Source organism: Actinomycetota bacterium (assembly GCA_035765775.1).
Taxonomy (GTDB): domain Bacteria; phylum Actinomycetota; class CADDZG01; order JAHWKV01; family JAOPZY01; genus DASTWV01.
The window spans coordinates 114,099-171,769 of the sequence record DASTWV010000055.1 but is presented as its reverse complement, the minus strand read 5'-3'; the positions used below and the strand labels follow the sequence as shown (position 1 = coordinate 171,769).

Sequence of the window (57,671 nt, the reverse complement as noted above, 5' to 3'; positions counted from 1 at the left end):
GGCGGCCCCCACCGGGATGGGTACGGGCTTGCCGCTGGGGCCCTCGGCGTACTTGCGGTGCCAGAGGTCATCCCGGTTGTGCACATGGGGGATGTCGTCGAAGTTGTGCTCCGGCGGCGGCGACGGGATGCTCCACTCCAGGGTGCGGGCGTCCCACGGGTCCCGCCCGGCGATGGTGCCCTTCCGCTTGGACACCACCCAGTTGTAGATGAACACCAGCATGGAGCCTGCGATAAGGAAGGCCCCGATGGTCTCGGTCATGTTGTAGCTCCCCCAGCCCATGTTGGACGGGTAGATGTAGGTCCGCCGGGGCTGGCCCTGGAGGCCGAGCATGTGCATGGGGAAGAACGTCAGGTTGAAGGCGATGAGCATCCACCAGAAGTGGATCTTGCCCAGGCGCTCGTTCATCATCTTGCCCGTCACCTTCGGGAACCAGTAGTAGAACCCGGCGAACAGCCCGAAGATCGCTCCACCGAAGAGCACGTAGTGGAAGTGGGCGACGATGTAGTAGGTGTCGTGCTGCTCGTAGTCCGAAGGCACCAGCGAGTGCGTGACGCCGGAGAGGCCGCCGATCACGAACATCGCCACCATGCCGACGGCGAATAACAAGGGTGTTCGGAACCGGATCGACCCCCGCCATAAGGTGGCGGTCCAGTTGAAGATCTTCACGCCCGTGGGCACGGCGATGAACATGGTGGACACCGCGAAGGCGGAGTTGGCGTAGGGCCCCAGCCCGACGGTGAACATGTGGTGCGCCCACACGCCCCATCCCATGAACCCGATGAAGATGCCGGAGAACACCACCGCCGAATAGCCGAAGAGGGGCTTGCGGGAGAACACCGGCAGGATCTCGGACACCACACCCATGGCGGGCAAGATGAGGATGTACACCTCCGGGTGGCCGAAGATCCAGAACAGGTGCTGCCAGAGCAGCGGGTCACCCCCGGCGGCGATGTTGTAGAAGTTCGAGTGCCACAGCCGGTCGAAGGCCAGCTGGAACAGGGCCACGGCGATGACCGGCATGGCGAACAGCAGCAGGAACGACGTCACCAGGGTCATCCAGACGAACACCGGCATCCGCATGAGCGTCATGCCCGGTGCCCGCAGGTTGAGGATGGTGGTGATGAAGTTGGCCGCCGAGGCGATCGAGGCGATACCCAGCATCTGGAGGCCGAGGGCGTAGAAGGTCAGGCCGTGGCCGGGCGAATACAGCGAGGTGAGCGGGGCGTAGCCGAACCACCCGCCGTTGGGGGCGCCGCCGAAGACGAAGCTGGAGTACAAGAAGATGCCTCCCGACAGGAACACCCAGTAGCTGAAGGCGTTCAGCCGGGGGAAGGCGACGTCCCGGGCGCCGATCATCAGCGGGATCATGTAGTTGAACAGCGACGCCGACAGCGGCATGACCACCAGGAAGATCATGGTCAGGCCGTGCATGGTGAACAGCGTGTTGTACTGGTTCGCCGTCAGGACCGTGCCGTTGGGCCGGGCCAGCTGCAGGCGGATCAGGAGGGCCTCGCACCCCCCGATCAGGAAGAAGAAGAAGGCCGTGTAGCCGTACAGGATCCCGATCCGCTTGTGGTCGGCAGTCGTGATCCAGCTGGAGAACCCGGACTTGGCGAGGGGCCTGCGCAGCAGCCCGCCTTCGGCAGCTACCGTTGCCATATCCCGTCCCCCTTTCTGTCTCTCATCGCCGCTCCCGTGTTGCCGATTCCGTCTGCCGATTCCGTTCCTACCCGCATCCTCGCGCGTCCTGCTACTTCAGGGTCTCGAGGTACGCCACCAGATCGTTGACCTCCTGGGGGGTCAACCCCAGGTTGGGCATGTCCACGCCGGGCTTCATCTTGGGCGGGTCCTCCAGCCACAGCTTCAGGTTCTCGGGGTTCATGTCGAAGGTGTCGCCGGCGAACGCCTGGCGGGTGAAGACGTGGGTGAGGTTCGGCCCCTTCTGCCCGGCGGCAGTGGTGCCGTCGATGGCGTGGCAGTTGGAGCAGGCGGGCTGGCCCTTGGAGGCGAACACGCCGGTGTTGTTGCGGCCGTTGACGAACAGGTCGGCCCCGGCCTGGGCGTCGGTGGCGGTGGGGGTGACCGCCGGCTGGGCCTGCTGGGAGAGCCAGCTCTGGTAGGCGTCGGGAGTCAGGGCCACCGCCCGCAGGCGCATGTTGGCGTGCGACGTGCCGCAGTACTGGCTGCACTGGCCGTAGTAGGTACCCGGGTTGTCGGCCTCGATGGTCATGTGGTTGGTGTGGCCGGGGACCACGTCCTGCTTGCCGTTCAGCTGGGGCACCCAGAAGGCGTGGATGACGTCGATCGAGTTCAGCGTCAGGTAGATGCTCTTGTGGGTCGGGAGGACCAACTCGTTGGCGGTGGTGACGGCGACGTCGTTGCTGGGCAGGCCCTGGGCCGGGCAGGCGTCGCCGGGGTCCTTCACGTACTGGTACTCCCACCACCACTGGTGGCCGGTGATGCACACATCGACCCGGTCCGCCTTCGGGGGCACCCGGGCGAAGTCGAAGATCATCTTGACCGTCGGGATCGCCACGCCGGCGAGAATGACCGCCGGGATGACCGTCCAGATCACCTCGGCCCGGGTGTGGCCGTGGACCTGGACGGGGAGGTCGTTGGGGTCACGCTCCCGGTACTTGATGAGGAAGACGACGATGGCCCCCTCGACCAGCACGAAGACAATGGCGACGATGATGAAGACGCCCTCGAAGAGGCGGTCGGCGCTGCGGGCGTAGGACCCCGAGGCCTGCAGCGAACTCTGGGGGCCGCCCATGCAGGCGGTCAGGAAGAGACACAGAACGGCGGCGCCCAGCAGCACCAGCCGCGCGCGCAGCGAACGGCCTTTCTTTGTGCCGGGGGAATGGGCGGCTCCCTCACTCCCGTTGCGGGCGGAGCGGCGTGGCGGCGGAGTCACGGTGCGGCATGCTAGCAGAAGCCCACACGATGATGAAGGTGGGATCAACGGCAGCTTGAGGCAGGGTCGGAACCGCATGTCTGCGCACGTGAGGGGCCGTTTGCCTGCCGCTCCGCTGCGGGCTGGAAACGTGCGGCTGATACGCTGCCCGGCCGCATGACGACCCCCCGCGACCCGTCCTCAGCCCTCGCCGAGCTCCGGGCCGCCCTCGACGCCGCCACCGCCGGATTCCTCGCCGAGCGGCGTGGTGCCATGGAGCAGATGGCCCCCGGTTCGACCCCCCTCCTGGACCTGGTGGAGGGGGCCGGGGCGGCGGGCGGCAAGCGCCTCCGGCCGGTCCTGTGCTGGTGTGCCTACCGGGCGTGCGGGGGCCGGGGGGCGGAGAGCGCCATCCTGCGGGCTGCCGGCAGCCTGGAGCTGCTGCACACCTTCGCCATCCTCCACGACGACGTCATGGACCAGGCCACCCTGCGCCGCGGCCACCCGGCCCTCCACCGCCGGCTGGCCTCCGAGCGCCGGGCCGCAGGCCACGAGCGGGATGCCGACGCCTACGGCGTCTCGATCGCCGTGCTGGCCGGCGACCTGGCCCTCGTGCTGTCCGATGCCATGTTGGCCCGCTCCGGGTTCTCCCCCGAGGCGCTGGCCCGGGCGTCCGGGCCGCTGGCCCTGATGCGGCTGCAGGCGGTGACCGGCCAGTACCTGGACCTGGCGCAGAGCTCGGGCCGCCCGGTGCCCGCGAGCGACGCGGTGCGCATCGAGCGCCTGAAGACCGCCGGCTACAGCGTGGCCGGGCCGGTGGCGTTCGGGGCCGCCCTGGCCGGCGGTGACCCATCGATCCCCGCCGCCCTCGACCGCTGGGCAGTGGCGGTCGGGGAGGCATTCTTCCTGGCCGACGAGCTGATCGGCCTGTACGGCGACCCGGCGGCCACCGGCAAGGACGTGGAATCCGACCTCCGCCGGGGCAAGCCCACCGTGCTGGTCGCCCGGGCGCTGGAGACGGCGTCGGCCGCTGACCGGGAGGCGATCGCCGGGCGCTGGGGGAACCCGCACGCCTCAGCGGCCGACCTGGCCGCCGTGCGGGCAGCGGTGTCGGCCTCGGGGGCGGAGGCGGCCGTACGGGCCGAGATCTCCCGCCTGCTGGACGGCGCCTGGGATGTGCTGGTGGAAGCCGAGCTGTTGGACCCCACGGCGTGGGACATCCTCCGCCAGTTGGCCGAGAGCCTGCGCCCGGGCGCCTGAGGGAGGGCCGGCCGCCAGAGCTCGGCCCGACCGGCCGGACCGGCCGCCGTCGCCGATGCCGCCGCGCCGCACCGCACCCCGGGCGCGGCCCGGGGGCCGGCAAGCCGGCCCCCGGGGAGTTCTGAACCGCGAAACGGGACTAGAAGTCCATGCCCCCGCCGTGGTCGGGCATCGCCGGGGCCGCTTCCTTCGACGGCTTCTCGACGATGATCGCCTCGGTGGTGAGGAAGAGGGCCGCGATCGACGCTGCGTTCTGCAGCGAGGAACGGGTCACCTTGGCCGGGTCCACGATGCCCGCCTTCATCAGGTCCTCATAGTCGCCGGTGGCGGCGTTGAGGCCCTGGCCCTTGGGCAGCGAGCGCACCTTCTCGGCCACGACGCCGCCCTCGAGGCCGGCGTTGGTGGCGATCTGCTTCAGCGGCGCCTCGAGCGCCCGGCGCACGATGCCGATGCCCGACCGCTCGTCGCCCTCGAGCGAGGTCTCGAGCTTGTCCAGGGCGCTGGCCGAGGTCAGCAGCGTGGTCCCGCCGCCGGGCACGATGCCCTCCTCGACCGCGGCCTTGGTGGCCTGCACGGCGTCCTCGACGCGGTGCTTCTTCTCCTTCATCTCCACCTCGGTGGCAGCGCCCACCTGGATGACCGCAACGCCGCCGGCCAGCTTCGCCAGGCGCTCCTGCAGCTTCTCCCGGTCGTAGTCCGAGTCGCTCTTGTCGAGCTCGGCCCGGATCTGGTTGACCCGGCCCTTGACCTGCTCCGGGTCGCCCTGGCCCTCGATGACGGTGGTGTCGTCCTTGGTGATGACGATCTTGCGGGCCGAGCCCAGCAGGCCGAGGTTGGTGTTCTCCAGCTTCAGGCCCACCTCGTCCGAGATGACGGTGGCGCCGGTCAGCACGGCGACGTCCTGCAGCATGGCCTTGCGGCGGTCACCGAAGCCAGGGGCCTTGACCGCTGCGGAGCGGAACGTGCCGCGGATCTTGTTGACCACCAGGGTGGCAAGGGCCTCGCCCTCGACGTCTTCGGCGATGATCAGCAGGGACTTGCCGGCCTGCATGACCTTCTCCAGTACCGGCAGCAGGTCCTTGACCGCCGAGATCTTGGAGTTGGCGATGAGGATGTAGGGGTCCTCGAGCACGGTCTCCATGCGCTCGGGGTCGGTCACGAAGTAGGCCGAGATGTAGCCCTTGTCGAAACGCATGCCCTCGACAAGCTCCAGCTCGAGGCCGAAGGTCTGCGACTCCTCGACGGTGATGACGCCGTCCTTGCCCACCTTGTCGAACGCCTCGGCGATGATCTCGCCGATCTCGGAGTCGTTGTTCGCCGAGATGGAGCCGACGTGGCTGATCTGCTCCTTGGAGTCGACTTCCTTGGACTGGCTGCCGATGTACTCGACGACCGCCTCGACCGCCTTCTCGATGCCCCGCTTCAGGGCGATCGGGTTGGCGCCGGCGGCGACGACCCGCAGGCCCTCCTTGGTGATGGCCTGGGCGAGCACGGTGGCGGTGGTGGTGCCGTCACCGGCTACGTCGTCGGTCTTCTTGGCGACTTCCTTCACCAACTCGGCGCCCAGGCGCTCGAAGGGATCCTCGAGCTCGATCTCCTTGGCGATCGAAACGCCGTCGTTGGTGATGGTGGGGGCGCCCCACTTCTTCTCGAGCACCACGTTGCGGCCCTTGGGGCCGAGGGTGATCTTCACTGCGTTGGCGAGCATGTCCATGCCCCGCTCCATGGACCGCCGCGCTTCCTCATGAAACGCCAGATCTTTGACCGCCATGTGTCCCTCCTGTGGTAGGCGTTGCCGTTGCCGATGTGCCGGTGCACCCTCCAGACTCGCAACTGGAGGCTGAGAGTGTTAGCACTCACTAACATAGAGTGCTAACCGGGTCTTTGCAACTGGCATCTCCCCAGACCGGACAGAATTTCCGGCGAAGCGACCTACGGGGACGTGCGGGGGACGTGCGGGGGACCTGCGGGGCTCAGCCCCCGGCCACCGCCGGCAGGATCGACACCACTTCGCTGTCGGTCAGCGGGGTGTCCAGGCCGTCCAGGAAGCGCACGTCCTCGTCGCCGACGTACACGTTCACGAAGCGCCGGATCTCGCCGTCCTCGCCCAGGACCCGCTCCACCAGTTCCGGGTGGCTGGAGTTGAGCGAGGCCAGCAGCTCCCGGATCGAGCCTGCGGTGACCTCCAGCTCGGTCTCGCCGCCGGTGAGCTGGCGCAGCTGGGTGGGGATCTTCACTCGGGTGGCCATGGCCGCCAATCTACCGCGCCGGGTCTTCCAGGAATCCGAGAGCCTCCTCGAAGGCCTCCAGCTCGGGCTGGATCTCCACGGTCGGCCCCACCCGGTCCTGCAGCGCCTCGGCGGTCTTGAGTCCCATCCCGGTGATGAGGGCCACCACCCGGCCCCCATCGGCAAACGCGCCGGCCGCGGCCATCTTGGCCAGGGCGCCGATGGTCACCCCGCCGGCGGTCTCGGTGAACAGCCCCTCGGTGGAAGCCAGCAGGCGGATGGCGGCGATGATCTCCTCGTCGGTCACCGACTCGGCCCGGCCCTCGGTGCGGCGCACGATCTTGGAAGCGTAGTAGCCGTCGGCCGGGTTCCCGATGGCGAGCGACTTGGCAATGGTGTTCGGCTTCACCGGCCGGATGTGGTCCGTCCCGGACTGCACCGCCCCCACGATGGGGCTGCAGCCCAGCGCCTGCGCCAGGTGGATGCTGGTGGCGGGTGCCTGCTCCAGGAGCCCCACCTTGTGCAACTCAGACAGTCCCCGGTGCACCTTGGTCAGCAGCGACCCGGACGCCGCCGGCACGACGACGTGCTCGGGCGCCTCCCAGCCCAGCTGCTCGGTCACCTCGAAGGCCAGCGTCTTGGACCCCTCCGAGTAGAACGGGCGCAGGTTGACATTGACGAAGGCCCAGTGCTGGGTCTGGGCGACCTCGGAGCACAACCGGTTGACCTGGTCGTAGTTGCCCTTGACCGCCACGACGGTCGCCCCGTACACCGCGGTGGTCACGATCTTGGCGGCTTCGAGGTCGGCGGGGATGAACACGAAGGCCTTGAGCCCCATCCGGGCGGCGTGGGCGGCCACCGAGTTGGCGAGGTTGCCGGTGGAGGCGCACGCCACCGTCGTGAAGCCCATCGCCCGGGCGGCGGTCAGCGCCACGGTCACCACCCGGTCCTTGAAGGAGTGGGTGGGGTTGGCCATGTCGTTCTTCAGGTAGAGCTCGGCGATGCCCAGCTGCCTGGCCAGGTGGTCGGCCCGGACGAGGGGGGTGCAGCCGGTGCCGAGGTCCACCCGTTCGACCCCGTCCTCTATGGGAAGGAGACCGGCGTAGCGCCAGATGGTCTGCGGCCCGGCGGCGATGCTCTCCCGGCTCACCGTGGCGGCTATGGCGGCGTAGTCGTAGGCCGGCTCCAGGGGGCCGAAGCAGAAGTCGCACACATGCACGGGGCCGACGGGGTAGGTCCGCCCGCACTCCCGGCAGGTCAGGTTGAGCACATGGGCCATGCGGAGCCTCCCGGCTCACGGGGAAGGAACGGCCCCCCCATGCTACCCGGCGCCCACGCGCCGGGCGCCCCGGTGCCGCTAGCAGTCGGCCAAAGCCTCGAGGGCGGAGCAGATCTCGGTGCGCCGGATGCCGAGTTCCCCCATCCGCACGGTCAAAAAGCCCCGTCGGATGGGCTGAAGGTTGTCGAAGGAAGCCGCAGAATCGGCGGGCAGCCCTTCGGCTGACCCGACCGCGATCTCCGTAGGGATGCCCCGGATGGTGGTGGTGATAGGCGCCACAACGATCGCGGCCAAGACCGGGATCGCCTCCGATCGCGTGATGATCAGCACGGGCCGGCGCTTGTCCTCCGCCTCGGCCCACCAGATGTCGCCCTGCCGGGGTGTGGGCGTACCCGCTACCACGACTCTTCATTGATCATGGCGACCGTCGCCTGGTCGGTCCAGGCCAACTCCTCTTCGGTCTGCGGCATTCTGCGGTAGCCCTCGACAAGGGCTGCACCAATGCGTGCGCGTCGAAAGTGGTCGACCAGATGCTCGAGGCCCAGGCGGACAGCCTCCGAGCGACTTCGCACCTCGCCCGCGGCCACGAGGGCGTCCACCTCGCCCGCCAGCTTGTCGCTTATGCGGGTAACAAGTTGCGCCATGCGCTGAGTGTAGCAAAGTGCAATGCAGCCTCAGGCCATCCGCGCCATGGGGAGCATCCCGCGCCGGCGGGCGACGCTACGACTGGCCCGACAGCTGGATCCCCAGGCGGCGGGCCACCCGCTCCCGCTGGCGGAACGCCCGCAGGCGCTGGAGGCGCTTGACGAGGATCGGGTCGTAGGCCACGGCGTCGGGCATGTCGATGATCAGGTTCAGCAACTGGTAATACCGGGTGGCGGACATCCCGAGGTTGTCCTTTATGGCCCGCTCTTTGGCGCCGGCGTACTTCCACCAGAAGCGCTCGAACTCGAGGATCTCTTTCTCACGGTCCCCGAAGCCGGGGGTGTCCTGCTCTTCGCTCACGGCGGCCCCCTCACCAGCAGTCACCCAGCCGAACTCGAACTACACGGGTGTGGTTTCCAGCCAGCTTAGGCATCCGGGCCGCCCATTGCAACCACCGGAGCTCCTACGGGTACAGGCCCCGCACCCGCCAGGCTTCAGCCACCCGGGACACGCCCACCACCATGGCGGCCTCCCGGGTGGTCCACTTCTTCGCCTGGGCTGTGGCGAAGACGTCGAGGAACGCCCGCTCCATGATCTGGCGCAGGCGGGCGTTGACCTCCTCCTCGGACCAGAAGTAGGCCTGCAGGTCCTGCACCCACTCGAAGTAGGACACCACCACCCCGCCGGCGTTGGCCAGGACGTCGGGGACGATCAGCACGCCCCGCTCGTTGAGGATGCGGTCCGCCGCGGGCGTGGTGGGGCCGTTCGCCGCCTCCACCACCAGGCGGGCGCGGACCCGGTCGGCGTTCCGCTCGGTGAGCACGCCCTCCACCGCGGCTGGCACCAGCACGTCCACGTCCAGCTCCAGCAGGTCGGCGTTGCTGACCGGATCGGTCCCGGGGCAGCCGGCAAGCTCCCCGGTCTCCCGCCGGTGGCGCTCGATGGCGTCGGGATCCAGCCCGTGCCGGTTGACGACCCCGCCGGAGACGTCGGAGATCGCCACCACCTGGCAGCCCTGCCGGTGCAGCAGCCGGGCGACGCTGCCCCCCACCTTCCCGAAACCCTGCACGGCCACCCGGACGCCCTCGACCCCCGTCCCCAGCGTCTTGAGCGCCGAGAGGACCTGGTACATGACGCCCCGGCCGGTGGCCTCGGCCCGGCCCTCGGAGCCGCCGATCGACACCGGCTTGCCGGTGACCACCTCGGGGACGGAGTGGCCGACGTTCACCGAGTAGGTGTCCATCATCCAGGCCAGGATCTGCTCGTCGGTGTTGAGGTCGGGCGCCGGGATGTCCTTGTTCGGGCCGATCAGCGGCAGGATCTCGGAGGCGTAGCGCCGGGTCATCCGTTCGATCTCGCCCATCGACATCGTGGTGGTGTCCACCGTGATGCCACCCTTGGCGCCGCCGTACGGGAGGTTGACCACGGCGCACTTCCACGTCATCGCCATGGCCAGCGCCTTGACGTCGTCCAGGGACACCGTGGGGTGGTAGCGGATCCCACCCTTGGCCGGCCCCCGGGTGACATCGTGGTGGACCCGGTAGCCGGTGAAGACCTGCACGTCGCCGCCGTCCATCCGGACCGGGACCGACACTATCAAGGAGCGTTTGGGGGCCCGGAGTATGGCGTGGATGCCCTCCTCCAGGTCCATGAGGTCGGCGGCGGCGTCGAAATACTCGAGCGCGCTCTCCCAGGCACTGCTGCTTTCGCCCACGCTGCCCCCGCTGGCCCCGCTGCCGCCGCTCCCAAAACCGATGCTGCCGAGGAACCCTACACGCTCGACATCTCCCGGCGCAGGGCCGCCAGGGGCAGGGTGCCGAGTTCCAGCAGGCGGTCGTGAAAGGCCCGCACGCTGAACCCCGGCCGGCGGGCGGCCTCGGCCCGTAGGGACTGGATCTCGATCTGGCCGATCTTGTACGACAGCGCCTGGCCGGGCCAGGAGATGTAGCGGTCCACTTCCACCTCGGCCACCGGGCGGGCGAGGCCGACGGAGGTGCACAGGTCCACCGCCCGCTGCCGGTCCCAGCCCAGGGCGTGGATCCCGGAGTCGACGATCAGCCGCACCGCCCGCCACGCCTGGGCCCCCAGCATGCCGAGGCGCTCGTAGTCCGACTCGTACAGGCCCATCTCGCCGGCCAGCCGCTCGCAGTACAACCCCCAGCCCTCGGCGAAGGCGGTCCCGGCCTGGATGCCGCCGAAGCGCCGGAGGGGCCCCCGTTCGGTGAACTCCTGCTCGATGGAGATCTGGAAGTGGTGGCCCGGATTGGCCTCGTGGTACGAGATCGTCGCCAACATGTGCAGCGGGACGGCGTCCAGGTGGCCCAGGTTGATGTAGTAGATCCCCGGCCGGGACCCGTCGCCGGTGGCCGGGATGTAGAAGGCGGGGGGCATGTCCTCCTCCCGGAAGGCCTCCACCGGGCTCACCTGGCACGGCGAGGCCGGCAGGCGGCCGAACCAACCGGAGGCGGCATCCCAGGCCTGGGCCACCTGGCGCTCCGCCCGGGCGAGCAGCTCCGCCCGGGTGCCAGCGACGTTGCCCCCGGCGGCGGTGTGCGCCGCCAGCGCCGAAGCTGCGTCCGGGTGCCCCAGTCGACCGGCGATCTCGCGCTCCTCCTCCTGGATGGCGGCCAGCTCGGCCAGGCCGGTGGCGTGGACCTCCTCGGCGGTGAGCGGCAGGGTGGTGTGGGCGAGGATCTGGCTGGCGTACAGGGCTGGGCCGTCGGGCAGGTCCCCGGCCCCGATGGTCTCCCGCGCCGCCGGCCGGTAGGCCCGCAGAGCGGCGAGGTAGCCCGCGTAGGCGGGCCAGATGGCCTCCTCCATCAGCGCGGCTGCCGCCTGGCGGCCGGCCTCCGTCTCGGCCATTCCGGCGGGGAAGGGCGACATCCCGGGCGACGTCGCCGGGTCGCCCGCCAGCAGGCGCTCCACCTGGCCGATCGCCCGGTCCACCACCAAGGCCGGGGCGGTCGAGCCACTGGCGGCGCCCTCCCGGGCCACCTCGCTGACCGCAGCCAGGTACGTCGGGACCGCGGCGAGCCGGGCGAGGTAGCGCTCGGCCCGCTCCGCCGTGTCCGCCCGCTGCAGCGATCCCAGCTCGGCGAGGAGTTGGGCGGGGCCGAAGAGGTGGGAGACGGCACGGAAACGGTCCAGCCGGTAGGTGATGGCGTCCAGGCCCGACCGGGCGATGGCCTCGGCGACATCGAGGGCGGTGCGGTCCTCGACCCCGAGCGCCGCCCGGTCGATGCCGCCCATCTCGTCCAGGACGCCCCGGTACACCGACGCCCGCCGGGCGACGCCGGCGGCGCTGGGATCGGGGAGCCGGTCGTCGAAGCGCTCGTCGCCCACCTGGGTGCCCAGGATGGGGTCCAGCTCCAGGAGCTGCTCCCAGAAGCGGTCGGCCAGCTGCCGGGCCGTCGAGACCCGTTCTGCGACATGGCCCGTCATGCTAGACGCGAACCCGATGAACACCCTCCCGGATCTCCTCGGTGACGTCGTGGCCCGCTCGGCGGCCCCTGCGGCGGTGGCCCTCGCCCTGGAGCGCATCGCCGAGCACCAGCCGGAGGCGCGCGCCCGCCTCGCCGGGGACCCTGACCTCGCCCGGGCAACCGTGGCGGTGGTGGTGGCCAGCCGGTCCCTGGCGGAGCTGCTGGCCACGGAGCCCGACGCCCTGGACGTCTTGGCCCGGCTCGACCGCCGCCCGGCACGCGGCCCGGGCACGGAGGGGCTGGTCGCCTGGCAGCGCCGGGAGTTCCTGCGCATCGCCGCCCGGGACCTCCTCGGCCTCGACCCCCTCCCCACGGTGGGCGCCGGGCTGGCCGATCTGGCCCAGGACGTCTTCGCCGAGGCGTGCGTGCTGGCCGGGGAGGCAGGTGGTGATCATCCCGGGCTGGCGGTGATCGGCATGGGCAAGCTGGGGGGCCGGGAACTCAACTACGCCAGCGATGTGGACGTGATGTTCGTGGGCGAGGGCGACCCGCTGGCGGTGCTTGCCATCGCCCGGCAGTGCTTCCGGGTGGACACCAACCTGCGCCCCGAGGGCCGTTCCGGGCGGCTTATCCTGCCGCTCGATTCCTTCGCGGCCTACTGGGACCGCTGGGCCAAGCCCTGGGAGTTCCAGGCCCTGCTCAAGGCCAGGCCAGTCGCAGGCGACGCGTCGCTGGGCGCGGCCTTCGCCGAGGCCGCCGGCAGGCGCCTGTGGGGCCGGCCCTTCGGGGCGGAGCAGCTGCGCTCGGTGCGGGCGATGAAAGCCCGGTCGGAGAAGGCGGTGGCCGCCCGGGGTCTGGCGGACCGGGAGGTCAAGCGGGGCCGGGGCGGCATCCGGGACGCCGAGTTCGCCGTCCAGCTCCTGCAGCTGGTACATGGGGGCAGAGACGCCGCCCTGCGGTCGCCCAACACCCTCGAGGCCCTCGGCGAGCTGGCCTCGGCGGGCTATGTCGACCCGGGGGATGCCGAGACCCTCGCCCGGGGCTACACCTTCCTCCGGGTGGTCGAGCACCGCCTGCAGCTGGAGGACAACCAGCAGGTCCACGCGGTCCCCAAGGACGCCGGTCAGCGGGGCCGGCTGGCCCGCGTCCTGGGCTACCGCGACGACGCCGCCCGGACCGCGCTCGCCCGGTTCGACGGCGACCTCCGCCTCCACCAGGCGGCGGTGCGCACGGTGCACGAGCACCTCTACTTCCGCCCCCTGCTCGAGGCGTTCGCCGGCACCGGCGGAGCCATGCCCGAGGAGGCGGTGGACGCCCGCCTCGCCGCCTTCGGCTTCACCGACCCGGCGCGCACGGGCCGGGCGGTGGCCGCCCTCACCCGGGGGCTCACCCGGGAGTCGCGGCTGATGGAGCAGATGCTGCCCCTCGTCCTGGACTGGCTGTCGAAGTCCCCCGATCCCGACCTCGGCCTGCGAGGGCTGGAGTCCCTGGTCGGGCGGGCCCGGCCCCTGCCCGGCCTGGTGGCCGCCTTCCGGGAGTCGCCGGAGACCGCCCGCCGCCTGTGCCTGGTCCTGGGCACCGGCCGGCGCTTCCACCGGGGCTTCGAACGCCAGCCCGAGCTGTTGGCCGATCTCGGCTCCGACGCCGCCCTGGTGCCCCGGGGGCGGGAGGCGCTGGTGGAGGCGGCGTTCTCAGCCCTGCGCTGGCGGTCGGCGCCCGACTCCCGGCGGGCTGGGCTGCTGCGCCTGAAGCGGGCCGAGGAACTGCGCATCGCCGCCGGCGACGTGGTGGAGCAGACCGGGGTGGAGGACGTCGGCCGGGGCCTGACCCACCTGGCCGAGGCGGTACTGGAGGCGGCGATCAGCACGGTGGACCCTCCCGTGCCGCTGGCGGTCATCGCCATGGGTCGCTTCGGCGGCGGCGAGCTCTCCTACGCCAGCGACCTCGACGTCCTCCTGGTCTCGGGCGGCGAGGACCCGGCGGCCGCCCACCACGCCGCCGAGTACCTCAGCCGCCTGGTCAAGGGGGCGACGCCCGACGCCGGGATCTACGACGTCGACCTCGACCTGCGCCCCGAAGGCCGCCAGGGCCGGCTGGTGCGCAGCATCGAGGAGTACCGCCCGTACTACGAGCGCCGGGCGGTGACCTGGGAGCGCCAGGCGCTCGTCCGGGCCCGGCCGGTGGCCGGCGACCCGGCCCTGGGGGCGGCGTTCATGGAGCTGGTACGGGGCTGGGTCTGGCGCCCGCCCACCGATGACGAGGTGCGGGAGATCCGGCGGATGAAAGCCCGGATCGAGCGGGAGCGCATCCCGCCCCGGGAGGACCCCCAGTTCCACCTGAAGCTGGGCAAGGGGTCGCTGTCCGACGTCGAATGGACGGTCCAGCTCCTCCAGATGACCCACGGGGTCCGGGCCACCGGGACGATGGCGGCGCTCTCCGCCCTCGAGGGGGCCGGCGCCCTCTCGGAGCCCGATGCCCGGGCGCTGTCGGAGTCCTACCGCTTCTGCGAGCGGACCCGGAACCGGTGGTTCCTCATGCTGTCGCCCACCACGGGATCCGCTCCGCCCGGGAGGGACTCGCTGCCCACCCAACCGGAGCAGCTGGCCCGCCTGGCCGCGAGCCTGGGCACCACCGGGCCCGAGCTGCGGGACCGGTACCGCCGGGTCACCCGCCGCGCCCGGGGCGTGGTGGAGCGGCTGTTCTACGGGCGCACCCCCTGACCGCATCCCGAGGCGCTCTGTAGGAGACTGCGGCGCATGGAACGGCCGGAGGAGTATGCCCTGCGGGTGGTGGACGAGCGCGGGATCCGCATCGTGCAGCTGTGGTTCACCGACGTCCTCGGCATCCCGCGCAGCTTCGACGTCACGCCCGCCGAGCTGGAGGGCGCCCTCGGCGAGGGGATCACCTTCGACGGCTCGGCCATCGACGGCTTCAGCCGGGTGCAGGAGAGCGACGTCCTGGCCCGGCCCGACGCCCGGACCCTGCAGCTCCTGGCCTGGCACGCCGAGCGGGGCGCGCCGCTGGCCCGGATCGCCTGCGACATCTACAACCTGGACGGCAGCCCCTTCGAGGGCAGCCCGCGGGCGGTGCTGCGCCGCACGCTGGAGCGGGCCCGCGCCCGGGGCTTCACCTGCTACGCCGCCCCCGAGATCGAGTACTTCTACTTCGACTCGCCCGACCCGGGCGCCCAGCCGCTGGACCGGGGCTCGTACTTCGAGCTCACCGTGACCGACCGGGCGGCGAACCTGCGCAAGGACAGCGTGCTGACCCTGGAGGACATGGGCATCCCGGTGGAGTACGCCCGCCACGAGGACGCCCCCGGCCAGCACGAGATCGACCTGCGCTACGCCGACGCCCTGGCGATGGCCGACACCGTGATGACCGTGCGCCACGTGGTGAAGGAGCTGGCGCAGGACGCCGGGGCGCACGCCACCTTCATGCCCAAGCCCCTGGGGTCGGTGCAGGGCTCCGGCATGCACACCCACTTCTCGCTCTTCGAGGGCGACGCCAACGCCTTCCACGACGCCGGCTCGCCCGACGGGCTCTCGGCGGTGGCGAAGGGATTCATCGCCGGGCTGCTCACCCACGCCCGGGAGATCACCGCGGTGACCAACCAGTGGGTGAACTCCTACAAGCGCCTGGTGGCGGGATACGAGGCGCCGGTCTACGTCGCCTGGGCGCGCAACAACCGGTCGGTGGTGGTCAACGTGCCCCACGTCCGGCGGGGCCGGCCGGACTCCACCCGGATCGAGTACCGGGCGCCCGACCCGGTGTGCAATCCCTACCTGGCCTTCGCCGTGGTGCTGGCCGCCGGGCTGCGGGGGGTGGAGGAGGGCTACAAGCTGGCCGACGAACTCCCGGTCAACCTGTACCAGATGACCCCCGAGGAGCTGGCGGCCGAGGGCGTCGTGTCACTGCCCGGCTCCCTGGGCGAGGCGCTGGCCGAGGCGGAGCGCTCCGAGCTGGTGGCCACCACGCTGGGCGAGCACGTCTTCGAGTGGTTCATCCGCAACAAGAAACAGGAGTGGGGCGACTACGTGAGCCAGGTCAGCGAGTGGGAGCTGGCCCGCTACTTCCCCATCCTCTGACCGGGGTCAGTTGCCGCCAAGAACCGCTCGACATCCTCGATTTCGGCTGCCAGCTCCTCCGCAGTCGGCGGCTCCCCGAAGGGGGCGATGGCAATGCTGCGCCGCTTCGGGCTGCTCCAACCCCACGTGGCCACCGCCAGGCCGTCGGCGTACACCACCGGACGCACCATCCCGCCCCCGGCGTTGATCCGGGGGGCGCCGCCGGGGGCCAGCAGCGCCGACCGGTCGGCGTAGCCCAGCAACAGCGGATCGAAGGCGCCCGCCAGCCGCACAGGCACCGGCTCGCGTGCGGGGGCCGCCGGCCCGGTGTCGCCCCCGGCCGCCGCCCATCCGGCCCGTGCCAGGGCCGCCGGCAGGCCCGACCAGGCCCGGAAGTCGGCTGCGGTGGCGGGCCAGTAGCCCGTCCGGAAGCGGGCGGCCAGGCGGGCCGCCGCCGCCTCGGGCGCCACGGCCGGGGCCGGCGGGACCCAGTCGTCCAGCAGCACGTAGAGGTCCTCGGCGGCTGGGCGCCCCGGCGCCGGGAGGATGCACAGCACCCCCGCCCGGGCCGCTCGCTGCACGATGTGGATGGGGGCCTGGCCGGTGACATCGACACCAAGGGGGGCCACGAGGGGAAGGCGGGCCAGAACCTCCCGCACCTCGTCCCGGCTCAGCGGTCCTGCCTCGAGCGCCCGGCCCAGCGCCGCCACCGCCCGCTCCCCGGCCTCGCCGGCGATGCCCAGCTGCCGGTCCCGGGCGCCCGGGCGCCCGAACACCGGACCCAGCAGGCCCACCAGCCACCGGACGTCCTCGGCCGCGTGCAGGTGCCGGGTGCCCCGCAGCGTCCAGGTGACCACGAACGCCCCGCCCGTCACCGCCGCCCGCACGTCCTGCACCGTGCACCCGGCGGTGCGTGCCCGGAAGGCAAGCTCGGCGGCGGCCATGTCCTGCGCCTGGACACCGACGAGGGCCTGGGGCACGGCGTCCACCGCCGGTGCCCGGTTCACCAGGAGATTGGCGGTGGCCCTCGCCCGCCGGACGGCGACTGCGGGCGGGCTCAGAGGTGGGCTCAGAGGTGGAGCCAGCCGAAGACCGTCTGGCCGAAGACCACGAGCGACAGGGTGCCCACCGCAGCGATGCAGATGCCGGCCACCAGCTTGAGGACGCGGCCGTTGGCCGCCGCGCCCAGAAGGCTCCGCCGGTTGGCGAGGATCAGGATGAACACCAGGATGATCGGCGTAATGAGCCCGTTGAGCACCTGGGTGCCGATCAGCAGGCTGAACAGGTTCCCGGGACTGAGCGCCAGCAACGCCCCGATGGCGATCTGGGCGGTGAAGAGCCCTAGGAAGACCTTGGCCTCGGAGAACCGGCGCGACACCGACCGCTCCGCCCCCACCGCCTCGGCCAGGGCGTAGGCGGTGGACAGCGGCACCACCGCGGCCGCCAGGGCCGAGGCGCCCAGCAGGCCGATGGCGAACAGGGCCACCGCGCCCCCGCCGGCCACCGGCCGCAGCGCGCTGGCCGCCGCCTTGGCCGATACCAGCACGCCGCTCCCGCCGATCGCCGCCCCGGTGGCCACGATGATGGCCATGGCGATGAGGTTGGAGAAGATCGAACCGCTCACCGCGTCGACCCGTTCCAGCGGGTACTCCTCGGGGCCGATCCCTTTGTCCGCCACCGCCGCGGCCTGGTACAGCTGCATGTAGGGAGTGATGGTGGTCCCCACCAGGGCGACGGCCAGCAGCAGGAACGCCTTGCTCTCCGAGAAGTGGGGCAGTACCGTCTGCGCCGCCACCATGTGCCAGTGGGGATGGGCCAGGATCGCCGCCACCGGGTAGGCAAAGAACACCAGCGACAGCAGCAGGAACACCCGCTCGACGTACCGGTAGGTGCCGAAGACCACGGCCCCCCAGATCACCACGGCGGCGATGGGCACCGACACGTAGCGGGAGACCCCGAAGAGCACGAAGGCAGCGGCGATGCCGGCGAACTCGGCGACCACCAGGCCGACATTGGCGATCACCAGGCACACCACGGCGAAGGTGGCCACCCGCAGCGAGAACTCCTCCCGGATCAGCGACATCAGCCCCTGGCCGGTGAAGGCCCCCAGCCGGGCCGCCATCTCCTGGACGATCACCAGGGAGACGGTGATCAGCACCATGAGGAACAGGGTGCGGTAGACGAACTGGGCCCCCGCCGAGGCGTAGGTCACGATGCCGCCGGCGTCGTTGCCCGCACTGGCGGCGATCAGCCCGGGCCCGAGCACCAGGAGGTAGCGCCGGGCGCGGCGCAGGGGTGACGGCCGGCGGGGCGCGAGCGTCGCCCGGCGGGCATGCTCGGCCGGCGTCTCCTCCACCGCGTCGGGGGCAGCCTCCACCGGCGGGCGCTACTCCGGGTGGGCCGGGAAGAGCCGGCGGCCCCGGCCGGGCACCAGCGCGTCGACGACATCGTCGGCCAGGATCCGTCCCAGCGGGCGGCCTTCGTCGTCCACCACCACCAGGGACGAGCCCCGGTTGTCGATCAGGCGCTCGGCCACCTCCTCGGCCGGTGCGTCCGCCAGGATGGTGACCGCGGGCGGCGGGCCCGCCAGCTCCGCCATCCGGGTGCCGGGCTCGGCAACGAACAGCTCGAAGAGCGTGACGTCGTCCACGACGCCGCCGTCGGCGTCCACCACGATCACGGCGTCGATGTCCACCTGGTGGCCCTCCATGGTGCGCAGGCGGTCCCGGACCTCCTCGACCCGCTCGTCGGGGCCCACCAGCACGAGGTTGGTGGTCATGAGCCCGGCGGCGGTGTCGTCGTCGTAGTCCAAGAGCCGGGTGAGGTGGTCTGCCGCCTCCGCCGGCATCAGCTCCAGCAGCTCGTCCCGGTCCTCCTGCTCCAGGTCGCGCAGCGCCTCCACCGCCTCGTCCGGCTCCATCCGGGCCACCAGCTCGGCGGCCTCCTCGGGGGGCGACTCCTGCAGCAGGGCGTTCAGCTCCCGGGGCTCCATCTCCTCGAGGGCGTCGGCGGCGGCTTCCGGCTCCAGCACCGAGAGCAGCTCCCGGCGCTCCCGGTGGCTCAGCTCCTCCAGGAGGTCGGCCAGCTCGCCCGGACGCAGCCGGCGCAGGCCCTGGTGCGGCGTGCGCAGCCGGACCTCACCGGTGGGGCCGGTCGGCGTGCCGAAGGGCTGGATCGCCGCCCAGTCGATGACCCGGTCGGGGGTGGCGGTGGTCCGCCACCGGGCGGGGCCCAGGCGGCGGAGCAGCGTCTGGGCGCTGACATCGACGCCCACCAGCCGGTAGACCCCCTGGACGGGGGCCAGGTAGAGGTCGGCGGCACGGACCACCTTGACGCCGTCGATGTCCACCAGCTGGTGGTCGATGACGTCGCGGATCATGGTCACCTCGCCCTCGCGCCGCCCGAAGTCACGCAGGTCCAGGCGGGCGGAGGACAACTCGACGCCGTCGGCCGCCAGCCGGCTGACCTGCTCGATGGGTACCCACGCTTCCCGCCGGCCGATCCCCACGACCAACCCCGTGACCGGAGGGTACTCGTCGTCGCCGGCCCATTTCACGACGACGTCGCGCACACGACCGATCTCCTCGCCCGCCTGGTTGCGCACCGGGCGCCCCACGATGCCGGCCACCGACACCAGGGACTCGCGCACGTTCTTCAGGGTGAGCAGGCGCTGGCTGCGTCCCACGCGGTAGTTCTGCAGGACGCGCCGGCCGGGGAGCGGCGGTATGCGGGACATGGCTCACCTCCTGGAAAAGCTCGGCGCAGCCGAGAGTCGGAGTCGGCTACGGGGCGGAAGCAGCGGCGGTGTGGTCCGCCCCGCCGCCAGGAGATGGCCCTCCCGGTGTGGGGGGGCCGGTGTGGCAGCGGGGCTAGCGGCCGTGCGGGGGTAACAGGTGCAGCGCGGGAGACGGGTGGCGCGACGGACTATGCGGTATGTCGCCGGTCATGTGGCCACCCTCCTTCCACCGTGCTTCACTGCCTGCCGCGTCAATGTTAGTTCGGCGCCAGAGCCCCGCGCCTGGAGGATTATGCTGCCAGCGCCATGAAGCGTCTCCCCCTCATCCTGCAGATGGCCGTGCGCGTGCTGGGACTCGCCGTGCTGGTGCTCGGCATCTTCCTCTGGCGCCACGGCGAAACCCACCAGAGCCTGGAGCACGCCCACGAGTCGCTGGCCATCCTCCTGGTGCTGGCGGTGTTCGCCCTGGCCTTTCTGGCCGCGAAGGCGAAGGTCAATACCACCTTCATCGCCGTGGCCGTCATCTGGGGCCTGGCTGCGCCGATCCTCGGCTTTGCCCAGACCGGCATGAACGGCGGCCCGTCGGTGGCCGTCAAGATCGTGCACCTGATCGTCGGCCTGGGGCTCATCGGCCTCGGGGAGGGCCTCGGCGCCCGGATCAAGAGGGCTTCGTAGCCTTGGGGGAACCCTCGCTGGCCGTGTAGCGGTCGGCGGCGATGGCGATCTGCTGTTGCGCCTCCTCGGGGCCGCTCCAGCCCCGGGTGGAGACCCGCTTGCCGGGCTCCAGGTCCTTGTAGATGGTGAAGAAGTGCTCGATCTCGTTGCGCTGCTCAGCCTCGAGGTCGGTGATCGAGTTGATGCGGGACAGCACCGGGTCGCCGATCGGCACATTCAGCACCTTGGCGTCCGGCCCCTTCTCGTCCTCCATCCAGAACACCCCGACCGGCCGCACCCGGATGTGGCATCCGGGAAATGTGGGATCGGCGGTGAGCACGAGTGCGTCCAGGGGGTCGCCGTCGGCGGCGAGCGTACCCGGGAAGAAGCCATAATCTGTGGGATACCTGGTCGCCGTGAACAGTCGGCGGTCGAGGAAGATCGCACCGGTGTCATGGTCGTACTCGTATTTGTTGCGGCTCCCGGCGGGTATCTCGATGACAACGACGTATTGGTCGGGCATGGCGCTCCTTTCATTGGTCACCGGAGCGTAGCGGGCAGCGCGGACAGAGAGGAGCTATGCGATGGCATCAGACCAACCTGCGGCACGGGAACTCTTCGAGCACGAGCTCGCGGTGATCAACGACAGCGAGCAGAAGTTCGCCGAGGCCCTGGGCAAGATCGTGCCGGAACTGAACTCCGCCAAGGTCCAGGAGCTGCTGGGCAAGTACCACACCATCACCCAGGGCCAGGTCAAGCGCCTGGAGGACATCTTCCGCCTGATCAAGCTGCCGCCCCGGCGGGACACCAGCGAGGCCACCGACGGCATCATCGCCGAGTTCGCCAACTACGTCGGGGCCGAGACCCCGACGCCCGCCACCTACGACGCGTGCGCGTGCAACATGGTGGCCCGGATTGCGTCGCACCACTCCACCGCCTACAAGCAGCTGAACGGCCTGGCCAACGCCTCCAACACCAACTCGTGCGCCATCTTGCTGTACGACAGCCAGACCGAGGAGCGCGACATGGTGCAGAACATGGACCGGCTCTTCGTGGAGATCTACCAGGCGCTGTCGTTCTGAGCTAAGGCGCCCAAGGCAACCAAGGCGAAGGCGACAGGCAAGGGCACGCCCTCAATGCGGTGCGAGGACTCGGCCGGCGGAAGGACCGGATGACCCAACGGCATAGCCAGTAGAGATCGGCGATCAACCACATGCCTAAGAACGCCGCCACCGCCACGACGGCCGTTAGGAGTGAAGGGGACCGCCACGCGCGCCGTGTGCGCGAAGCGAGCGGTAGACCCCCTTTTGTGCATGGCTGGACATGATAATCCTGTTCGGCCATGCACAAATATCGGATCGCTGGCCAGCTCGGCATGGCTGGCGGGCGATGGCGCCGCCTCGACGTCGGGTGGGTCCCCGCCTCGTCCTGCCCGGAAGGGGCTGACTCCGGTCCGTAGGCCCACGGGTACGGCAGCTAGGCCTCCAGCTGCTTCGCCAGCACCGCAGGGTCGGTGGTCGGCGCCCGGCAGGCGTAGCCCTCGCACACGTAGGCGGTGGGCGCCCCGCCCCGGGCGGCCTTGCCCTCGAGCAGGGGGGTGGGGATCCCGGGCGGGGATCCCACCAGCACGGCGTTCGGCAGGTAGTGGTCCCGGATGACGGCCAGGAGCGGGCCGGCCGTCGCCAACGATCCCTCCGCCACCACCACGACCTCCTTGCCCTTGGCCAGGTGGAAGCTGAGCGCACTGGTCAGCGAGGGCACCGAGATCGGGGAGGCCTCCATCAGCCCCCGGGCGACCTCGAGCAGCGTCATCGCCCGCTCCTGCAGCGACGCGTCGCCGACGACCAGTGCCAGCTTCTGCAGCAGCAGCGCCGCCACCCCGTTCGGGCTGGGGGTCACGGACTCGATGAGCTCCTTCTGGCGCACCAGCAGGGACTCGTGGTCGGAGGCGGTCGAGAAGAAGGCCCCGCCGGCGGGATCCCAGAAGCGGTCGAGCATCTCCCGGGCGAGGGCGAGAGAAGCCTCGAACCAGCGGGGCTCGAAGGTGGCCTCCCACAGGGCGAAGAGGCCGTCGGCCAGGTAGGCGAAGTCCTCCATCATCCCGAGAACGCTCGCCCGGCCGTCCTTGTAGGCGTGCACCAGGCGGCCCTGCCCGTCCCGGGCGGTCTCCAGCAGGAAGCCGGCGGACTCCCGGGCGGCCTGGATGAGGTCCGGGCGGCCGAAGGCAGCCCCGGCGTCGGCGAAGGCGCCGATGGCCAGGCCGTTCCACGAGGTCAGCACCTTGCCGTCCCGGGCGGGGCGGACCCGGCGTGACCGGGCCTCCAGGAGGGCGGCAACCGTCCCGGGCGGAGGCTCGTCCGAGGCGGCGGTGAGGATGTTCCTGCCCTCGAAGTTGCCCCCCCTGCTCACCCCGAAGTACTCGAGGGCGGAGGGTGCCACCGCCTCGACCTCGGCGAAGTCCCACACGTAGAACTTGCCCTCGTGGCCCTCGGAATCGGCGTCCTCGCTGGAGGCGAACCCGCCGGCGGGGTCCCGGAGGTCCCGCAGCAGGTAACCCAGCGTCTCCTGGGCGATGCGCCGGTAGAGGGGCACCTTCCAGGCCTGCCAGGCGTGGGTGTACAGCCGGGCGAGCTGGGCGTTGTCGTACAGCATCTTCTCGAAGTGCGGCACCAGCCACTGGCGGTCCACGGCGTAGCGGTGGAAGCCACCGCCCACCTGGTCGTAGATCCCCTGGTGGGCCATCTTCTGCAGGGTGAACTCGACGATCTCCCGGGCAGAGCCGGGCTCTGGCCCGGACCCGGAACCTCCGGCCGAGGCCCGTAGGAGCAGGTCAAGGATGGGCGGCTGGGGGAATTTGGGCGCCCGCCCGAAGCCTCCGTGGGCCCGGTCGAAGCGGGATCCGAGTTCGCTCACGCTCTTTTCCAGCACGGCAGCGCCAAGGGGCTCCCCGCCCCCCGTGGCTCCCTCCTGCGGGGCCGTCGCCAGCCCGGCCAGCATCTGGAGGCGCTCCAGCACCTGGCCGCTCTGGTGGCGGATCTCGTCCCGGCGGGCCTCCCAGGTCTCCGACACCGCGCGGAGGACCCGCATGAAGGACGGCATCCCGCCCCGGTCGTCGGGCGGGAAGTAGGTGCCACCGTGGAACGGGACCGCCTCGGGGGTGAGGAACATCGTCATCGGCCAGCCGCCCTGCCCGGTCAGCAGCTGGACGGCGTCCATGTAGATCGAGTCGAGGTCGGGCCGCTCCTCCCGGTCAACCTTGATGCACACGAAGTGGCCGTTCATGTAGGTCGCGGTGATCTGGTCCTCGAAGGACTCCCGCTCCATCACGTGGCACCAGTGGCAGGCGGCGTACCCGATCGAGAGCAGGATGGGGCGGTCGAGGGTCCGGGCCCGCTCCAGCGCCTCCGGGCCCCAGGGGTACCAGTCCACCGGGTTGTGGGCGTGCTGCAGGAGGTAGGGGCTCATCTCGTCGATGAGGCGGTTCGGGCGGCGGCCCTCGACGGCGGCGTGGTCGGTCATGGGCCCATCATGCCAGCGGGTGGCTGCTACCTGAAGGCCGCCCCCAAAAACTGGGGACTACTGGCCGGCGGCGAACCCCGCCGCCAAGGCCGCCAGGAGGAGCCCGAGCAGCGCCGCGGGGCCGGCGGCGCCCTTGAAGCTCGCCCCAGCCAGCACCGACCCAGCCACAAGCCCCACCACAGTGGTCGCCACCGCGATCGCCACGAACCGCCCATGGCGATGCCCGGCGGCGCCCCACGCCACGGCCCGGCCCACGACCACCCCGGCGATGATCGGCAACACGATGCCGAAGACTCCTAGATGGGCGAGCGTCGCTAGAGCCCCGATGAGCACGGCCACCGCCAGGCCGGCGCCGGTGGCTGCGGCGTAGTGCCGGGGTCGCCCGAGGGCGCCGGCGTGCAGCTTCGGCCGGGCGCAGGCCGGGCACTTCATGCCCACCGGCGTCTCCCGCATGCAGGCGGTACAGATCGGGTTCCCGCACGACGAGCAGGACACCCGGGTCATCCGCTTCGGGTGGTTGACGCACGCCTGACCGGCCATCTGGCCTTCCAGGCTACTGCCCACTATCTGCGCCCCGGCCCTATGCTGCCCGCCGGAGAGCGGGAATGCCGGCGGACGCGAGGGAGTTGGAGGCACCGTGAGCGAAGACACCGAGGAGCTGCACCACAAGGTCGTCATCATCGGGTCAGGGCCGTCCGGCCTGACGGCGGCGCTGTACACCGCCCGGGCCAACCTCGCCCCGCTCATGATCGAGGGCTTCGATGCCGGTGGGCAGCTGATGATCACCAGCGAGGTGGAGAACTTCCCCGGGTTCCCCGACGGCGTGATGGGCCCCAGCCTCATGTCACTGTTCCGCAAGCAGGCGGAGCGCTTCGGGACGACGTTCGTCACTGATGACGTGACCGAGGTTGACTTCAGCGATCGCCCCTACCGCATCGCAGTTCGCAAGACCACCTACACGGCGGACTCGGTTATCGTCGCCACCGGCGCCAAGGCGCGGATGCTCGGCCTGGATTCCGAGCAGCGCATGATGGGCCGGGGCGTGTCCACCTGCGCCACGTGCGACGGGGCGTTCTTCAAAGGCCAGGACCTGCTGGTGGTCGGCGGCGGGGATTCCGCGCTGGAGGAGGCCCTCTTCCTGCAGCGGTTCGCCACCCACGTCACCCTCATCCACCGCCGGGACGCGCTCCGGGGCTCGAAGATCATGCAGGACCGGGCACTGACCAGCGAGAAGATCTCGATCGTCTGGAACTCGGCGATCGAGGAGGTGCTCGGCGAGCATCGGGTCACGGGCGCCCGTCTCAAGAACCTGGTCACCGGTGAGGTATCCGAAATAGCGGCGGGCGGGATCTTCGTGGCCATCGGCCACACTCCCAACACGACCCTGTTCAAGGGCAAGCTCGAGCTCGATGCCGCCGGCTACCTGGTGGCCGGCCCCGCCCTCACCACGGACTGGGCGCCGGGCTGCCCGTACGCCACCCGGACCAGCGTCGAGGGCGTCTTCGCCGCCGGCGATGTCGTCGACCACACCTACCGCCAGGCAATCACCGCTGCTGGCACCGGTTGCCAGGCGGCCATCGACGCCGAGCGCTGGCTCGAGGAGCAGGGCCACTAAGAGCGACTGAGGCCCGGACCGAGCCTCCGGCAGTAGGCTGGGCGGAATGCGTCTAATCCGCCGGGGGGAGCACTCAGGGGCGGTGCAGGACCTCCAGGCGCGCCTCGAGCACCTGGGCCTGGTCATCGCCCCCGCCGAGCGCGGTGGGCTCTTCGGCCCCACCACCGAGCAGGCCGTCCGGGCATTCCAGCAGTCGCGTGGGCTCGACGTCGATGGGATCGTGGGTGATGCCACGTGGCGCGCGATGGTGGAGAGCTCGTGGGCGCTGGGCGGCCGGATCCTGCGCCAGGAGGAGCCCTACCTGCGGGGTGACGACGTCCGGGACCTGCAGATGCGCCTCAACGCGCTCGGCTTCGATGCCGGCAAGCACGACGGCATCTTCGGGGTGGAGACCGCCGCCGCCCTGCGGGACTTCCAGCGCAACCTGGGCATCGAAGATGATGGGATCGTTGGGATCGAGACGCTGCAGGCCCTGCGCCGCCTCCGCCTGGTGACCCGCATGGGACTGGGGCCCCGCATCCGGGAGCGCGAGGCACGCCAGTCCGGCCCTCCCGGCCTCGTGGGCAAGCGGATCGCGGTGGACGCCGGCCATGGGGGCGATGACTCGGGCGAGCGGGGACCCTCGGGCGAGGCGGAAAGTGAGATCACCTTCCACTTGGGCACTGCGCTCGCCGGGCTCCTGGAGGCCGATGGCGCCGAGGTCATGCTCACGCGGGGCCCCCACGACGGGCCGGCGGAGTCCGACCGAGCCCGGCTGGCCAACGAGGCCCGAGCGGATCTGTTCCTCTCCCTGCACCTGAACGCGCACACCAATCCCGAGGCGTCCGGGGCGGCGACGTACTATTTCGAGCACGGCGGGGTCGCCTCCGAACCGGGCGAGCATCTGGCCGGCCTTCTGCAGGTCCGCCTGGCGGCCGAGGGCCTCATCGACTGCCGGTCGCACGGCAAGGCGTATGCAGTGCTCCGTGAGACCCGGATGCCGGCCGTGGTCATCGAGCCCGGCTTCATCACCAACCCCGACGATGTGAAGCTGCTGGCCGATTCCCGGGCAGCCGCTCGCATCGTCGAGGCGGTGGCGGCAGCAGTGCGCGCCTACTTCACCCAGGCGGACTCTGCCTAGCCCCTGGAGCGCTACTTCCTCTCGAGCCCCTCGCGGGGGCGCCACTCCTGCCGCAGGGGTGGGCGTGCCCCTGGTACGGCCATTCCCTGCGGGTGGGGGGCCAGTTCTTTGTTGGCGGCGTGGTACAGCCCGGGGATGTACTACTCCTCCAACTATCGGCCGGCGGGGACGGCCAGGGACGGGCTAGCTGAAGGGGTCGTCCGGAAGGTCCTCGTAGGAGCGTTCCGGCACCATCCTGCTGTCCGGTTCCACGTGAAACGCGTCCTCTGGGCCCCCGAATGTGCGCTCCGTTGCCCCGCCGTCAGAGCCGGGGCCGGCCACGGCGGCCTCGTCCTCACCGCCGCCCTGGCGGAGCAGGCCCTCGCAGACCCGGTCGAGGTCGTCCCGGGAGCCGCACTCGATCACCACCCAGCCCTTGCGCTTGCCCATCGTGACCCGGACCCGGGTGGCAAGGGCCTCTGAGAGCGCCTCCCCCAGGTCCTCCAGCGCCGCCCGGGGCCGCCGGGGCGCAGGCGGGGCCTTGGGCACGTCCACCCGGTACTCCCGCACCAGCTCCTCGGTCTGGCGGACGGAGAGCCCCTCGGCCACCACCCGCTGCGCCACCCGTTCCTGCAGGGGATGGCCGTTGAGGGACAGCAATGCCCGGCCGTGCCCCGCCGAGATGCGATGATCCAGCACCAGGCGCTGGATTCCCGCCGGCAACTCCAGGAGGCGGAGCGCGTTGCTCACCGCCGGCCGGGAAAGCCCGAGGCGCTCGGCCAGGGCCTCGTGGGTCAGCCCGGCCTCGTCCACGAGCTGCTGGTAGGCGGCCGCTTCCTCGAGGGGGTTCAGGTCCTGGCGGTGGACGTTTTCCACCAGCGCCCGCTCCAGCGCGCCCCGCTCGTCGGTTTCGATGACCAGTGCAGGCACCGTGGTGAGGCCCGCCCGGCGAGCCGCACGCCAGCGGCGCTCACCGACCACGAGTTGGTACGTGCCGTCGGGCAGCGGGCGGACCACCACCGGCTGCAGGATGCCCACCTGGCGGATGGAGGCGGCCAGGTCGCTGATGGCCTCGTCCTCGAAGCTCCGGCGGGGTTGGCCCGGGTTGGGGACGATCGATGTGGTCGGGAGTTCCTCCAGGGCGTTGGCGCCGCTCGGGATCAGGGCGCCGAGGCCTCTGCCGAGCCCGGTACGGATCGTCACGGCTCTCCTCCTTCGTGCGCGCCGTCAGCCGGCGGGGAGTGGGATGCGGGAGCGGCGCTGGCCACCGGGACGGGGGTCTCCCCCTGGGTCTCCCCCTGGGTCTGGGCCCGGGTCTCGGCGCGGGTCTCCGCCGAGGGGAGCGGGCGCCCAAGGACCTCGAGGGCCAGGTTGTGGTAGGCGACTGCCCCCCGGGAACGGGGGTCGTGCAGGGCGGCGGGAACGCCAAACGACGGAGCTTCTGCCAGCCGGATGCTGCGGGGGATGACCGACTGGAACACCCGTCCGGAGAAATGGCCCCGGACCTGCGCCTCCACCTCCTCCGCCAGCTTGGTGCGGGCGTCGAACATCGTGAGCACGATGCCGGTCAGCCGCAGGGTGGCGTTCAGGCTGGAACGGATCAGCTGGACGTTCTTGAGCAGCTGGCCGACGCCCTCCAGGGCGTAGTACTCGCACTGGATGGGCACCAGCACCTCGGTGGCAGCCACCAGGGCGTTGACCGTCAGCAGCCCGAGGGAGGGCGGGCAGTCGATGAGCACGAAGTCGAACTCTCCCACCACCGGGGCCAGTGCCCGCTTGAGGCGCATCTCCCGGGACAGCATGGGCACCATCTCGATCTCCGCTCCGGCCAGGTCGATGGTCGACGGGAGGCAGAACAGGCCCTTGACCGCCGTCGGCTCGATCCCGTCTTCCAGCTGGCGCTCCTCGACGAGGACGTCGTAGACGGTGGTCGAGGCCCGCCGGGGATCGACACCCACCCCGGTGGAGGCATTGGCCTGCGGGTCGAGGTCGACGATCAGGACGCGGTGGCCCTCAAGTGCGAGCCAGGCGCCCAGGTTGACCGCGGTCGTACTCTTGCCCACCCCGCCCTTCTGGTTGGCGATCGCCAGGACGCGGGCGCCCGGGGCGGCGGGACCAGCGGGGGCAGTCAGGGCGTCTTCCAGGGAGTCCAGCACCACGATCGTCCTTCTCGTGCGGGCGGCGGGCGGCTCGTGCGGGCAGGCCCATGATATGCGCACGGCGGGCGGTGGCACGGATTTCGCGCACTCCAGGGGCGATCAGAAGGCCCTGTTTCACGTGGAACGAGGTGGTCCGCCTCCTGGTTTCACGTGAAACCAGGCAAAGCCTCAGATCGAGGTCGTGCGACGCCTAGTCTTCAGCCGGGGCGATGACCACCCGGCGGTAGGGCTCCTCGCCCTCGCTGAAGCTGGTGACCCCTTCGATCTCGCCGATGGCGTCGTGGATCACCTTGCGCTCGAAGGCGTTCATGGGCTCGAACTCCATCTCGCCCTCATCGAGCACCCGTGCCGCCAACTCGCGTGCCCGCTCCTGCAACGACTCTCGGCGCCGCTCCCGGTAGCCCTGGACGTCCAGGGTGATGAGCACCCGGGAGCGCACCTGGCGCTGGATGGCGCTGCGCATGAGTTCCTGGATGGCTTCCAGCGTTTGGCCATGATGACCGATGAGCAGGGCGGAGTCCGCGCCTTCGACGCTCACGTAGACCCGCCCGTCCCGAACCTCCGCGCTGGCGTCGCCATCCACATCCATGGCGTCCAGCAGGCCATCGACGAAGTCGAGGGCATCCTCGGAGGCGATCACCAGGCGGTCCTCCTCGGTCTCTTCCCCGCCTTCCTGCTCCTCCGGCCCGGCCGGCGGGGGTGTGCTGCCGTTCCGGGCGCTCGCCTCTTCGGGATGCTCCGCGGGCACACCTGCCATGTCCTCCACCTCCGGGATATCACTCATCGTCGGTTTCGCTTCCGGGCGCTCGAGGCCGCCCGCTGGGGCCGGGGCCGGGCCGATCCTGCGGTGCCGGCCGGCGTGCCGCCGGCGTCAGGACTGGGCTCCGCAGGGGCCGGCTCTGCCCCATTCCCGTCGCCCCGGGCGGGCACCGGCGTCGCGGGGGGCTTCCCGTTGTCCGGGCCGGGCTTGGCACTCGAATCTGCTTTGGCCTCCACGGGCTTCGCCTCGGGCGCCTTCCCATTCGCCTTCCCATTTGCCTTGCCGTTCGCTCCGGCAGGCTTCGCCGGGCTTCCGGCTCCGGTCTTGGCCTCGGCGGCGCTCTTCGTGGGCGCCGCGGGCCGCTTCCCCTTGGTGGCGCCATTCTGTTGGCCCCCGCCCGCTCGCCCGTTCCCGGTGCCGGCCTTGGTGCCCGTGCGCTCCGGAGCGGTCTTCACATCGCCCTTCCTACCCTCGCCACTCCCGGTGCCCTTGCCGATGGCCGCCTTCGGCTTGCTGGAAACTCCCGAGCCAGCCGAACTACCACCTCCCATGGCCTTATCGGCGGCGGCCACTGCAGGGGACCCGCCGGCACCGGCTTGCTTCCCCAGAACGAAGTACTGCTGGACGATCGTCCACGCATTGCTGGCCACCCAGTAGATCGACACGCCGGCCGCCAATTCCAGCGAGAACACACCGAGGACCACCGGCATGATCTTGCCCATCATCTGCATCTGCTGATTGCCGCTCTGGCCGGGGGACACCGCCATGATCTGCTTCTGCTGGTACCACGTGGTGGCCACCATGAGGAAGACGAGGATGATGTAGGGGATAGCATGAACCAAGCCGTCGCTCTTCACGAAGGCCACCGGCGACACGCCCAGGTTCATCCCCAGGAACCCGGCGTGGCCGAGGTGCCCGGGGGTAACCTCCCGGATCACCGCCCGGAGGGCGCTCCCGACCGGCAGGTACTTCACGCCCACGAACCCGGTCATACAGGCCTTGGAGTGGGCGACGGTCTTGCCACATCCGTCGAGCACCCGGTAGAGGGCCCAGAAGATCGGGAGCTGCAGGAGGAGGGGGAGGCACCCGCCCAACGGGTTCACCTGGTGCTCCTTGTACAGCTTCATCATCTCTTCGTTGAGCTTCGCCTTGTCCCCGCCCTTGTACTTCGCCTGCAGGCGCTTCAACTCGGGCTGCAGCCTCTGCATCTCCTGCATCGAGCGGGTCTGCTTGATGGTGAGCGGCAGGAGAACCAGCCGGACCGCGATCGTGAGCAGGATGATGGCAACGCCGTAGTTCGGAACAAGGTTGTAGAACGAAGACAGGGAGCTTCCCAGAAGTTTTAGGAGGTCGTTCCATAGGGAGATCATTGGCGCTATCCCGCCCTCACCACTAGATTCTCGGTCTCCGACAGACCAATGGAATTCTCATCTGCCTGGAGCGGCGGCACGTAGTCGAACCCACCGGGATTCCACGGGTGGCACCGGCTCAAGCGGCGCACCGCCAGCCAGCCGCCCCGCCGCAGCCCGTGCACCCGCAGCGCCTCCTGGGCGTAGGCGGAGCACGACGGGTAGAAGCGGCACCGTGCCCCCAGCAACGGGGAGATCACCGCCCGGTACGCCGCGATCAGCCCGATCAGGGGCAGGGCGGCCCACTGCCCCGGGCGGCGCCGGGTCATCGGGTGCCGGGTCATCGGGGAGTGGCTCATCGCGCCCTCGGAGTTTCCCGGGCGGCCTGCGCCACGCCGGATGCCACGCGCTCGGACAGGCCCGCGAAGCTCAGGGTGGCGGCCTCGGGGCGCACGACCACCACGCAGTCCACCGGTCCCAGGTTCGGCGACAGCTCCCGCCAAATCGACCGGATACGGCGTTTCATTCGGTTGCGTTCCACCGCGCCACCCACCGTCCGGGGCACCACCAGTCCCAGTCGTGGTTGCCCACCTCCGTCCCGCTCGCATACGTGCACCACCAGCCCGCCAGCTCCCCGGCCCCGACCGCTGCGGAGTACCCGGCGGAACTCAGCGGGGGAGCGCAGCGTTGGTCGGTCTAGGCGGAGAGGCGAGCGCGGCCCTTTTGGCGCCGCCGGCTGATCACGGCCCGGCCGGCGCGGGTGCGCATCCGGATCCGGAACCCGTGGGTCTTCTTGCGCCGCCTGGTGTTCGGTTGGAACGTCCGCTTCATCGCTCACCTCAGGTAGTCTCCTGGCCGCCGCACGCGGCCCAAGGCCCGCCGAGTATAGTCGGCGCCTCCCGGCTCGAGAAGCCGGTATCCCAACTGTATCCGGTTTCGCCCTTCCCGAACGCCCGGCAGCGTCCGGCCCCGGTCGGGAGTTGGTCATGGCCCGGGTATGGCCTGGTCAGGGCCCTGGTCCGGATGGTTCGGGAGGTTGCACCGAGCGCCCGCACCCCGCGCCGGTTTCCCTGTCTTGTGGGTCACAGCGGGCCGCGCTTATAATGGGTTCCAGGCGACATTTCGCGGCTTCTAGCCGGTTAGCGTCACCACTTCCCCGGTGGCTCGCATGCCAGTGGGGCGCGCCCAAAAGTAGTCGCCTGAGCTTTCTAGCAACCGTAGCCGGGAGGGGTCAACAGACATGGCGTACATGGGTTTGTCCACATTTGTGGATGAGGCTGTGGAAAACCCCTCCATCCAGCGTGCCGGCACCCAAAACACCCCCCTTTCACCGGCGTCCGCGAGGCCCCCCGAGGCCTTCGAGGGCCACAGCGGTGTGGACAACCTCCTCAGTCTTCGCGCCTCATGCAGGTGATCCGGTGAATACCGGGCCGGCCGCCTCAGAGACCGGTGCCCGGGAAGGCCAGGTCGCGCCGTCACCGGCGACGATCTGGGATGCCGCTCTCCTCCATATCCGCGGGCAGGTGTCCACCCCGGTCTTCCAGACCTGCTTCATGCCCCTGCGCCCCGGCGACCAGACCCCTGAGAGCTTCGTCCTCTTCGTACCCAGCCGGTTCGTGAAGGAGTCGATCGACCCGCGCTACGTCCCGCTCATCACCCAGGCGGTGGCCGGAGCCGCGGGTGAGATCCTCGACGTCGAGCTCCTGCTCGACCCGACTCCTGTGGCGCCGTCGCACGGGCTCTCGGTGGGCAACGGCCATGCTGGTCCTGCCCGCCGGGGGGACTCCAGCCCCCTCAACCCGCGCTACACCTTCGACAGCTACGTCATCGGCGCCTCCAATCGCTTCGCCCACGCCGCCGCCCTGGCAGTCTCCGAGACCCCCGCCCACGCCTACAACCCGCTGTTCATCTACGGCGGCGTCGGTCTCGGCAAGACCCACCTGCTCCACGCCATCGGCCACTACATCCAGCAGATCCAGCCCAACGCAGTGGTCTGCTACATCTCCAGCGAGCGCTTCACCAACGACTTCATCGATGCCGTCGGTGATCACGGCCGGATCGCCGGCTTCAAGCGCCGCTACCGGGAGAACGACGTCCTTCTGGTGGACGACATCCAGTTCCTCGAGAACAAAGAAGCCACCATCGAGGAGTTCTTCCACACCTTCAACACGCTGCACGACGCCCAGCGCCAGTTGGTCCTCACCTCCGATCGCCCCCCGAAGCAGCTCGGCCTCGAGGAGCGGGTACGGTCCCGGTTCGAGTGGGGCCTCATCACCGATGTCCAGCCGCCCGATCTCGAGACCCGCATCGCGATCTTGCGCAAGAAGGCGGCCCTGGACGGCGCCAGCCTGCCCGACGACGTCCTCGCCTTCATCGCCTCCCGGGTCGAGTCCAACATCCGGGAACTCGAAGGCGCCCTCATCCGGGTCCTCGCTTTTGCCAGCCTGGACCATCGACCGGTGTCTCTTGCTCTGGCCGAGACGGTCCTGAAGGACCTCTACCCGGAGAGTGGCCCGGCGAGCATCACCTCCGACCTGATCCTTGCCGAGACCGCCCGCTACTTCAATCTCAGTGTCGAGGAGCTCGTGTCCCCGAACCGGAACCGCCCGGTGGCCAATGCCCGCCAGATGGCCATGTACCTGTGCCGCGAGCTGACCGACCTCTCGCTGCCCCGCATCGGGCAGCGCTTCGGTGGCCGGGACCACTCCACCGTGATGCACGCCACCACGAAGATCCGCGGGCTCATGAACGAGCAGCGCTCCACTTACAACCAGATCCAGGAGCTCACCACCCGGATCCGCACCCGGGCCAAGGCCCTGTGAACAACCCGCTGACAACCCTGTGGACCGCCCTTCTTCCCGTTCCCTCTGCCGGGCCGTCCCGGAGGAACCCCGTCGTGTCCCCACCGGGCCCACAGCCCGATCTGGCCTGCGACCAGCCGGAATGCAGGTTGTCCGCAGGATCCACAGCCCCTACTGCTATCGCTGACTATCAATCTTCTTCCTCGCGAAAACCTCTGCCTGCGTGTAAACCCGCATTTTTTGTCGTACCTGCTGAGTACTGTCTTGCCCGAGGCCCTGAGAGCCGGATCCGCCGAAGGAGGGTGTGATGCATCTGGAAGCCGAACGCGACGAATTGGTAGAGCACAGTCAGGCGGTCCTGCGAGTGGTGTCCGGCCGGGCCACCCACCCGGTCCTGGGAGGGGTCCGGATCTCGGCCACCGCCGGGAGGGTTGAGCTGGCCGGGACGGATCTCGAGATCTTCGTCGCCGTCACCGGCGAGTTCTCGGTGGCCGAGGAGGGCGTCCTGGTGCTGCCCGGCAAGCTCTTCGGTGAGGTCCTGCGCAGCCTGCCCCCGGGCAAGGTGGTGGTCGAGACCCGAGGCAGTGAGGCGGTGATCCGGGGCGGCAAGGCGGAGTTCTCGTTGAGCACCCTGGCCGCCGAGGACTTCCCGGAGTTCGCCGAGGTCCAGGGCCATGCCGTGGCCACCGCCGAGGCCTCGGATCTCGGGCGGGCGCTGCGCCAGGTGGTGCGGGCGGCCAGCACCGACGAGGTCCGCCCGGTGCTCACCGGGGTGCTGTGGTCGTTCTCGGAGGGCACCGTCCGGCTGGTCGCCACGGACAGCTACCGCCTGGCCCTCCGGGAGGTCACCTTGAAGGAGGGACCGCCCGAGGGGGACCTGATCATCCCGGGCCGGACACTGGTGGAGCTGGGCCGGCACCTGACCGCCCCCGGGACCGGCGGCGAGATGACCATCCGGATCGGTGAGTCGCAGGTGGGCTGTGTGGTGGGGCGGACGTCGTTGGTGAGCCGGCTGATCGAGGGCGAGTTCCCCAAGTACCGCTCCCTGGTGCCCGATGGGTACCCCAACCGGCTGACCGTGAACCGGGAGGAGTTCGCCCAGGCGGTGCAGCGGGTGAGCATCGTCGCGGGCCAGAACACCCCGGTGAAGATCCACCTGGCGGACCAGGTGCGCCTGACCGCGGTGGAGGCCGGCATCGGCGAGGCGGTGGACGACCTCGAGGGTGCCAGCTACGACGGCGAGCCGATGGTGGTCGCCTTCAACCCCCGGTTCCTGGGCGACGGCCTCGATGCCCTCGAGGGCGAGCAGGCGGTCCTCGAGGTGATGTCGCCCACCAAGCCGGGCGTGCTCCGGGGGGAAGATCACCCCGAGTTCACCTACATTGCCATGCCCGTGCGCCTGTCCCGGTAGAAGCTGGATGTGTGGAGATGCGCAGCCTCGTCCTGACCGACTTCCGCAACTACGCCACCGCCGCGGTGGAGTTTGCGCCTGGGCTGAATCTCGTCCTGGGCGAGAACGGCCAGGGCAAGACGAACCTGGTCGAGGCGATCGCCGTGCTGTGCGGGACCGGGTCGCACCGGGGGGCCACCGGTGAGGCGATGGTGCGCCTCGGCGCCGAGCGGGCCATCGTGTCCGGCGCCGGCCGGGACAGCGGGCGGGACGTCCGGGTCGATGCCGAGGTGAAACGGGCGGGAGGCACCCGGCTGCTGGTGAACCGGGTCCCGGTGGAGCGTCACGGCGGCATGCCCATGGTGGCCGTGGCGTTCTCACCCGACGACCTCGTGATCGTGAAGGGACCGCCCGACGAACGCCGCCGGCTGCTGGACCAGGGTGCCGCCCGCCTGCGGGTGCTGGCCGGCGCCGAGCGCCAGGAGTTCGAGCGGGTGCTGCGCCAGCGGACGGGTCTGCTGAAGGCGGCGGTCAACAGCCGGCGGGCGCTGGCCACGCTCGATGTCTGGGACGAGTCGTTCGCCCGCACGGGGGCGGTGGTGATCCGCAACCGGCTGGCCGTGCTGGAGCGGCTGCTGCCCGAGGTCCAGCGCCGCTACGGCTCGCTGGCCGGGCCCGGGGCCGAGGTCGACCTGCAGTACCGGCCCACCTGGGTGACGCCCGAGGACCTGCCCCCGGCGGGCGAGGGCCGGACGGCGGCGGTCACCGAGGGCCTCGTGGCCGCGCTGGCTGCGGCCCGGGGCCGGGACCTGGAGCGGGGGGTGAGCACGGTGGGTCCGCACCGGGACGACGTCGAGGTGCGGCTGAACGGCGCCGACGCCCGGACGTATGCCTCGCAGGGCGAGCAGCGCAGTCTGGCCCTGGCCCTGCGCATGGCCGAGCGGGACCTGGTGGCCGGCGAGCGGGGCGAGGATCCCATCCTCATCCTGGACGACATCTTCTCGGAGCTGGACGACGCCCGGCGGGAACACCTGGTGGCCATGGTGGCCGGGTCCGGCCAGACCATCGCCACCGCCACCAGCGGGGCGGGGTGGCCGGTGGGCTCCGGCCGCGCGGTCGAGCGGATGTTCCTGGTGGACGCCGGCGTGGTCCGGGTGGCATGAAAGATGGCACCCGATGCCTGACGACTTTGATGCCTGACGACCCCACGCCCCTCCGCTCCCTCCTCGGGCCGAGCGCCCGCCGCTGGGGGCTGGACAACCCCGCCGCCGTGGGGGCGGTGTTCGGCGACTGGCGCCAGATGGTCGGGGACCGGGTCGCCCAGCGGTGCTCGCCGGCCAGCCTCACCCACGGAGTGCTGAAGGTATGGGTGGAGAACCCCGCCTGGGGCAAGGAGCTGCAGTACCTTGCCCCCGAGATCATCCGCCGGGTCAACGCCGCGGTCCCCGGCGAGCCGGTCAAGGAGGTCAAGGTGGCCCTCAAACCGCCCATCGGCGTGCCCGGTGGGCGCCCGGCGGGGAGGGCTGCAGCCCGGGGGGCGGGGCAGTCCTCGGCGACCGCACCTATTCGCACCGCGCGGCCTTCCGGGGCCGGGATCGACGCCGATCAGCTGGTCTCCGGGATCCCGGACGACCGGCTGGCTGCGGCCACCAAACGCGCGCTCCTGGCAGCCCGGTCACATTCCGGCAGAGGGCACTAGGCCGGTGGTATACTTACGTCAACACCCTGGTGCGCGGATCTGGCCCCCCCAAGCGGTGGCGGGCCCCATCGCAGCAAGCTTTCGAGGCAACCGATGACCGATGAACCTGAGCAGTCCGCGCCCGTCGTTCCCACGCCGGCCGGAACCAATGCCCGGAATGACGGGGCCGTACCGGCTACCCGGGCCAACAGCCGCTCCACGTTGACCAGCTATACCGGCGAGGACATCACCGTCCTCAAGGGTCTCGAGGGCGTCCGGCGCCGGCCGGGCATGTACATCGGCGACACCGGTGCCCGGGGACTCCACCACCTGCTGGTCGAGGTGGTGGACAACTCCATCGACGAGGCCCTCGCCGGCTTCGCCGACCGCATCGACGTCACCATCCACGCCGACAACTCGGCCACGGTCCGGGACAACGGCCGGGGCATCCCCATCGACCCCCCCAAGGGCCAGCGCCGCTCGGCGGTGGAGGTGGTCATGACCGAGCTGCACGCCGGCGGCAAGTTCGAGGGCAAGGGCTACCAGATCTCGGGCGGGCTCCACGGCGTCGGGGTCTCGGTGGTCAACGCCCTGTCGCTGTGGCTGGAGGTCGCCGTCGCCCGGGACGGCTTTTTGTACCAGGCCCGCTTCGAGCGCGGCCACACGGTGTCCGCCCTGCAGAAGATCGGCCCGGCGAAGGCCTCCTTCAAGCAGGGCACCGAGGTCACCTTCCTGCCCGACCCCAAGGTCTTCACCGAGACCACCGAGTTCGATTACGACACCATCGCCCGCCGGCTCCGGGAGCAGGCGTACCTCAATAAGGGCATCGAGCTGCGCCTGCTCGACGAGCGCACCGGGACCTCGGACAACTTCAAGGCCCCCGGAGGCATCAAGGACTTCGTCAAGTCGCTGACCGCGGGGCGCGAGGTGCTGCACCGCGTGGTGGAGTTCGACAAGCATGGCGACGGCCAGGAGATGGAGGTCGCCCTGCAGTGGAGCGCCACCTTCACCGAGTCGATCCACTCCTTCGCCAACACCATCAACACCCACGAGGGTGGGACCCACGAGGAGGGCTTCAAGCGGGCGCTCACCACCCAGATCAACCGCTACGCCAAGGACAAGAACCTCATCAAGGAGAAAGAGGGGCCGCTGCAGGGCGAGGACATCCGGGAGGGCCTCACCGCCATCTTGTCGGTCAAGCTCCGGGAGCCCCAGTTCGAGGGCCAGACCAAGACCAAGCTGGGCAACTCCGACATGCGCAGCTTCGTCGAGGGGGCGGTGTACGAACGCCTCGCCGAGTGGCTGGAGGAGAACCCCACCGATGCCCGCCGGATCATCGCCAAGGCCGAGCAGGCCGCCCGGGCGCGGATGGCTGCCCGCAAGGCCCGGGACATCGCCCGCAAGTCGGCGTTCGAGCACGGCGGCCTGCCGGGCAAGCTGGCCGACTGCTCCACCCGGGACCCCCGCCGCTCCGAGCTGTTCATCGTCGAGGGGGACTCCGCCGGTGGCAGCGCCAAGGGGGGCCGGGACCGCGAGTTCCAGGCCATCCTGCCCATCCGGGGCAAGATCCTGAACGTCGAGAAGGCCCGCCTGCACAAGATCCTGGAAAACAAGGAGGTGCAGGCGCTCATCACCGCCATCGGCACCTCGATCGCCGAGGAGTTCGACCTCTCCAAGGCCCGCTACAACAAGATCTGCCTCCTGGCCGACGCCGATGTGGACGGCCAGCACATCACCACCCTGCTGCTGACCTTCTTCTTCCGCTACATGCCGGAGCTGATCGACGCCGGGTACGTCTACCTGACCCAGCCGCCGCTGTACAAGACCATCATCGAGGGGAAGAAGCGCTACACCTTCTCCGACGACGAACGCGACGCCCTGCGGGCCGAGTACCCCAAGCGGAACCTGAAGTTCGAGCGCTTCAAGGGTCTGGGCGAGATGGATGCCGAGGAGTTGTGGGCCACCACCATGGACCCGCTCACCCGCATCCTCAAGCGGGTGCAGATGGAGGACGCCGCCCTGGCGGACGAGATCTTCTCCATCCTCATGGGCGAGAACGTCGAGAGCCGCCGTGCGTTCATCACCAAGAACGCCAAGTACGCCACGCTCGATGTGTAAGTGGCTGCGCGGCGTGACGGCCGATGCGAGTGAGGGGGTGACGACCCGTGCCTGACGACGGCGACGAGACTCCCACCCAGCCCCCCCTGACCGACGGCGAGATCGTCACGGTCGACATCGAGGCTGAGGTGCAGCGGTCGTACCTCGACTACGCCATGAGCGTGATCGTCGGCCGGGCGCTGCCCGACGTGCGGGACGGCCTGAAGCCGGTGCACCGCCGCATCCTGTGGGGCATGGACGGCCTCGGCGCCCGCCCGGGCGTGCAGCACATGAAGTGCGCCCGGGTCACCGGTGAGGTCATGGGCAAGTACCACCCGCACGGCAACCAGGCCATCTACGACGCCCTCGCCCGTATGGCGCAGGACTTCGCCATGCGCCACCCGCTGGTGGACGGCAAGGGCAACTTCGGGTCGGTGGACGGAGACCCGCCGGCGGCCGAGCGCTACACCGAGTGCCGCCTGGCGCCGCTGGCCATGGAGCTCCTCCGGGACATCGGCGAGGACACCGTCGACATGGTCGCCAACTACGACGGGCGGGAAGAGGAGCCCACCATCCTGCCCGCCCGGTTCCCGAACCTGCTGGTGAACGGTTCCACAGGCATCGCCGTCGGCATGGCCACCAACATCCCGCCCCACAACCTCGGCGAGATCATCGACGCCACCCTGGCCCTGCTCGACAACCCCGACCTCAGCGGGGAGGACCTCATGGAGATCATCCAGGGGCCGGACTTCCCGGGCGGCGGCGCCATCCTGGGCCGCCAGGGGATCCGGGACGCCTACCTGACCGGCCGGGGCAGCATCCGGGTCCGGGGCAAGGCCGAGATCGAAGACTCGAAGCGGGGCCAGCGCATCGTCATCACCCAGCTGCCGTACATGGTGTCGGGCGACCGCCTCCTCGAGAAGATCTACGACCTGGTCGAGTCCAAGCGCATCGTCGGCATCAGCAACGGGCGCAACGAGTCCAACCGCAAGGGCATCCGGATCGTGATCGACCTGAAGCGCGACGCCATCCCCCAGGTCGTGCTCAACAACCTCTACAAGTTCACCCAGCTCCAGGACTCGTTCGGGATGAACATGCTGGCCCTGGTGGACGGCGTGCCCCGCACCCTGCCCGTGCGCGACATCCTCAAGGCATACCTCAACCATCAAGTTGAGGTTGTCACCCGGCGCACCCGGTACCGCCTGCGCAAGGCCGAGGCGGACCTGCACAAGCGCATCGGCCTGCTGGTCGCCCTGGACCAGCTCGACGCCATCATCACACTCATCCGGGAGGCGGAGTCGGCTTCGGCCGCCCGTGCCCAGCTCATGGACCGGGAGTGGATCGTGAGCGCCGAGACCGAGGAGCTGCTGGCCCGGGCGGGCGCCGACCGCCACGGCACCCCGCCCGAGGGCCGCACTCCCGGGGCCGGCTTCTTCCTGTCCGAGACCCAGGCCTCCGAGATCCTCGACATGGCCCTGCGCCGCCTGGCCGGCCTCGAGCGCCAGAACCTGCGGGAGGAGGCCGAGTCGCTCGCCGGCCAGATCGCCGAGCTGCGGTCGATCCTCGACTCGCCTGCCCGCCTGCGCCGGGTGATCAAGGACGAGATGCTCGGGATCCGGGAGAAATTCGCCAACCCACGGCGGACGGCGATCATCGCCGACGACGGTGAGATCGACATCGAGGACCTGATCCCGGACGAGGACGTGGTGGTCACCATCACCCGCTCCGGCTATATCAAGCGCACGAAGTCGGCCATCTACAAGCTGCAGGGCCGGGGTGGGAAGGGAGTCATCGGCGCGAAGCCCAAGGAGGGCGACATCGTCTCCACGGTGCTCACCACCACCAACCACGCCTTCGTCCTGGTGTTCTCCAACAAGGGCAAGGTGTACCGGATCAAGGCCCACGAGATCCCCGAGAAGGAGCGCACCGCCCGGGGCGTGTCGATCCGCAACATCCTGCCCTTCGCCCCCGACGAGGCGGTGGCCGCGGTCATCGACACCCGGGACTTCGAGGCCCACAAGTTCCTGTGCGCCGCCACCAAGAAGGGGATCATCAAAAAGACGGAGTTCACCGCCTACAACACCTCCCGCAAGGACGGGATCATCGCCCTCACCCTGCGGGACGACGACGAGCTGATCATGGTGAAGGCGACCTCGGGCGACGACGAGCTCATCATGGTCTCCCGCCGGGGCATGGCCATCCGCTTCGTCGAGTCCGAGGTGCGCCCGATGGGCCGCACCGCCGGCGGGGTCATCGCCATGCGGCTGGAACCTGACGATGTCGTGGTCGACTTCGACGTCGTCGACCCCAACGCCGAGCTGCTGCTCGTGACCGATGCCGGCTACGGCAAGCGGACGGCCCTCGAGCGCTTCCGCCCGCAAGGCCGGGGCGGCAAGGGCCTGATCGCCGCCAAGCTGCCCACCCGCCGGGGCCACATCGCCGGCGCCTGGGTGGTGCGCCCAGGCAACGAGGTGTTCCTCATCGCCAGCGACGGCCAGGTGATCCGCATCGAGGCCCGGGCCATCTCCCGGCAGGGCCGGGACACCACCGGCGTGCGGATCATGCGCCTCGATCCCGGGGTGTCGCTGGTGGGCCTGGCCCCGGTCACCGAGGAGTAGGGCACGCAGAAGACGAGCGGAGCCTTGGCGGAGAGCAATAAAGCCTGACCCGGCGCCGGGTCCTCGCCTGGGGACTCGGTGGCGTCGGTGCGGTGGTCGTTGCCGGAGCCGGGGGGCCGAGTTGGTCCTGCACGGACTCCTGCCTGGAAAAACCACCCTGGAGCGGGTCACCGGTGGGTGTGATGTTGCCGCCCCGTCCCTCACATCGGCGCCTGCGGGTCCGACGACGTCCGGCACCTTCGACTCTGTCGCCCGCCAGCGCAGTGCCGCCTACCCGCCCGGGCACGGCCCGGGCAGCCAGCTGCCGCTGGTCCTCGCCCTGCACGGGTACGGGGGCAACCACACCAATGCCCTATCCGACCTCTCCCTGGGCGAGGCCTTGGCACTATCGGTCGGGGGTTCGCCGCTGGCCCCGATGGCCATGCTGGTGAACGAGCTCATCCCCATGTGCCAGGGGCTGGGCTTGGGCATGCCGCCCCAGCGCATCGGGGCGATCGGGATCTCGATGGGCGGCTACGGCGCCCTGCTCCTGGCCGAACGGCACCCCGGGCTGCTGTCGGCAGTGGCCGCGATCAGCCCGGCGGTGTGGACTACGTACGCCGAGGCCCGGAGCGCCAACGCCGGCGCCTTCCCCTCGGAGGCCGACTTTGCCGCGAACGACATCATCCGGCCATGCGCCCGCCCTGTCCGGGACGGCGGTGCGCATCGCTTCGGGCATGGACGATCCGTTCCACCCGGACGTTGAGGTCCTCGCCCATGCCCTGCCTGCCGGGGCGACCGTGGTGAGCACGAAAGGCTGCCACACGAACGGGTTCGAGCTGTCACAGGAGCCGGACAGCCTGGCGTTCCTGGCGGCATACCTGACTGGGGGACTTTTATCCCGGCGTGCGGGACATTTGTCCCCCACCTCGAGGCGGGACCAGCCGCGGGGCTGGTAGAGGCCGGGCTCGCCTCCGCCTTCGCCCGGCAGCCCGCCGACCTACGCCCGCATGTTCGCCGGCCGTTCCGGGCTCGCCTCCGCCAGCGCCCGGCGGGCGCCCTCGGCGTCCAGGTCGGCACCGTAGACCGGCGTCCCCGGCTGCTGGCGCCACGACTCGTCCAGCGGCCCGGCATCGATGCCGTCAAACCCGATCTCGTCCATCAGGGCGATCACCACCGCCTTCGCCGCCGGGTCGTCGCCCGCCACCGGGAGGGCGATCCGCCCGGGCGTCCCGGTGGGCTTGCCGTGCTCCAGGAGGTGCTGGGACTGGATGGTGTTGAAGGCCTTCACCACGGGCCGGCCCAGCTGCTCGGCGACCCACCGGCTCTCGGTCGTGCCCGCCTCGATGGCGTCGATGCGCCCGTCCCGCTGCGGGTAGTAGTTGCCGGTGTCGACGATGACCGCCCCGGGTGCGGCGCCGTCAAGGACTCCATCCGGGAGGGCGGGGATCGCCTTCTCGGGGATGGTGACCACCACCACCTCGGCTCCGGCCGCTGCTTCGGTGACCGGTACCGCCCGGGCCCCGGTTTCGGCGGCCAGATCGGCGAGGGTCTCGGGGCCGCGTGAGTTGGCGACCGCGACGTCGTGGCCCACCGCAGCGAACCGGCGGGTGAGGGTGGCACCGATGTGGCCCGCCCCGATGATGCCGATCTTCATAATTGACCTCCTAACGAGTGGCTGCAGCGGTGCCAACCGCCCTCGAACCGGCGGTATTCCCGACCGACGTTAGCCCGTTCGGGCCATCCGGCCTAGTCCTCTCGGGTCAAGTTGGGGTGCTCTCCCCCCAAAGGGCGTACCCACCGCCTCCCGGCGACCGGTTACCCCAGCATGGTGACGAAGCTGCTCTCCCATCCGCAGCGCCTGGCCCTCGCCTCCGGCGCTGCAGTGCTCTGCCTCGCCGCCGGTGTGGGCGTTGCCCTGGCCGGCCATGGCGGAGCCGGCGGTGGCGCGGCTGCCAAATCGAGCACGCCCGCTCCGGCCCTCATCGGAGATGCCTCAGACGCCCAGCCCGCGGCCCCGGCCTCGGTGACCGGCAGCTCGTCGTCGAGCCCCGCGGCCACTGTGCCGAGTCCCGCCGCCAGCCCCAAGGTGTCGGCGCTCGTCACGTCCCGCCCGGCGACACCCCATCCCTCGCCCACTGTCCCCGGTACCTCCCCGGCGACGACCGGGCCCGCGTCCGTGGTCCCCAATGAAGCGACCACCTCGTCCTCAGCCACCGGCTGCCCGGCCAACCAGCAGCTGACTGACCCCGAGATCAACTGGCTCCTGGGCGAGGTTTCCTCCACAGCCGGCACCGATCCGCAGTACGCCGCCGGGAAGGCCACCATCGACTCCGGCTTGCAGCCGCTGCTCGGCGAGAATCTGTGCGCCAACCAGGCCCAGCCGACGGTGAACACCCTGTGCGCCGACCCGTCGGCGTCGACCCTGATCGCCGCCATGACGAAGAAGATGCCGGCCTACGTGCGGGCCTATGTCGGCAACCCGTGCTCGGCCCAGCTCTCGACGGTGCTGCCCAGGCTCGCCCCGTTCGCCGCCGCCCTGGGCTGACCGGGGGCTGACCGGCAGCCGACCAGCTCATCGCGCTCGACCCGCGGGTCGCCCACCCGCGTGGCAGACTCCCTCAACATGGGCGAATTCGAGATCCTCCCCCACACGGCCGATGTCGGCTTCCGGGCCCGGGCCGCGACGCTGCCTGAGCTCTTCGAGACCGCCAGCCGGGCGATGTTCAGCCTGGAGTACGACCCGGAGAGCGTGCCACTCGATGAGACCCGGGCGGTGGCTGCGGGCGGCGACGATCTGGAGGCTGCCCTGTGCGGCTGGCTCTCCGAGCTGCTCTGGTTGCACGACGCCGAGCGCTTCGTGCCGGGCCCGATCGTGGTCGAGCGGGTCGGGGGACCGCCCGGAGATGGCGCCATGATCGCGGTCTCGGGCTCCGCGCAGGGAGCCCTGCTCGGGGACTGGTTCGTGCAGGGCGGCCCGCAGCTGAAGGCCGTCACGCTGCACGGGCTCGCCGTGACCCCCGTCGCCGGGGGCTACGAGGCGACGGTCTACCTGGACGTCTGACCGGTCGGAGGGCGGTGCCGATGGAACTGGTCGAGGAGGGTAGGGACCGCTGGCGCATCCCGCGCACGGGCGGGATGCTGGTCGACGGGCTGGTGTTCGCCTCCCGGGAACTGATGGTGAAGGCGAGGGAGGACCGGGCGATCGACCAGGTCGCCAACGTCGCCCACCTGCCCGGCATCGTCGGTGCCTCGATCGCCATGCCCGATATCCACTGGGGCTACGGCTTCCCGATCGGTGGGGTGGCGGCCACCGACGTCGACGCCGGCGGGGTGGTGTCGCCCGGCGGGGTCGGGTTCGACATCGGCTGCGGCGTCCGGCTGCTGCGCTCGGACCTCGTCTGGCCCGACATCCAAGGGCGGCTCCCCGCACTGGTCGATGCGGTGGCGAATGCCGTCCCGAGGGGGGTCGGCGGCCAGGGCCTGCGCAAGCTGAGCCCCGGCGAGGTGGACGGGCTGCTGGTGGGCGGCGCCCGGTGGGTGGTGGAACGGGACTTCGGCACCGAGGACGACCTGGAGGCCACCGAGGACGCCGGCCGCCTGGAGGGCGCCGACCCCGACGCCGTCTCGGCCAAGGCCAAGGCCCGGGGCGCCCCCCAGCTCGGCAGCCTCGGGGCCGGCAACCACTTCCTCGAGATCCAGGTGGTGGACGAGGTGTTCGACGAGGAGGCCGCCGGCGTCATGGGCCTGGCCGCCGACCAGGTGTGCGTGATGATCCACACCGGCAGCCGGGGCATCGGCCACCAGACATGCACCGACGAGGTCGCCACCTTCGACCGCCTGGCCAAGAGCCTGGGCTACGACCTGCCGGACCGCCAGCTCGCCTGCGCCCCGGTGCGCAGCCCGGCGGGCGAACGCTACCTGGGGGCGATGGCGGCGGCGGCCAACTACGCCCGAGCCAACCGCCAGGTCCTGGCCGACGGGGTGCGCTCGGCCTTCGCCGCGGTGCTCGGCGGCGGCCCGGGCGGCAACGGCATGCGCCTGGTGTACGACGTGTCGCACAACCTGGCCAAGCTGGAGCGCCACGCGGTCGGCGGGGTCACGCGCACCGTCTGTGTTCACCGCAAGGGTGCCACGAGGGCCTTCGGGCCCGGGCACCCCGAGCTGCCCGAGCGCTACCGGGGCATCGGCCAGCCCGTCCTGATCCCCGGCTCAATGGGCAGTGCCTCCTATGTCCTGGCGGGCAGCGGGTCCAGCGAGGTGGCCTTCGCCTCCACCTGCCACGGTGCCGGCCGGCTGATGAGCCGTAAGGAGGCGACGAAGCGCCAGAGCGGCCAGGAGCTGGCGAAGGACCTGGCGCGGCAGGGGATCCTGGTGCGGGCGCAGCAGATGAAGTTGCTCGCCGAGGAGGCCCCCTACGCCTACAAAGATGCCGGCGAGGTCGTCCGGGTGTGCCAGCGGGTCGGGCTGTCGAAGCTGGTCGCCCGCCTCCGGCCGGTCGGGGTGGTGAAGGGCTGAGGCCGCTGCGGGCGGAGCGGGCGTAGACTCGGGCCCGTGGCCGTCCAGACCGGCCGGGACGCCGTTCCGTCCTCGGACGACGAGGTGCCCGGAACCGTCCGTCGCACGGTGCAGCGCATCGAGCTGCGCAGCGTGCTGCGCTTCTCCATACTTTTTTCCGTCACAACCGCACTGGTCATCCTGCTCGCCGGCGGGGTGCTGTACTTCCTCGGATCCTCCGTCGGGGCGGTGAAGTCGGTGGAGACCTACATCCGCCACGCCGGGTACCCCCACTTCCGGGTACGGACGGGCACCGTGTTCGAGGTGCTCCTGGCCCTGGTGGTGTTCGGGGGGGTGGTGTGGACGGCGGTGACCCTCCTGGCGGCCTTCGTCTTCAACCTGGTGTCGGAGGCCTCGGGAGGCATCAAGGTCACCGTCCGGGAGTGAGGCCGGGAGGCGGGCGGCGGGGTCGGCTAGAATCGAGACTTCCCGCAGGTCAGGGTCCCTGCCCGGGCGCGGGGGCTGTAGCTCAGTCGGTTAGAGCGCATCCCTGATAAGGATGAGGTCCCAGGTTCGATTCCTGGTAGCCCCACGAGGGCATGTTCATGTTTGTGAACGTGCCTTGTTATGAAATCCCTTCGGATCGGCGTGCAGCCGAGCTCGAACAAATGTTTCCTTTGAGGCCTCCGGCGGAATCCCCTCGGGTGCCCCGCTTGCTGGCGGGCTCGTGCGGTTCTTAGACTTAGACCGCGACGAGCTGACGTCAAGTTAGGGTCGGCTTACGCCATTGGTTCGGTCGGCCCGGCGGCTACGTTGGTGGCGGCGTTACCCGGGTCCTCGATCACGTCTGCCCAGGTCGTCCGGTCCGTCGGTGGGCGCGCCATCTCCGGCCGGTCTGAAAGGATCCTGCGCGGCGAGAGTTGTCCGCGACCGCGTGGGTTACGCAAGTGGCCACCGGCGGCTCCCTTGAGAGCGGGCAACGACATCAGGCGAGGAGATGCTCGCGACGTATCTGCAAAGCTCGGGTCAGATTCTCGAGTGACGGAGCGTCGTGGCGAATGAATTCCGCATAGGCCTCATTGAGTACGTCGGGACCAGCATAGGCAATAATAAGCGCTTCTATCGTGGCCAACGTAGTCCAGGTAATTATACTAAGTGAGTGATAGAACTCATGCTGCCAATCGTCGCCTACGGATGAGGTTACGAAGGAACTGACGTCCTGATAGTTAGAACGCACACGAAGGCGCCAAAGATAGTCGAAGAGGGTGGTGTTGGGAAGTTTCAAAGCGAGACGTCGCTTTTCGTCGGCACGGATTAGCTTGCGGTCATTGACCTTCAACCATTCCCTGTGTTGCCTGTCTAGTCGGAGCTTCCGGGTCGTTTCCAGCATCTTCCCGAATCGGAGCCAGAAGGTGTCGGGGTCCGGACGGGATAACAATTCACAGGGCCGGCGTGCGTCGAAATCGCCGGGAAAGCGCTCGAACTGAGTCTCCTTCAAGTGAGGCGAGCCAGAGCAGGTGCCAGCCCACGGCGCTGGAAATATCTTGCGGTTGGTTATTTGAGTTGCTATGTACCTCAGAGTGCTCGTGTGGTCGTCGAGGTCAACGACTCCACCCATGGCTGCAAACCACGCGTGCATTGAAAAGTAAGTGGCATAATACGCGTGAACAGGCGTCCATACATTGGAGTAACGTAGCAACGCTCGGTCTGCATTCGCATTCAAGGCGATCTGCAGTTCGCTCGCCCAGGAAATCGCAAGGCATCTCTTGACTTCTACAGGATCTGTTGTGGACCGCCGCCGTTGGATGCGACAGAACCCCGCCAGTGTTCTTTGCGTCCTCAGGAGGCCGTCCAAGAGTTCGTGGTCGGAGGCGCCATAATTGTGACGGAGGAAGCCACTTAGGTTTGAGAGGTAGAACATGTGCACCTGGAAGCGACGAGCTCGTTCGTCCTCTTCTGGCGGCGGGAACACGACCTTCACGCGAGCCATTCGGTAAGTGTGTCAGATGAGACGAGCCGACGTAAGACGCTGCCTGGGCATGCGGTACGAGCGAGCGGCCGAGCGGACAGGGCCACCCATGCCGATGGCACCGAAGCGCAGGGTCGAATCTCGTAGGGAGGGTTTAGAAGTATCGAGGGTAGACCTCGCCCGTACGGAGCCGGCAGGCACCGTCGTGGTCCTCCTCCTCCTTGGCCGCTAGGTTTCTGCCTGCTGTACCGCCTCTCCTGGTGTAATCAACGGTAGGTAAGGATTAGAATTGAGGGCTTGCTCGGCTCGAGCATGGCGCGTTGCATCATCGTCCCGCCAAAGCTCGCGGCTGCGAAGCGTTCGTAGTTTGATATATTCCCAGTCGGCTGTCTCGGGAGTCTCAGGAGACCGAATATACTCGGCTACGAGTGATGTGAGTTCGAAGATTGGTTGAGCAACATCCAAGAGCACAAGAGCACTCGCCACGGATGCAATGGCCATTGCGAGTTCGACGGCTTCGGCGGTCTCCAACCCAAGTACTTCGCTCCAAAACTCCTCCGATGAGGGGCGCCACACACCGTCGTGGTAAGTGCTGCTCGTCTTGCCCGTCATGACGGCGTACTTCGCCTTGACCTCTCCCGCCCCGCGATTCTGCCGCAACAGTTTCTCCGCCTGCTTAGAATGTTGCTTAAGGGATGATATGATGTCGGAATTCCGGGTAACAGGCCCACTCTTTAAAACGTACAGATGGCGGTCTTTACCTACCACTCGTTCCATGTCGATGCCACGAGCAGCAGACTTCTGCCCGTCGGGGCTGGTGGCGATAGCCATGGCCTCAAGGGCCCATCCTCCGGCGGTGACGAAGTTGCGCTGCTCGTAGTCCTCCACCAGGCGTGCTGCTATGGCTTCTGGCCCTTTACCCTTGAGTTCCATTCGCCTAATGAATGGATTGATACGCTCAATAATCAGATTACGGTACGCGGGGACAGCGGCGCGCATGACCCGAAGGTACCAGTACTCAAATTGATCCTCAAAGGCGGCGATGCCCGTCGAAAGGTGCTCATCGTCTGGTCCAATGCCTGAGACGAGGCCGCTAAGTTGCCGTACGCGTGCGACAAGGTCCCGGTTCTCAATGTCAGTCCTGGCCACGCATGAATCCTAGCCAAGCTTCGGCATGGGGACCTGGATGAAAGCGGAGGAAGATGTCTCCGCTACGGGACCGCCAGGGTTGGTTGCTCCCAAGATGGAGTGACTGATGACCAAATGTGGTCGGACCGGGGTCTGGTCATCAGGTGGAAGGTCGCTTTCCCGCCGTCAAGTGACGCCCACCCGTGAGTACCGATCCTTCGATTGCCCGAGGCCCTCCTCCATGCAGGCTCCGCAGGAGGCGGCCGACGAGAGCCGGACAGGAACCGCAACAACTCTGTGCCGAGTTGAGCGGCAAAGACTGGCGGCACAGCGTTGCCAATTTGCTGGTAGCCGGACCTAGGAGAACCGGCAAAACGCGACGCACTCGGAAACGTTTGAACCGCTGCGCACTCGTATAGGGATAAGCACCGCGTCTCCTCTGGATGGATCAGAGCCGTACTCGAATGGTCTGGCATTCCCAGTATCGTGGGGCAGGGCCGGTCCCAGTCAAGCCTTCGCCACCAGCCGCCCCTCCCGCCCTCCGCGAAGTAGGCGGCCCCCATCGTTCCCTGACGGACCGCGTCCGGCAGATCCCTCCAATTCCCTCCAGGTGGAATCAACTCGTACACTCGGCGCTTCCGATCGCTAAGGGGCTGGATGGGACCGACTTCGCCTACGCTGGCCAGCGCGTCCCTAAGTGTCCTATGCGGCAAAGTTCCCGCGGGCCCATGCGTGGCGGGCGGCAGGAAGCAGGGATCCTGGCCCCTAACACCGATCAAGATGGCTCGTTGTCGCAACTGCGGTACGCCATAGTCCGCGACTTCGGCCACCGCCCAACTGGTTGCATAACCAAGGCCCGCAAGCGCTGAGACCAACCAGCGCAGGAACGAGCCTTTCGTCTCTTCTTGGCGCAACGCGGGGTGACCTCGGCCGCGCAAAGCAAGTGGCCGGTGGGATAAGGCTGCTGAGAGCATTCCGTCGACGTTCTCAATGAGGAGGGCTCGCGGCAAGAACTCGGATACGTAGCCGAGGTAAGCAGGAAACACAGAGGAGGCTCTTTGATCATGAAGTGCCTGTCTTAGCCCTGATGTCGTGAAAGGCTGACATGGAGGGCCTCCCGCGAGTAATCCGAGCTCCCCTTGCCGTAGCCCCAACTCGGCACGGAGGCGAGCGGGCTGCCGTTGCTCGATGCGGGCCTGTACAAGCTGGCGCAATTGAGGGTGGCCGTGGGAATGCAGTTCGAGAGTGCGAATGCAATCAGAGTCGCATTCAAGCTGTGCCAGCACCGCCCACCCTGCGCCCTCAAGGCCCAGATCGAGGCCGCCGCACCCTGAGAATAGGGATATCGCGGAATGTGAGGCAGTTTGCATACCCGCTACTTCCTCGACTCTTGTCGGCGGGGCCTTCGCGCCCTCGCCGGGCGCGCGATCGCGCGCGAGGGCATTGAATCACAGATGTGTTCTTTGTCAAACTGTTATCTAGTGATGAGTAGACATAGGGGGATCAACTATCTCAGATGAGGAGGAAGCACTCATTCGCGCGCGGTTCGCGCAGCGCCTGCGCGGATTGTTGAAGGAGCGTGGCCTGAGCAAGGCTGCCCTAGCCCTAGCGAGTGATGTTCCCGAACCGACCATATCGGCCTACGCACGTGGTCTCCGTGCACCCGGGTTGGCCAATCTCTTGGCGCTCCGCAAGGGGTTTGGCCTATCGTCGGTAGAGGAGCTGCTAGGCCCAATGCCGAGTCAGACCTTTCTGGGAGTTCTGGAATCGGGAGGTGATCGAAGCACCCAGGTCGCCTGACCTCTGCGCTAGATGATTCCCGCGCCACCCTGCCGGACGGTCCACTTAATGAGGAGGCCGACCCATCTCGTAAAGGAGTCCTGGTGCGACGAGCTCATCTGCCTCTTTGATGGCCATGGAGTTCGCTCTTGCACCGTCAGGCCATTCCTGGGGACCGGCCGACCCAACAGTTATGGGACCTGTCCGTTCACTCCAATGGCGTGATCCGGAAACGAGCTATCTAGACCGGTGACGCCGTATTTCCGGGCGACTTCCGTCTCGATCATTCGTCCGCCATAACTGCGCGAATCAGGGGGGCACAAGGCCACCCCCGCGGCCGCCCGCCTCCGACAGAGGCGGATGGCCGTCTCAGGCGTGAGACGGCCCAAGGCCGGGGGCACACTTGGGCGCCCTGCGTGTTAACGCGAGGGACGTGCCCGGCATTCGTGGATCGCCCGAGGGCCGGGGCGGCCGCACAGATGGTCGCCCCGGCCCTCGAACTCGGCCCTGACGGTGTGGCCTAGAGGAACGACCCCCCGGAGAGGATCTGCTGGGCACCGCTCACGTCCGGCAGGGCGCTGTTGATCCGGATCTGGTCCCGGGACACCCCGAAGTCGCCCATGTTGTAGGGCTGCATGGTGCCCGAGCCACCGCGCAGGGTGATCACGCCCACGGGATTGAAGTCCAGGGTGACCCACAGCTGGGTCCCGTCGGGCAGGTTCACGTGGCTCACCTGGACCGTCAGCACGCTGAACCCGCCGCACCCGCTGAACTGCGTCTCGTCCGACTGGGCCTGCCCGTTCGGCGTCTGGCCGTTGAAGGCAGAGCCGCTGAGCGCCTCAGTGAGGGTCCCGCCCGTCTGGCATCCGGGCGGTGTCGGCGCCGGCGGCGGGGTGACGGTGAGCGAGAACGTCCCGGTGGCCGTGGCGCCGCTGGCGTCGGTCACGGTCGCCGTGAAGGTGGTGGTCCCCTGGACGGTCGGCGAGCCCAGGATCAGCCCGGAGGGGTGCAGCGCCAACCCCGCCGGCGGCTGGGCGGACCAGGTATAGGGGGTGGTGCCACCGCTGGCCAGGAAGTCCGTGGTGAAGAAGTTGTTGACGAACACGTTCTGGCCGGAGCCGATGTCGCACACCCCGTTCGTGCAGGTCATGAACTGGGTGTTGATGGTCAGCGGCGGGTTGGTCCCGGTCCCGGTGCCGGTGAGGGCCACGTTCTGCGGGCTGTTGGCGGCGTTGTCGGTGAGGATAAAGGTGCCCGAGCGGGTCCCGGTGGCAGTGGGAGAGAAGTCGATGGCCACGCTGCAGTTGGTCCCGGGCGGGAGGGTCAGGCCGGAGCACCCGTCGTTGACCTGGGTGAAGTCCAGAGGATCGGCCCCCCGGGTCTGGGCGCTGTTGATGAACAGGTTGGCGTTGCCGGTGTTCGCGACCGTGATCGACTGCGCGGCGCTCGTTGCCCCGATCGGCTCGGAGCCGAAGGTCAACGAGGTCGGCGTGAAGGTCACCACCGGAGCTGACGGGGGCGGGGGCGTCCCACCACCGCCGCGGGCGAGCGCGGCGGGACCAACGGGGAGGCATGCAGTGGCGACCGCCGCAGCGGCCATCGTGAAACGAAGGCGACGAGACATCGAGTAGCTCCTTCTCCGGTTAGCAGCGGGTCGGCGTCAGCTGACGGAGAGGTCTACGGTTCGGAGTGCGATCGGGATTGCGTCAGTTCAGAGAAGTTTCATAACCTTCAGGCCCGGACTAACGGCTCCCTGCGGAGAGATCTCGGAGAGGCCCTTCGTTACGCTCAGCGTGCGTTCGGACCGACCTCGAAGACGCCGATAGCCCTGCCAGCCGCGCCCGGGAATGGCGACCCTATCTGCGCACCATGCCTTGACGATCAACCGATCTAGGTCAGGGCGGCGTAGGCGGCGGCCTGCAGCTCCCGGTGCACCTCGGCCCCCAACGGCCCGCCGAAGAGCCGCTGGGTCAGCACAACGACGACCAGATCGCGCACCGGGTCGACCAGCCACGAGGTTCCCAGGCCCCCGTCCCACCCGAAGGACCCCGCCTGAGCCCCCTCCACGGCGACCCCGGTGCAGAACCCCCATCCGGCATCGCCCAGGAAGCCGGCGCCTCCTTGGCGCTGCTCAGGCGTCAGGTGGTTGCGGGTCATGTCCGCCACCGCCGCCGCCGACAGGACCGGGGACCCGCCCGCCAGGAACATCCGGCCGAACGCCACCATGTCATCGACGTCCGACACCAGGCCGGCGGCGGCGTCGAAAAAGGCGGGGGGCCGGCTCCACTGCCCCTCCGGCGGGTCCCAGACCACCAGGCCCTCCGGCCCGGGCATGTAGGCGGTCGGCAGGAGTCGGGCCTCGGCCCAGAATGTCGTGCGGTCCATGCCCAGGGGATCGAAGATCCGGGTGCGCAGCACCTCGTCGAGCGGCATGCCGGCGGCCCGCCCGAGCAGCACCCCCAGCACCTGCGCCCCGGAGTTGTAGCACCAGCGCTCACCCGGCTGCGCCAGCAGGGGCAGCGTTGCGAACCGGTCGATCCAGGTCTCGGCGTCCGGGGCCTCGCCCGGCTGGGGCGGCCCCAGGGTGGCCAGGTGGAGCGCGTTCGCCGCCTCCACGACCGGCCAGGGATCCCCGCCGGCGAACATCTCGATCACCTGGCCGAAGCCGAAGGTGAACGTCAGGAGGTCACGCGCGGTGATCGCCCGCACGGCCGGGACGGTGTCATCCACAGGGCCGTCCGGCCGCCGGAGCACCCGCCGCCCGGCCAGCTCGGGGAGCAGGCGGTCCACCGGCTCGTCCAGGTCGAAGAGGCCCTCCCCGGCCAGGACGAGCGTGGCGGCACCGGTGATCGGTTTGGACATCGACGAGATCCGGAACCGCGAGTCCCGGGTGACCGGGGGACCGCCCACCGACCGGAAGCCGAGTGCGACTTCATGGGCCTCCTCGCCGTGGGCAACGAGCGCAACCAGGCCCGGCACCTGGTCGTCGGCGACGTACCCGGCCGCCACCTCGTCGAAGTGCGCCAGCCCGTCCTTGGTCAGCCCCATCCCATCTCCCTGGCGATCCCCATCGCAGTGGGCATGATGGACATTAACCGGAATGGGGCATCCGGTTCGCCCTTACGGCCAGTCCCCCCAGACCGCCCCCATCAGGAGCCCCGGCACCGTGATCGACGAGCAGCCCCCCCGCAGCTTCCTCCGGCGCACCCTGTCCTCCCTGGGGGCGCGCAACTTCCGCCTGTTCTTCATCGGCCAGACCATCTCCAACAGCGGCAACTGGCTGACGCTGACCGCCCTGACCCTGCTCGTGCTCCACCGGACCGGCAGCGGGGTGGCCGTCGGCGTGCTCTCCGCCTGCGAGTTCGGCCCCATCCTGGTGCTGTCGGCCTGGGCCGGCGTCATCGTCGACCGTTCCAGCAAGCGCAGCCTGCTCTACGTCACCCAGGCCCTGGAGATGGCCCAGTCCTTCACGCTCGCCGGCCTGTCGTTCGCCCACCACGCCCCGCTCACCGCCTTCTACGTGACGGCCGCAGCTGGCGGGTGCTTCCTCGCCTTCGACAACCCCATCCGGCGGTCATTCGTCAACGAGATGGTGCCCGCCGCCGACGTACCGAACGCCGTGACGCTCTACAGCGCCATGGTCAACATCTCCCGGGTCATCGGCCCGCTGGTGGCCGGCGTGTTGATCGTGAGCGTCGGCTACGGCTGGGCGTTCACCGTCGACGCCGTCTCCTACGTCTCGGTGCTCACGGCCCTCTGGATGATGCGCCCGGCCGAGCTCCGCCGGGTCCCGGTCACCCCGCGGGGCCGGGGGCAGATCCGGGCGGGGGTGCGCTACATCGCCAGCGTCCCCGAGCTGTGGGTCACCTTCGTCCTGCTGCTCGTCGTCGGGACGGTCAGCTACAACTTCACCGTCACCGTGCCGCTCTTCGTCGAGCAGGGCCTCCACGGCAGCGACGCCGCCTACACCGTGGTCTACGCCGCCTTCAGCGCGGGCGCCCTGGTCGGTGCGTTCCTCGTCGCCCGCCGTTCCTCCATCACCCTGAGGACCGTCGCCCTCGGGTCGGCCGCCCTGGGCATCACGATGCTCCTCCTCACGCCCGTCCCGGATGTTGCCCTGGCCGCGGTGCTCACGGCCGCGGTCGGTGCGGCCAGCGTCGCCTACATGACGGCGACCACGGCGATCGCCCAGGTGCGCACCGACCCGGCCATGATGGGCCGGGTGCTGGCCATCCAGACCGTGCTGCTGGTGGGGACGACCCCGATCGGTGGGCCGATCCTCGGGGCGATCTCCGACGCCGGGGGAGCCCGCATCCCGATCCTGATCGGCGGTGTCGGGGCCCTAGCGGCGGCGGCGTTCGGCTGGGCCGCGGCCCGGCGCTGGCAGGCCTGATCCGGCGGCGGCGGTGGGGCCGCAGACGCCGGCGGCCGCGGGGAATGCGACCCCAACAGCTCGGCCCTGGTGCCCGATTGGGCAGCGAAGCATGACCCGCCAGCCCTTGCCCCCGGGCGCGGGGATTCGGTAGACCACGGGCATGTATATGGCGGAGTTGGCTCCTCCCCGGGCGCGTGCCGAGCAGCGGGCTCGCCGGGAAGTGAGCCGCCCGGGATTGGTTCCCCAGCAAGCCATGCTGCTCGACCTCCAAGCCACGGCGGGCAACCGTGCCGTGGCCCGGCTCGTCAGCCAACTGGGACCGCCCGCCGGCGGCCCGCCGCCGACCGTCCAGCGGCGGTGGGAGATGAAATACACGATCGCGGGCCAGAGCAAGCAGCAGCGGAAGGCAGCCCGTGGGGGCCGCCATTTCTGGCAGACCGTCGGGATGACCGCCGTTGGTCTGCGGGCGGACGTCAACGCTTCGAAGGTCGGCGCGGGCGTCTCGTCGGGCGGGCACCACGCCGAGGACGAGCTCATCCGGGCCCTGGGGCAGCTGGCTTTGGGTGGGCACCTTCTTCCCAACGCAACCAACACGCTGGCGGTACGCAAACTCGATGCCAGCCCGTGCACGTCGACCCCACGCTCCATTCAGGCCCTGCCTCGCAGGAAGGTGGTGCGAAAGGTCAAGTCGAAGTACGGCGGCAAGATCACGAAGCGCAGGAGCTACGTCCCCGATCGGCGCAAGCATGTCCTCAGGCGGACCCTGCAGGTGGTCACCAGCGAGAAGGGCGGCGGCGTCGCCGGGTGCACCGAACGGTTGATTGACCTGAAGCGCCACGGCGTGAGCGTGGGCGGGCAGGTCTTCGGGTTCCAGCAGATCACCATCGAGGCGAACAACTACTACCAGGGAGGCCCGGGCCGCGATCTCGGGGGGCACCGGATCGCGGCGCTGGAACGCATAGCCGCCTCGGTTGCAGCCGCAGCCGAGATCAATAACGAGCCGGGTATGAGCATCACGATCACACCTGGGGCCATCGGCATGGGGAAAGGCCGGCGCTGACTGCCGCGAGCCTTCGAAATAGCCCCAGTTCGCCAGGCGAGCGTTGGGACGACCTCAAGTAGGCTCGGGCGTTGTGGCTGTGTTGGGGACCACGCCGAGGGATCAGGCCGTCAGGGCCGCGGCGTTCGCCTACCTGGACCGGGTGGCCCGCCCGGCGGGCGGGGTCATCGCCCGCACCGCCCTGGAGGCGGGCTTCCTCCATGACGGCGCCCGGGTCCCCCTCGTTGGCCCGCAAGGCATTTTCAAGCCGGCGGCCATCGATTCGGGCATCCCCCTGACGCTCACCACCGCCGCTCCCGACCTCCGCCGACCCCGGCCCTACGACGACGGCATGACCGAGGACGGCCTGCGCTACCGGTACCGGGGCAGCGATCCCGATCACCACGAGAACCTCGGGCTGCGGCGGGCCCTCCAGGCCGGCGTCCCGCTCATCTACCTGGAAGGCCTCGTGCCCGGGAGGTACCTGGCGCACTGGCCGGTCTACGTGGTGGCGGACGACCCCGCCGACCTCTCGGTGTTCCTCAGGAACGACGAGGCAGTCGCCTGGGAGCCGGATACCGCGCCGTTGGTCGATGCCCGCCGCCGCTACGTCACCCGCCTGGCCCGCCAGCGGCTGCACCAGGCGGTATTCCGCGAGCAGGTGCTGCTGGCCTACGGCAGGTCGTGCGCGATGTGTCGCCTACGACACGAGGAGCTGCTCGATGCAGCCCACATCCTTCCGGACACCCATCCCAAGGGGCTCCCGGTCGTGCCCAACGGCCTGAGCCTGTGCCGGCTGCATCACGCCGCCTTCGATGCCGACATCCTCGGGGTGCGGCCCGATCTGGTCGTGGAGGTCCGCCGGGACGTGCTCGATGAAGTCGATGGACCCATGCTTCGCCATGGGCTGCAGGAATTGAATGGTGCCGGGCTGATTGTGCCGAGGAACCGGGCCAGCCGTCCTGATCCCGTACTCCTTGAGGAGCGGTACGACACGTTCCGCCGGGCAGGGTAACCGCAGGCACGCGTCGGAGGGCCCGGCCGAGCGTTCCCGCGCGTGCATTAAGATCACCTGAGACTCACGCTTCTCTGGCACCGGTGGGCGGTGCCAGGCTCGTCACAGGGGGGAACACCATGCGGACCTTTGGCAAGCTCGCGCTCGCGGGCGTGGCGGCGGCCACCAGCGTCGCTCTCCTGGCCTCGTCGGCCAGCGCGCACGAGTGCTTCAACACCGAACGGGCGGCGCAGGCCGACGCCTCGATCGCCGCCCACTCCCATGGCTGGTTCGTCATCCAGACCTGGCGGATCATCGCCGTCTTCACGACGCAGAGCGACCCGGCCCTGGCCTCCGCCGACCCGGGCACCGTCATCGGCGTCATTCTCGGCTTCGCGCCGCTGTCGGCCCTGGCGCCCGACCAGGCCGCAGCCCTCGCCGCCGATGAGGCGTTTGCGCACGAGGTGGCTGCCGACGCCGTCTGCCTCGGGGTCCCGGTGCAGTACCTCACGCTTGCCAACGCCACCGCAGCCGGGGGTGCCGACAACTCGCCGAAGGGTGTGACGGCCGACGGCAAGGGCATCGACCACTTCCCCGACCTCTATGCCGGCCAGCTGAACCAGGCGTTCGCCGACGTGT

Annotated in this window: 50 protein-coding genes and 1 tRNA gene (2 of these 51 cut by a window edge); 23 read left to right on the top strand and 28 right to left on the bottom strand. The window is 69.7% G+C overall.

Annotation, left to right across the window (positions count from 1 at the left end; translation table 11 throughout):
* Both ctaD and coxB read right to left on the bottom strand, forming a co-directional pair.
* A protein-coding gene (ctaD, locus tag VFW71_13070) for a cytochrome c oxidase subunit I (GenBank protein ID HEU5003690.1) crosses the window boundary here: on the bottom strand, positions 1-1,662 show its 5' portion. It extends 237 nt beyond the left edge of the window; the window shows 1,662 of its 1,899 coding nt (coding positions 1-1,662); it begins with the start codon at positions 1,660-1,662; its stop codon lies off the left edge, out of view.
* A gap of 91 nt (positions 1,663-1,753) precedes the next feature.
* Positions 1,754-2,917, bottom strand: a complete 1,164-nt coding sequence (gene coxB, locus VFW71_13065) for a cytochrome c oxidase subunit II (GenBank protein HEU5003689.1) — start codon at positions 2,915-2,917, stop codon at positions 1,754-1,756.
* A 156-nt stretch (positions 2,918-3,073) separates the two neighbouring features.
* Here coxB and VFW71_13060 point away from each other — a divergent pair, with 156 nt between their 5' ends.
* Positions 3,074-4,156, top strand: a complete 1,083-nt coding sequence (locus VFW71_13060; protein HEU5003688.1) for a polyprenyl synthetase family protein — start codon at positions 3,074-3,076, stop codon at positions 4,154-4,156.
* Between the two features lie 139 nt (positions 4,157-4,295).
* Here the strand turns inward: VFW71_13060 and groL are convergent, their stop codons facing one another.
* From groL to VFW71_13020, 8 genes are all read right to left on the bottom strand, one after another.
* On the bottom strand, positions 4,296-5,927 hold the full coding sequence (gene groL / locus VFW71_13055) for a chaperonin GroEL (GenBank protein HEU5003687.1): 1,632 nt from the start codon (positions 5,925-5,927) through the stop codon (positions 4,296-4,298).
* A gap of 202 nt (positions 5,928-6,129) precedes the next feature.
* Entirely contained in the window at positions 6,130-6,405 is a 276-nt protein-coding gene (locus tag VFW71_13050; GenBank protein ID HEU5003686.1) for a MoaD/ThiS family protein, read from the bottom strand.
* A gap of 10 nt (positions 6,406-6,415) precedes the next feature.
* Positions 6,416-7,663: a threonine synthase gene (thrC, locus tag VFW71_13045; protein ID HEU5003685.1), complete on the bottom strand. Its 1,248-nt coding sequence runs from the start codon at positions 7,661-7,663 to the stop codon at positions 6,416-6,418.
* A gap of 78 nt (positions 7,664-7,741) precedes the next feature.
* Positions 7,742-8,065 (bottom strand): type II toxin-antitoxin system PemK/MazF family toxin, encoded by a 324-nt coding sequence (locus VFW71_13040; protein ID HEU5003684.1) that lies wholly within the window; start codon positions 8,063-8,065, stop codon positions 7,742-7,744.
* Positions 8,059-8,307: a ribbon-helix-helix domain-containing protein gene (locus VFW71_13035; protein HEU5003683.1), complete on the bottom strand. Its 249-nt coding sequence runs from the start codon at positions 8,305-8,307 to the stop codon at positions 8,059-8,061. Before VFW71_13035 ends, VFW71_13040 begins: the two co-directional genes overlap by 7 nt.
* 76 nt (positions 8,308-8,383) lie before the next feature.
* Positions 8,384-8,668 (bottom strand): DUF3263 domain-containing protein, encoded by a 285-nt coding sequence (locus VFW71_13030; GenBank protein HEU5003682.1) that lies wholly within the window; start codon positions 8,666-8,668, stop codon positions 8,384-8,386.
* A 103-nt stretch (positions 8,669-8,771) separates the two neighbouring features.
* Positions 8,772-10,022, bottom strand: a complete 1,251-nt coding sequence (locus VFW71_13025; protein HEU5003681.1) for a Glu/Leu/Phe/Val dehydrogenase — start codon at positions 10,020-10,022, stop codon at positions 8,772-8,774.
* A gap of 56 nt (positions 10,023-10,078) precedes the next feature.
* A complete protein-coding gene (locus tag VFW71_13020; GenBank protein ID HEU5003680.1) occupies positions 10,079-11,749 on the bottom strand; it encodes a DUF885 domain-containing protein in 1,671 nt (556 codons plus the stop codon).
* A 16-nt stretch (positions 11,750-11,765) separates the two neighbouring features.
* Between VFW71_13020 and VFW71_13015 the strand changes: the two genes are divergently transcribed.
* Both VFW71_13015 and glnA read left to right on the top strand, forming a co-directional pair.
* Positions 11,766-14,450, top strand: coding sequence for a bifunctional [glutamine synthetase] adenylyltransferase/[glutamine synthetase]-adenylyl-L-tyrosine phosphorylase (locus VFW71_13015; protein ID HEU5003679.1), 2,685 nt, complete (start codon positions 11,766-11,768; stop codon positions 14,448-14,450).
* 36 nt (positions 14,451-14,486) lie between these two features.
* Positions 14,487-15,818 (top strand): type I glutamate--ammonia ligase, encoded by a 1,332-nt coding sequence (glnA, locus tag VFW71_13010; GenBank protein HEU5003678.1) that lies wholly within the window; start codon positions 14,487-14,489, stop codon positions 15,816-15,818.
* Here the strand turns inward: glnA and VFW71_13005 are convergent.
* From VFW71_13005 to VFW71_12995, 3 genes are all read right to left on the bottom strand, one after another.
* On the bottom strand, positions 15,800-16,804 hold the full coding sequence (locus VFW71_13005) for a crosslink repair DNA glycosylase YcaQ family protein (protein HEU5003677.1): 1,005 nt from the start codon (positions 16,802-16,804) through the stop codon (positions 15,800-15,802). The two genes, glnA and VFW71_13005, sit on opposite strands and share 19 nt — an antisense overlap.
* A 62-nt stretch (positions 16,805-16,866) precedes the next feature.
* On the bottom strand, positions 16,867-18,174 hold the full coding sequence (locus VFW71_13000; GenBank protein ID HEU5003676.1) for a divalent metal cation transporter: 1,308 nt from the start codon (positions 18,172-18,174) through the stop codon (positions 16,867-16,869).
* Positions 18,175-18,183: 9 nt separating this feature from the next.
* Positions 18,184-19,533: a CBS domain-containing protein gene (locus VFW71_12995; GenBank protein HEU5003675.1), complete on the bottom strand. Its 1,350-nt coding sequence runs from the start codon at positions 19,531-19,533 to the stop codon at positions 18,184-18,186.
* Positions 19,534-19,839: 306 nt separating this feature from the next.
* On the opposite strand from VFW71_12995, the gene VFW71_12990 reads away from it, so the two are divergent.
* Entirely contained in the window at positions 19,840-20,208 is a 369-nt protein-coding gene (locus VFW71_12990; GenBank protein HEU5003674.1) for a hypothetical protein, read from the top strand.
* Here the strand turns inward: VFW71_12990 and VFW71_12985 are convergent.
* A complete protein-coding gene (locus VFW71_12985) occupies positions 20,192-20,710 on the bottom strand; it encodes an inorganic diphosphatase (GenBank protein ID HEU5003673.1) in 519 nt (172 codons plus the stop codon). The genes VFW71_12990 and VFW71_12985 overlap by 17 nt on opposite strands.
* Positions 20,711-20,771: 61 nt before the next feature.
* On the opposite strand from VFW71_12985, the gene VFW71_12980 reads away from it, so the two are divergent.
* Positions 20,772-21,269 carry a DUF892 family protein gene (locus VFW71_12980; GenBank protein ID HEU5003672.1) on the top strand — a complete coding sequence of 166 codons (498 nt, stop codon included), beginning with the start codon at positions 20,772-20,774 and terminating at the stop codon, positions 21,267-21,269.
* A gap of 394 nt (positions 21,270-21,663) precedes the next feature.
* Here the strand turns inward: VFW71_12980 and VFW71_12975 are convergent, their stop codons facing one another.
* Complete coding sequence (locus tag VFW71_12975) at positions 21,664-23,706, bottom strand: thioredoxin domain-containing protein (protein ID HEU5003671.1); 2,043 nt, start codon at positions 23,704-23,706, stop codon at positions 21,664-21,666.
* A gap of 57 nt (positions 23,707-23,763) precedes the next feature.
* Positions 23,764-24,246 (bottom strand): hypothetical protein, encoded by a 483-nt coding sequence (locus tag VFW71_12970; protein ID HEU5003670.1) that lies wholly within the window; start codon positions 24,244-24,246, stop codon positions 23,764-23,766.
* A gap of 97 nt (positions 24,247-24,343) precedes the next feature.
* On the opposite strand from VFW71_12970, the gene trxB reads away from it, so the two are divergent.
* Positions 24,344-25,321 carry a thioredoxin-disulfide reductase gene (gene trxB, locus VFW71_12965; GenBank protein ID HEU5003669.1) on the top strand — a complete coding sequence of 326 codons (978 nt, stop codon included), beginning with the start codon at positions 24,344-24,346 and terminating at the stop codon, positions 25,319-25,321.
* 46 nt (positions 25,322-25,367) lie between these two features.
* Entirely contained in the window at positions 25,368-26,441 is a 1,074-nt protein-coding gene (locus VFW71_12960) for an N-acetylmuramoyl-L-alanine amidase (protein HEU5003668.1), read from the top strand.
* 183 nt (positions 26,442-26,624) lie between these two features.
* On the opposite strand, the gene VFW71_12955 is transcribed toward VFW71_12960, so the two are convergent.
* The 7 genes from VFW71_12955 to rpmH form a co-directional block, all read right to left on the bottom strand.
* A complete protein-coding gene (locus VFW71_12955) occupies positions 26,625-27,623 on the bottom strand; it encodes a ParB/RepB/Spo0J family partition protein (protein ID HEU5003667.1) in 999 nt (332 codons plus the stop codon).
* A complete protein-coding gene (locus VFW71_12950) occupies positions 27,620-28,579 on the bottom strand; it encodes a ParA family protein (protein ID HEU5003666.1) in 960 nt (319 codons plus the stop codon). The genes VFW71_12955 and VFW71_12950 overlap by 4 nt, the downstream gene beginning before the upstream one ends.
* Positions 28,580-28,769: 190 nt before the next feature.
* A complete protein-coding gene (locus VFW71_12945) occupies positions 28,770-29,363 on the bottom strand; it encodes a R3H domain-containing nucleic acid-binding protein (GenBank protein ID HEU5003665.1) in 594 nt (197 codons plus the stop codon).
* Entirely contained in the window at positions 29,360-30,709 is a 1,350-nt protein-coding gene (gene yidC, locus VFW71_12940; GenBank protein HEU5003664.1) for a membrane protein insertase YidC, read from the bottom strand. The genes VFW71_12945 and yidC overlap by 4 nt, the downstream gene beginning before the upstream one ends.
* A 5-nt stretch (positions 30,710-30,714) precedes the next feature.
* Complete coding sequence (gene yidD, locus VFW71_12935; protein ID HEU5003663.1) at positions 30,715-31,032, bottom strand: membrane protein insertion efficiency factor YidD; 318 nt, start codon at positions 31,030-31,032, stop codon at positions 30,715-30,717.
* 11 nt (positions 31,033-31,043) lie between these two features.
* On the bottom strand, positions 31,044-31,373 hold the full coding sequence (gene rnpA / locus VFW71_12930) for a ribonuclease P protein component (protein ID HEU5003662.1): 330 nt from the start codon (positions 31,371-31,373) through the stop codon (positions 31,044-31,046).
* Positions 31,374-31,384: 11 nt separating this feature from the next.
* The gene (gene rpmH / locus VFW71_12925) at positions 31,385-31,519 is read right to left on the bottom strand and encodes a 50S ribosomal protein L34 (protein HEU5003661.1); all 135 of its coding nucleotides are present in this window, start codon (positions 31,517-31,519) and stop codon (positions 31,385-31,387) included.
* Positions 31,520-32,106: 587 nt separating this feature from the next.
* On the opposite strand from rpmH, the gene dnaA reads away from it, so the two are divergent.
* The 7 genes from dnaA to VFW71_12890 all read left to right on the top strand — a co-directional run bounded on the left by dnaA (position 32,107) and on the right by VFW71_12890 (position 42,017).
* Positions 32,107-33,510 carry a chromosomal replication initiator protein DnaA gene (gene dnaA / locus VFW71_12920; protein HEU5003660.1) on the top strand — a complete coding sequence of 468 codons (1,404 nt, stop codon included), beginning with the start codon at positions 32,107-32,109 and terminating at the stop codon, positions 33,508-33,510.
* A gap of 286 nt (positions 33,511-33,796) precedes the next feature.
* Entirely contained in the window at positions 33,797-34,900 is a 1,104-nt protein-coding gene (gene dnaN, locus VFW71_12915; protein ID HEU5003659.1) for a DNA polymerase III subunit beta, read from the top strand.
* 17 nt (positions 34,901-34,917) lie between these two features.
* Positions 34,918-36,042 carry a DNA replication/repair protein RecF gene (locus VFW71_12910; protein ID HEU5003658.1) on the top strand — a complete coding sequence of 375 codons (1,125 nt, stop codon included), beginning with the start codon at positions 34,918-34,920 and terminating at the stop codon, positions 36,040-36,042.
* A 29-nt stretch (positions 36,043-36,071) separates the two neighbouring features.
* Positions 36,072-36,578, top strand: coding sequence for a DUF721 domain-containing protein (locus VFW71_12905; protein HEU5003657.1), 507 nt, complete (start codon positions 36,072-36,074; stop codon positions 36,576-36,578).
* 93 nt (positions 36,579-36,671) lie between these two features.
* Entirely contained in the window at positions 36,672-38,675 is a 2,004-nt protein-coding gene (gene gyrB / locus VFW71_12900) for a DNA topoisomerase (ATP-hydrolyzing) subunit B (GenBank protein ID HEU5003656.1), read from the top strand.
* A 47-nt stretch (positions 38,676-38,722) separates the two neighbouring features.
* Positions 38,723-41,272 carry a DNA gyrase subunit A gene (gene gyrA, locus VFW71_12895; GenBank protein HEU5003655.1) on the top strand — a complete coding sequence of 850 codons (2,550 nt, stop codon included), beginning with the start codon at positions 38,723-38,725 and terminating at the stop codon, positions 41,270-41,272.
* A 121-nt stretch (positions 41,273-41,393) separates the two neighbouring features.
* Positions 41,394-42,017, top strand: a complete 624-nt coding sequence (locus VFW71_12890) for an alpha/beta hydrolase-fold protein (protein ID HEU5003654.1) — start codon at positions 41,394-41,396, stop codon at positions 42,015-42,017.
* Positions 42,018-42,251: 234 nt separating this feature from the next.
* Here the strand turns inward: VFW71_12890 and VFW71_12885 are convergent, their stop codons facing one another.
* Positions 42,252-42,935: an NAD(P)-binding domain-containing protein gene (locus tag VFW71_12885; GenBank protein HEU5003653.1), complete on the bottom strand. Its 684-nt coding sequence runs from the start codon at positions 42,933-42,935 to the stop codon at positions 42,252-42,254.
* A gap of 144 nt (positions 42,936-43,079) precedes the next feature.
* Between VFW71_12885 and VFW71_12880 the strand changes: the two genes are divergently transcribed.
* From VFW71_12880 to VFW71_12860, 5 genes are all read left to right on the top strand, one after another.
* Positions 43,080-43,799 (top strand): hypothetical protein, encoded by a 720-nt coding sequence (locus VFW71_12880; GenBank protein HEU5003652.1) that lies wholly within the window; start codon positions 43,080-43,082, stop codon positions 43,797-43,799.
* A 78-nt stretch (positions 43,800-43,877) separates the two neighbouring features.
* Positions 43,878-44,315 (top strand): archease, encoded by a 438-nt coding sequence (locus VFW71_12875; protein HEU5003651.1) that lies wholly within the window; start codon positions 43,878-43,880, stop codon positions 44,313-44,315.
* A gap of 20 nt (positions 44,316-44,335) precedes the next feature.
* A complete protein-coding gene (locus VFW71_12870) occupies positions 44,336-45,769 on the top strand; it encodes an RtcB family protein (protein HEU5003650.1) in 1,434 nt (477 codons plus the stop codon).
* A gap of 36 nt (positions 45,770-45,805) precedes the next feature.
* A complete protein-coding gene (locus VFW71_12865; protein ID HEU5003649.1) occupies positions 45,806-46,195 on the top strand; it encodes a DUF3566 domain-containing protein in 390 nt (129 codons plus the stop codon).
* 71 nt (positions 46,196-46,266) lie between these two features.
* Positions 46,267-46,340: transfer RNA gene (locus tag VFW71_12860), tRNA-Ile, on the top strand.
* Between the two features lie 393 nt (positions 46,341-46,733).
* Here the strand turns inward: VFW71_12860 and VFW71_12855 are convergent.
* The 4 genes from VFW71_12855 to VFW71_12840 form a co-directional block, all read right to left on the bottom strand.
* Positions 46,734-47,729, bottom strand: coding sequence for a hypothetical protein (locus tag VFW71_12855; GenBank protein HEU5003648.1), 996 nt, complete (start codon positions 47,727-47,729; stop codon positions 46,734-46,736).
* 216 nt (positions 47,730-47,945) lie between these two features.
* Positions 47,946-48,866 (bottom strand): PmeII family type II restriction endonuclease, encoded by a 921-nt coding sequence (locus VFW71_12850; GenBank protein ID HEU5003647.1) that lies wholly within the window; start codon positions 48,864-48,866, stop codon positions 47,946-47,948.
* Positions 48,867-51,144: 2,278 nt separating this feature from the next.
* Positions 51,145-52,248 carry a choice-of-anchor D domain-containing protein gene (locus VFW71_12845; GenBank protein HEU5003646.1) on the bottom strand — a complete coding sequence of 368 codons (1,104 nt, stop codon included), beginning with the start codon at positions 52,246-52,248 and terminating at the stop codon, positions 51,145-51,147.
* Between the two features lie 266 nt (positions 52,249-52,514).
* Positions 52,515-53,672: a serine hydrolase domain-containing protein gene (locus tag VFW71_12840; GenBank protein HEU5003645.1), complete on the bottom strand. Its 1,158-nt coding sequence runs from the start codon at positions 53,670-53,672 to the stop codon at positions 52,515-52,517.
* Positions 53,673-53,790: 118 nt separating this feature from the next.
* Here VFW71_12840 and VFW71_12835 point away from each other — a divergent pair, with 118 nt between their 5' ends.
* The 4 genes from VFW71_12835 to VFW71_12820 form a co-directional block, all read left to right on the top strand.
* The gene (locus tag VFW71_12835; protein ID HEU5003644.1) at positions 53,791-55,017 is read left to right on the top strand and encodes an MFS transporter; all 1,227 of its coding nucleotides are present in this window, start codon (positions 53,791-53,793) and stop codon (positions 55,015-55,017) included.
* Positions 55,018-55,252: 235 nt separating this feature from the next.
* Complete coding sequence (locus VFW71_12830) at positions 55,253-56,059, top strand: hypothetical protein (GenBank protein HEU5003643.1); 807 nt, start codon at positions 55,253-55,255, stop codon at positions 56,057-56,059.
* Between the two features lie 73 nt (positions 56,060-56,132).
* The gene (locus VFW71_12825) at positions 56,133-57,053 is read left to right on the top strand and encodes an HNH endonuclease (GenBank protein HEU5003642.1); all 921 of its coding nucleotides are present in this window, start codon (positions 56,133-56,135) and stop codon (positions 57,051-57,053) included.
* A gap of 119 nt (positions 57,054-57,172) precedes the next feature.
* Positions 57,173-57,671 carry the 5' portion of a hypothetical protein gene (locus tag VFW71_12820; protein HEU5003641.1) on the top strand. 29 nt of this gene lie beyond the right edge of the window, so only the first 499 of its 528 coding nucleotides appear in the window; its start codon is at positions 57,173-57,175; its stop codon lies off the right edge, out of view.

What these genes read in the sequence shown, in the direction of transcription:
- VFW71_12875 (HEU5003651.1), top strand. Translation starts at nt 43,878, where the DNA reads ATGGGCGAATTCGAGATCCTCCCCCACACGGCCGATGTCGGCTTCCGG.
- VFW71_13035 (HEU5003683.1), bottom strand. Translation starts at nt 8,307, where the DNA reads ATGGCGCAACTTGTTACCCGCATAAGCGACAAGCTGGCGGGCGAGGTG.
- VFW71_13015 (HEU5003679.1), top strand. Translation starts at nt 11,766, where the DNA reads ATGAACACCCTCCCGGATCTCCTCGGTGACGTCGTGGCCCGCTCGGCG.
- VFW71_12905 (HEU5003657.1), top strand. Translation starts at nt 36,072, where the DNA reads ATGCCTGACGACCCCACGCCCCTCCGCTCCCTCCTCGGGCCGAGCGCC.
- VFW71_13020 (HEU5003680.1), bottom strand. Translation starts at nt 11,749, where the DNA reads ATGACGGGCCATGTCGCAGAACGGGTCTCGACGGCCCGGCAGCTGGCC.
- VFW71_12910 (HEU5003658.1), top strand. Translation starts at nt 34,918, where the DNA reads ATGCGCAGCCTCGTCCTGACCGACTTCCGCAACTACGCCACCGCCGCG.
- VFW71_13060 (HEU5003688.1), top strand. Translation starts at nt 3,074, where the DNA reads ATGACGACCCCCCGCGACCCGTCCTCAGCCCTCGCCGAGCTCCGGGCC.
- dnaN (HEU5003659.1), top strand. Translation starts at nt 33,797, where the DNA reads ATGCATCTGGAAGCCGAACGCGACGAATTGGTAGAGCACAGTCAGGCG.
- VFW71_12990 (HEU5003674.1), top strand. Translation starts at nt 19,840, where the DNA reads ATGAAGCGTCTCCCCCTCATCCTGCAGATGGCCGTGCGCGTGCTGGGA.
- VFW71_12960 (HEU5003668.1), top strand. Translation starts at nt 25,368, where the DNA reads ATGCGTCTAATCCGCCGGGGGGAGCACTCAGGGGCGGTGCAGGACCTC.
- VFW71_12970 (HEU5003670.1), bottom strand. Translation starts at nt 24,246, where the DNA reads ATGGCCGGTCAGGCGTGCGTCAACCACCCGAAGCGGATGACCCGGGTG.
- VFW71_12995 (HEU5003675.1), bottom strand. Translation starts at nt 19,533, where the DNA reads ATGTCCCGCATACCGCCGCTCCCCGGCCGGCGCGTCCTGCAGAACTAC.
- VFW71_12975 (HEU5003671.1), bottom strand. Translation starts at nt 23,706, where the DNA reads ATGACCGACCACGCCGCCGTCGAGGGCCGCCGCCCGAACCGCCTCATC.
- VFW71_12830 (HEU5003643.1), top strand. Translation starts at nt 55,253, where the DNA reads ATGCTGCTCGACCTCCAAGCCACGGCGGGCAACCGTGCCGTGGCCCGG.
- VFW71_13050 (HEU5003686.1), bottom strand. Translation starts at nt 6,405, where the DNA reads ATGGCCACCCGAGTGAAGATCCCCACCCAGCTGCGCCAGCTCACCGGC.
- VFW71_12845 (HEU5003646.1), bottom strand. Translation starts at nt 52,248, where the DNA reads ATGTCTCGTCGCCTTCGTTTCACGATGGCCGCTGCGGCGGTCGCCACT.
- thrC (HEU5003685.1), bottom strand. Translation starts at nt 7,663, where the DNA reads ATGGCCCATGTGCTCAACCTGACCTGCCGGGAGTGCGGGCGGACCTAC.
- yidD (HEU5003663.1), bottom strand. Translation starts at nt 31,032, where the DNA reads ATGACCCGGCACCCGATGACCCGGCGCCGCCCGGGGCAGTGGGCCGCC.
- VFW71_12985 (HEU5003673.1), bottom strand. Translation starts at nt 20,710, where the DNA reads ATGCCCGACCAATACGTCGTTGTCATCGAGATACCCGCCGGGAGCCGC.
- VFW71_12880 (HEU5003652.1), top strand. Translation starts at nt 43,080, where the DNA reads ATGGTGACGAAGCTGCTCTCCCATCCGCAGCGCCTGGCCCTCGCCTCC.
- groL (HEU5003687.1), bottom strand. Translation starts at nt 5,927, where the DNA reads ATGGCGGTCAAAGATCTGGCGTTTCATGAGGAAGCGCGGCGGTCCATG.
- VFW71_12870 (HEU5003650.1), top strand. Translation starts at nt 44,336, where the DNA reads ATGGAACTGGTCGAGGAGGGTAGGGACCGCTGGCGCATCCCGCGCACG.
- VFW71_12945 (HEU5003665.1), bottom strand. Translation starts at nt 29,363, where the DNA reads ATGAGTGATATCCCGGAGGTGGAGGACATGGCAGGTGTGCCCGCGGAG.
- VFW71_12840 (HEU5003645.1), bottom strand. Translation starts at nt 53,672, where the DNA reads ATGGGGCTGACCAAGGACGGGCTGGCGCACTTCGACGAGGTGGCGGCC.
- VFW71_12980 (HEU5003672.1), top strand. Translation starts at nt 20,772, where the DNA reads ATGGCATCAGACCAACCTGCGGCACGGGAACTCTTCGAGCACGAGCTC.
- yidC (HEU5003664.1), bottom strand. Translation starts at nt 30,709, where the DNA reads ATGATCTCCCTATGGAACGACCTCCTAAAACTTCTGGGAAGCTCCCTG.
- gyrB (HEU5003656.1), top strand. Translation starts at nt 36,672, where the DNA reads ATGACCGATGAACCTGAGCAGTCCGCGCCCGTCGTTCCCACGCCGGCC.
- glnA (HEU5003678.1), top strand. Translation starts at nt 14,487, where the DNA reads ATGGAACGGCCGGAGGAGTATGCCCTGCGGGTGGTGGACGAGCGCGGG.
- rpmH (HEU5003661.1), bottom strand. Translation starts at nt 31,519, where the DNA reads ATGAAGCGGACGTTCCAACCGAACACCAGGCGGCGCAAGAAGACCCAC.